The sequence below is a fragment of the Shimazuella sp. NTD247 genome, assembly GCF_059510415.1.
This window is the reverse complement of the sequence record NZ_JCAJZU010000002.1, coordinates 517,962-575,467: the sequence shown is the minus strand read 5'-3', so window position 1 is coordinate 575,467 and position 57,506 is coordinate 517,962. Positions and strand designations below refer to the sequence as shown.

Below are 57,506 nucleotides of genomic sequence, written 5' to 3'. Positions count from 1 at the left end.
GTCTTAATATATCAAAATATTTTGTTGGATTCTTTGCAATTGCAAAACAATGCCTTTTTCGATGTCAAAAATAGGTTGATAGCTGAGCATTTCATTCGCTTTGGTAATATTCGCCCATGTATGTTTTGGATCACCTGCTTGTGGCGGGAGATAATTTTTCTTGGCTTTTATTTTAATATGTTTCTCCATAATGGAGATTACTTCATTTACTGTTAAGTGTGAGATCCCACCAATATTAAATATTTCTCCTTTCCATGTAGAAAATGCAGCGAGTAGGTTGGCAGTAACGATGTCATCTACATATGTGAAATCACGAGATTGTTCTCCGTCTCCATAAATCGGAAGTGGATCTCCCTTTAAAATCTTTGTGATCATGCGATGAAACGCCATATCTGGCCGCTGCCTGGGGCCAAAGACAGTGAAATACCGCAATGAATTAACAGGAACTTGAAAATTATGGTAATATAGTTGGCATAATTGTTCGGCGGAAAGCTTTGTCACACCATATGGAGAAATAGGATTGGGAATCCGATCTTCCGCAGTAGGACCCTCCATTCCCCCATAAATAGAAGAAGAGGAAGAATAGACAATTTTTTTTATGTCATTGCAATTTTTAGCTGCTTCGAGTAATCGCTGTGTTGCCAATATGTTGTTGTCAACATACGCTTTAAATTCAGAACCCCAGCTTGTACGTACTCCCGGAAGTGCTGCGAGGTGGAAAATATATGCAACGTTTTTTAATAAAGGAGATAGTTCAGCAGTAATGAGGTCTTGTTCCAGAAAAGAAAACCTAGGCTGCTGAAGGAGCCAGCTTAGGTTTTGCTCTTTTATCATTCGATCATAATTATTTCGAAAACAGTCGATGCCGAGAACTTCGTATTTATCGTATATTAACCGTTCACAGAGTGTTGAACCAATAAAACCAGCACATCCAGTCACTAATATTTTCGACATTTGTTTATCCTCTACTTTTCTTTGTTTTCCCAAACAGACAAAATATCACTTGCTACTCGTTCAAAGCCATAATGTTGGATCGCTAGTTTGCGTCCTGTTACGCTCATATGTTTACGCAAATTAGGATCAGAGAGAATCGTAGAAATAGACTGCACAAATTCCTCTGGATTTTCTGGATCTTGTACGATTAATCCATTATTTTTGGTTTGAATGACTTCTGGATTTCCTCCTCTTGCTGTGGTTACGATCGGAAGACCAGCAGCCATTGCTTCATAGTGTACTCGTGCTAAAGGTTCCTGCCAAAGAGAGGTACAGACAAATATGTCACCTGCCCAAAACCATTTGTGAACTTCTTTTGGGTCGACAAATCCTGTTGTGATGACAGGTACATCAGAACGCTGCGCTAATGCGTGAACATACGCAACATAATCACTAATCCCATCATCGCTATACCATTTGCTTCCGACTAAAACGAGTGCAAGGTCAGAATGCTTCTTTTTGAGGGAATTCATTGCAAGAATGAGTTTGTCTACTCCTTTTTTGGCAGTTAACCTTCCTACAAACAAGATTACTTTTTTGTTTTGTAAATTATGCTGACTGCGTATTGCATCACGTTCTTTTTTACGAACTAATTCTGAGCTTGGAATATAACGTTTAATATCTACACCCGAATAGATTGTTTTTAATTTGGAATTTGCTTGTGGATACATTTTCGCGATCGTATTTCCTACGTAGTTGCTCACTGTCACGATTTTCTCTAATGCTTCAATTGCTTCCACTGCTTGTGCAGGCTGAATTTTTTCTAACAGGAACATATCATTGTGCATGCTTAAAATTAATCGTGCATGTGGTGCGATTTTTCGGATAGGAGGGATAAATTTTGGCCGATTAAATACATGGATCAAATCATATCTTTTGGCATTTTCACGAAGGTACTCTACAACATGTTTGATGTAGATATCGGGTAACTTGCCAGGAACTCTTACATAATTGATGCCGTTTAGTATTTGTTTGTTAGGTAGGATGGGATCATCAACACTCATGATCGTAATCTTATGACGTTTACTTAATAACGGTGAGACACCATCGATATAAGTTTGAATAGCGCCTCCTCGCACAGAAGGAACTGGTAATTTTTCCGTACAGATCATTAAAATATTCATTTTTTATACACCCCTTCTATTTGACAAGGGATTGACTGATTTCTTTTTCTTTCTAAGCAGCTTTATTTTGCGAATTAGATCAAGTAGGTTGATATTGGCAATTTTTCCTCTTCTCTTTGATATCGGTCTTAGTACTAATCTTTTCTTGCGAATTACTTTTCTGCCCGTAGCTTGCTTTTGAAGTGGAGTCTTTTTGATTAATTTCCTTTTACGAAGTGGAGTTCGACTGATCGGTTTTTTAGGGGAACGCAAAGGTGTTATCAGTCGGCGTTTTTTTAGTGGAGTTTTGCTTCCTTGACGCGGAACGAGTCGGCGTTTTTTTCGAGGAAGTTTTGGTGATGGTTTCGATGTATCTTTTGGTATTTCTGTTGTATTCTCTTTTGATGTATCTTTTGGAGATTCTGTTTCCCATTTTTTGCGAGAGCGTTTTGCTGGAGCATTTTCTTTCGTGAATTTTTCCCAATTTGGAATGTTTTTGCCTCCGACTTTCCATTCTTTACTCAATTGTTGTAGTGCAGTCCATTTCGTCGTGTCTTGATTTTCGATATTGGTTAGTAATATCTCTAGCTCCTCATTCATCAAGGTTGCTGGACTAAAGATGATTTCTTTCACATGTTTATAAAATTCGTTTGGCAGCATCATGTCTGTTAGGAAAACTTCAAAAAGCTGTGGGCTGATTGGATTTGCCTGATGATATGCTTGGATCATTCCATTCATCCACTCTGCATCCCATGCGCCTTTGTCTTCCATTGAGCTGGTTACCAATTTACGCAAATCGCGAATCGGCAGATCAAACGAAACTCCATCCAAATCAATAATCCAAACGCCTTTTGGTCCGATTTGCCCATTAGAAAACCCATAGTCTTGATGCGCTAATCCCCAATGCTGTTCCCCTTTGGCGATTAAATCATAGTAAGGAGTTTCATTGAGTCGTTCTAGCGCTTTGATCGCTTGGCGTTCGTATTTGTCTACCAATAGAAATAACATGCGACTTGCAGGCATTTCTGGATATGCTCGAGCGAGTTCTCGAAACCAATTAATTTTTGTTGCCATTTTTTGATATTGTTTTGGGTAATTATGAAGCCTGCTTGAAAATTTAGCACCAAAAGGAGGAACATATCCTTTTGAATGTTGATGGAATTCTCCTAATCCGTAACAGAGCATTCCAAATCCTTCAATGGTTGTTTGATCGGCTGGTGTCAGATCAATCCAATCCGTAACAATCCACAGTTTTCCCCCAGCTTCTACATAGTTTTTGCCTGATTTTGCCGGGATTAGTTTTGGTACACGCGCGCCTTGTTTTACGATATATTCTTGTGCTCCAACACTGAATAAACTACGCTCTGGTGTGCGATGCAATACTTTTAAGCTTCGCAAACCTTTGTTTGTATCTATTCGCCAAATGGCTCCACCTTTATCTGGTTTGGAAGTAATCATTTCCAATGTGTTTAATTTCATATCATATTGCTGGGCTACTTCTTTTGCCAAGTTTGTAAGTTCAATTGGTACATCTTCCGTATCTTGTTCAGCGGTGCCCCAAGGCTGAATGATATATTCGCTCATTCATAGCCCTCCTACTTAAAATCTTCATTTGTGTCACAGTATGTTTCTAGCTGATAACCGGAAGGGCAGCTATCTGTTTCTATAAAATTTAGGTATTTGTATGATCAATAGATTGAAATTAGTGGATCAAGTGATATACGTCAAACATATATTATGAATTACTAAGAAATATAGACAGATGGAGAGGCGATGTCATGAACGTTGCAGTGATTGGCATGGGCTATGTTGGAGCTACAATGAGCGTTGCATTGGGACTACATGGACATCAGATACAAGGAATAGATGTGGATAAGCAAAAAATCCAATCTTTGAAGAAAGGAGTTCCTCCCATATATGAGATTGGAATGGAAGAAAATTTACGTAAATTGATAAATGCAGAGCAGATAATGTTTTACGATCAAATAACAGATATGGATACATGTTCTATTATTATGATCGCAGTGGGAACACCTGCATCGGCAGATGGCAGAGCAAATTTATCCTATGTAGAAGCAGTGGCAGAGCAGATTGGAACTTACTTAAAAACAAAGGCAGTTATCGTAGTGAAAAGTACTGTCCCGATTGGAACTTGCGATCAAATCAGACAAATAATTGACCGAAAGCTTAAGGAGAGAAGCGTTTCTATTCCTTTTGAAGTAGTTTCCAATCCAGAGTTTTTACGAGAAGGAAGAGCACTCCTAGATGCACTTAATCCAGAAAGAATTGTTATTGGAAGCAGTTCCGATTGGGCAAAACAGAAAATGAAAGAGCTATATGCGAATTTTTTATGTCCCATTCTCTATACAAGCGTTCGAGACAGTGAAATGATTAAATATGCTTCAAATGCATTTTTGGCTACAAAAATTTCTTTTGTCAATGAATTAGCTCGGCTTGCAGAAAAGGTAGGGGCAAGTATAACAGAAGTAACAAAAGGAATGGGATTAGATAGTAGGATAGGCGAAAAGTTTTTGCATGCTGGCATTGGATATGGTGGTTCCTGTTTTCCAAAAGATACAGAAGCACTACTAGCAATCGGACAGGAGACAGGAGTGGAACAAGTTTTATTGCAGGCAGTAAAACAAGTAAACATTTCGCAGGTTGAGTGGTTCTGTCAGAAAATAACTCGTTCCATTGGGCATGCAAAAAAGAAAAAGATTGCTATATTAGGTTTGACCTTTAAACCGAATACAGATGATATTAGAGAAGCACCAGCTATGTACATTTTACGTTATTTTCTTCGCCAAGAAGCAGAAATATTTGCATATGATCCAAAAGGAATGAAAGCAGCCGCTAAAATCTTCCCAGGTGTTACTTATTGTGATTCGATTATAGAGGCATTGGATCAAGCAGAAGCAATTGTAGTTACAACAGAGTGGGAAGAAATAGTAGGAATAGATTGGGAACAGGCGAGAAAGATCGTAAAAAATCCGATTGTGTTTGATGGGAGAAATGCATTAAATCAAAATGAATTAACGACTTTAGGGTACAGCTATGTTGGTGTTGGGGTGAGTTCCTCATGAAAGGAGTTATCTTATGTGCAGGAAAAGGTACTAGGATGCAGCCATTTTCCTTAACAACACCTAAAACGATGCTGCCTGTTGTCAATCGTCCATTGGTTGATTATTGTTTACAAAAGTTTTATCAAGCGGATATTACGGAAATTGCAGTTGTAGTTCACCCTAAGCAGCATGCTTTGATCCAATATTTATCTGTGCAGGAACCAAAACCAAAAATATTCTATCAAAAAGAGCAATTAGGAATTGCTCACGCTCTTCGGTTAGTGGAGTCATTTATGGGAGAAGATTCTTTTATTCTTTTACTAGGGGATAATTTAATTAAAGAGCCAATGGAAACATTAATAGAGGCATTTAAAGGTAAGGATGGTTCTATCCTCTTATCAGAAGTAGATAATCCTAGTGATTACGGAGTTGCTGAAATCATTGCCGATCGAGCAGTCAATATTGTTGAGAAACCACAAAATCCGAAAAGTAATTTAGCTGTGATGGGGATGTACCATTTTTCTCCAGTTATTTTTGAATCCATTCGCTCGATTCCCCCTTCTGCTAGAGGCGAGTATGAGATCACAGATGCAATTCAGTGGCTGATTCATCAGGGCTATGCTATTTCTTACTCTATTACAAAAGAGAGTTATACGGATGTCGGTACGATTGATCGATGGTTATCGGCAAATCACTGGATGTTAGCAGATGTGGCGGGGAAAGATGTGAAATTAGGAAAGAATACAAAATTAGAAAATTGTACAGTCAGAGGACCAGTGGTGATTGGTGATGATTGTAATATAACGGATTCGGTCATTGGACCATATGTAACAATTGGCAATCATGCAAAATTAGACAACTGTCAAATAGCCCATAGTATTTGTTTAGATAATACAACAATTCAGGACTTTTTGAAACCGATTACACATAGTGTGCTAGGACAGCATGCAAGATTACTAGGGGAGCAACCGAAGCCAGAAAAAACGATTCAACTCGTGCTTGGTGATCATTCAAGCATGTGTTTATCCGAATAAGATACCCACCGGTAAATCAGGATGGGTATTTTTTACGAAAAGCGGATATACTGAACGCCATAAAAGGAGGAATACAATGTGAATCAACGAAAAGAAGAGAAATTACAAGCGATCGGATCGACAAAAGAGCGTGATGAACAATTGGCAAAGAAAGGAACTCCTCTTGGAGAAGCAGTAGAAGCAAATAAAGCGAAAAAAGTACAAGGAAAGAACTACCCTTCTACGTAAAAGGTTGTTATACTGAAGCCAATCATACATCGACCAATCTAGGGAGAGCCTGTGTCCGGGAAAAAGGTTGAGAATTCACTCGCTTCGGTTATTCGCAGCATTAAGATGCAGTATGGAGATGAACGATCTGTTCCAGAGTTTGTAAAGAAGGAAGGCTATCGAGCAGTAGGTAAGGCATTGAACAAAGCTCTTACTGCAATTCCTGCTGTTCCGATTTATATAGGAGATCGACTCAATCCAGCACATCCTGCTAGTAAAGAGTACTGGGAAAATAGTCGACCGAACAAGTGAGTAAACGAGCGGTAGGAGAAACTTTTCCTACCGCTCGAAACATTTTTTGTGAGTATATTCCTTTTTTTGGTAGGAAGTTGTTCATTCGAAGCGAATTTGTTAAAGGAGTCATATTTGGAGGTATTTGTATATGAGTCCTTTTACATGGTCCCCAAGGGAAAAAAAATTAGCAATCGCGTTAGTAGCTATTCTCATTTTCGCAATTGGCGCGCTTTTATGGAATCAAGAAGAATTACCGATGCAGAATAGTTCCTTGCCGGCTTATCAACAGCAAGCACCGACGAAAACAGTAGAAACGAAAAAGGAATCGCAAGTTGCTACCATTGATGTGAAGGGCGCAATAAAGAAGCCTGGAATTTATAAATTAACAGCACCTGTCCGGCTTTATCAGTTGCTAGAAGCTGCCGGCGGAGCATCTGAATCAGCAGATATAACTCGAATAAACTTAGCAAAAGTAATCACAGACGGTTCGATGATCTATATTCCGAAAAAAGGTGAGAAAATTCCAACAGAGGCATCCCCTATTCAGAATAATCAAAAGGAAGAAGATAATAAGATCAACTTAAATACAGCTACTTTGGATGAATTAGAGACACTAGATGGACTGGGTCCAACAAAAGCAAGGGCGATCATTCAATATCGGGGTGAACATGGCGGGTTTCGTTCAGTAGATGAATTGTTACAGGTTTCGGGGATTGGCGAACGTACACTAGAGAAAATCAAAGACAAATTATACATCAGTTGATTTAGCAGACTGGAGAAAATAGTTTTCATTTTCTCCAGTCCATTTAAATGGTTGGTCTTTGTTGAGTTACTTAAATCGCAAAGAAAACAAGTGTGTCATTTCATTTTTGCTTTCAGCTGCTCATATAGACTTGTCGCTTCCAAAGAAAGGGAAAGTGCTTGACTGTGAATTCGAAGCAATCGAGTAAAGTGAGTCATTATGAGGCAGGCGAGTGAAATGGTATCCCGCTGCTCGGTGGAAAGTTGACTGCTCTGAATCAGAGGGTTCATTCTACTTTTTGCTTGATTCAAAAGGTTCTGGGCAAATGTCTCATCGTAGGATGTCTTCTTGGTTCTTGTCTCTCTAATCAATTGGAGCATTTCGAGAAAAAGTATTCGATCCTCGGAGTCAATTTGGGCTGATTGAACAAATCCGTTCAATTTAGGAAAGTCAAACCGGATAAAATCTTTATGTTTCATATTTCCTCACTTCGTTGGAGCAACTAGTTACCTCCTCATTATACAAAAAAACTCCTCGATGAGGAGTTTTTCCATCGTTAAGCTAATATTTTTTTTACCATATCAATTGCTTGATTCAATTCTTCTTTTGTAATGGTTAATGGAGGAGCAAAACGGATGGTATTGTCATGTGTTTCTTTACAGAGTAAACCTTCCTCCATTAGTTTTTCACAGTAGGGACGAGCTTTTTCATGCAGCTCCATACCGACAAAAAGTCCTTTTCCACGAACTTCTTTAATAACTGGATTGTTAATTTTACGTAATTCTGCGATAAAGTAGTCTCCTAATTCACGAGAACGTTTTGGCAGATTGTCTTCTTCCAGCACTTCTAATGCTGCGATGGAAACAGCACAAGCGAGTGGATTTCCCCCAAAGGTAGAACCGTGAGAACCAGGTTCAAAGACTCCTAATACTTCCTGATCTGCAGCAACTGCGGAAATTGGCATTACACCGCCGCCAAGTGCTTTCCCCATTATATACATATCAGGTTTTACGTTTTCCCAATCACACGCGAATAATTGCCCTGTTCTGCCAAAACCTGTTTGAATTTCATCGGCAACAAACAATACATTATTGGATTTACAAGTATCATAAGCTGCCTTTAAAAATCCTTCTGGTGGAATAATAATGCCGGCTTCTCCTTGAATTGGTTCTAAAATAAATGCAGCTGTATTCGGAGTAATAGCATTTTTTAAAGCATCCAAATCTCCATATGGAATTACTTTAAATCCAGGAGTAAGCGGCCCAAAGCCCCGTTGGTATTCGGGATTGGACGACATGGAAATAGTTGTTACCGTTCTGCCGTGAAAATTATCAGTACATACGATAATCTCGGCTTGATCAGGTTCGATTTTTTTCACATCGTAAGCCCAGCGTCTTACCGTTTTTATCGCTGTTTCAACTGCTTCGGCTCCAGTATTCATCGGCAGAACCATTTCTTTTCCAGTGACTTCTGCAACTTTTTCGTAAAAAGGACCCAATGTTTCACTATGAAAAGCCCGAGAGGTCAGTGTAATTTTATCTGCTTGTTCTTTTAATGCTGAGATTAGACGAGGATGACGATGGCCATGATTTAAGGCAGAATATGCGCTGAGCATGTCCATGTAACGATTTCCATCGGCATCTGTTACCCATACTCCTTCACCCTCCACAAGTACAATAGGCAGCGGATGATAGTTTTTTGCTCCGTATTTATCGGTTAGTTGAATGATAGCTGTGTTTTTCGACATCTTTATTCCTCCATTAATCTAGTACATTCTCCAACACTATTCTACCGGAAACGGTTTCATAAAAGCAAAGGAATAATTGCTTAATCGTAAAATTGTATATTAATACCGATAATTTTTAAATATGATCATAATGAAAGTGAATAAAATGAATGATTATACATTTTATTCAACTTGATAGATGTAATTGTTTTTCTGTTATCCATAAAATATAGCAAACAGGAAAAGCTGCAGGATTTATGGTTATATAATGGAACATAGGCTTCATTATAAGTCGACCAAAAAAAGATGTTTCCGCTTCTGAATAGCATTTTGTTATTTTCTTTCTGATCACAGGTTCTATATATCTTTTATGTAAAAACCAGGTGAGTGGAAAAGAACCGATGTAATATCCTAGCATAAGAGAAATAATTGGTGTTTGTTTCATAACTGTCAACCAGTAGCCAAAGCTCACTACAATGAGTAGAATATACGAAGTGAACCAGATTGGGAGTTAACTTTATTCCAAGTTTATTTTCCACTCCTTCAATAAAATTATACCAACTTGAAAGGATAGTTACATAAAATGACCATTAAATCGGACCGATGGATACGCACTATGGCAATGGAACAAAAAATGATTGAACCATTTGTCGAACGAAATGTAGGCAAAGGGGAATCAGTTAGTTTTGGTTTATCTAGTTATGGCTATGATTTGCGTGTATCGGATGAGTATAAAATCTTCCATAATGCATTAAATCCAATTATCGATCCAAAGGAAATCGACGAAAATTCTTTTATTGATTATAAAGGAGATGTTTGCATTATTCCGCCAAATTCTTTTGCATTAGCTAGGTCAATCGAATATTTTCGTATTCCAGATAATGTATTAGCAATATGTGTCGGCAAATCAACATATGCCAGATGCGGTATTATCACCAATGTAACACCTTTTGAACCTGGATGGGAAGGTCATGTAACTTTAGAAATATCCAATACCACTCCGCTGCCAGCAAAAATTTATTCACATGAGGGGTTATGCCAAGTGCTCTTCTTAGAGAGCGATGAAGCTTGCGAGGTTTCTTACAAAGATAAAGCAGGAAAATATCAACATCAGCATGGTATAACTCTTCCAAAAGTTTAGGGAATGTACGTTTGACTAAATTTGAAAAATATGGTAAATTCGCTCTATTCTAGTAGGGAGCGGATGCTGTGTATCGACCTTTTGTTTGTTTTGTACTAGGTTGGATAGCGGGAGAATGGTTAGCAAATAATACTGCTTTTGATAATTATTTTTCACTTTGTCTCTTCGTTTGGATAACAGGTTTTCTCTTTTTTGCGAAGTATCAAAAAGGGATACCTGTTCTTTTGTTGATTTGCGGTTTGTTCACAGGTGCGTTTTATTTTCAATTTCAAAATGAAAAAAATGTTTCATATTTTGCTCAACCTGTATCTTTTTCTGCTGTTGGAAAGATAGATGACAATCCCGTTGTGGATGGAGATAGCGTTCGTTTTGAAATGATTATTTCTGCTAAAAATCAACAAAAAAAAGCTCAATATGAAAAAATTTTGGTTCGGACAAAAGGGGATACTCCTGAGCAATTAGCACTGGTACACAACTGGAAGACAGGATGTTATGTCCGATTACCAGTACAATTAGAGAAACCTTCTGCTGCAAAAAATCCAGGAGCTTTTGATTATGCTGTTTATTTGCATCATTATGGTATTCATTGGGAAACACAGGTACCCTCGATAGCCCAAATAAAGTTTATAACATGTAAGAAGACGCTGTTCACCGAAATCGAACAGTTCCGTCAATCTCTTCTATTGCGTCTTTCTTTGCTTTATCCAGCAGCAAGCGATGCCGGGCTGTTACAGGCGATGATACTTGGTGATCAACAAGCACTTGACCCCGTAACACAAGAAATTTTCTCTTCACTCGGTTTGATCCATGTTTTATCTATCTCTGGATTACATGTATCTCTTTTAGTAGGATTGTTGTATTTGCTGCTCATCTCATGTGGAATAACAAGAGAAAGAGTCGCTGCAATTATCCTTATTTTCTTACCCTTTTATGCTCTTTTAACAGGTGCTAGTGCACCAGTGATTCGCTCTGTTATTATGGCAGGAATGTTGCTGATAGCAGTAATTATTCGTCGCTCATCGGATGCGATTTCGTTTTTAGCATTCGCTCTCTTGCTGCAATTATTATGGAATCCATACCAACTATGGGAAGCTGGTTTTCAACTCAGTTTTTTGGTAACAGCAGGGTTATTGCTATATGTAGAAGTTATCACGCATTATATTCCCATCCCTGGTCATCGTATTCGACAAGCATTCGCTGTTACGATCGTGTCTCAGGTAGTATCTTTTCCAGTAATTATCTACCACTTTTATCAATATTCTTGGTTGTCTGGGATCATCAACCTCTTTTTCGTTCCGATTTATAGTGTGGCGGTTCTTCCTCTATCGAGCATTTCCTTGTTAATCAGCTACATATCTATTGATTGGGGGATAACGATTGCAAAGTTAGTGTCATTTTTTCTTCAGGTTTTGGATCGACTATTTTTATGGATTGCTGGATTTCCACATGTGACGTATGCTATCTCACCACCTGCATTGGGATGGATAGCTTGTTATTTTTTTCTTTGTTGGTTTACTTACGTGACGATCGATTCGGATATATTGCAAATAAAACGTTTGCGATACATTACTTTTCCAGCTTTGTTATTCCTCTTGATTTTTCAGATCTATGGAAACCATAAACCTCATGATGCTGGACTGATTACGATTATTGATGTTGGTCAAGGAGATGCAACATTGATTGAAACACCGAGTGGAGAGGTCATGCTTGTCGATGGGGGCGGAAGCTTGCCTTCTGCAAAAATGGCATGGCAGAAAAGAAAAAAAGTATTTGAAGTAGGACGCGATGTAGTTGTTCCTTATTTACGTTATCGAGGAATCAATCATATTGATACCATCGTGATGACACATGGTGACGGTGATCATATTCGTGGATTGGAAGCGGTAGTGAAGCGTATATCCGTTGGACAAGTGCTTCATAACGGTGCTCCACCAGCGGATTCATTTGAAACACATTTATTTGCAACTATTCAACAAAAACATATTCCTATTCGTCTCGTATCAGCAGCAAATCAGTGGTTTGTGGGCAAAGAAGTCCGTGTTCAAGTGCTCCATCCACTGCGAAGAGTTGCTGCGGAAAATATCAACAATGGCTCAGTAGTTATGTTACTATCAATATATCGAACGACGATGCTTCTCACTGGAGATATGGAAGCATCCAGCGAACAGGAAGTACTCGCACGCTATCACCTCGCACCTGTAGATTTATTAAAAGTTGCCCATCATGGAAGCGATACTTCTTCCAAAGAAGAATGGCTGTCTTCCATAAAACCGAAAAATGCTTTCATTTCGGTTGGGGAACATAATCGCTATGGCCATCCAAAACAAGAAGTTATCACTCGTTTAGCAAAACACAACATAAATATATGGCGAACAGATCAACAAGGGGCAATACAAGTAAAAATAAACCAAGTAGGTTACCAGATAAAGACGATGAAAGGGGAGGAACATTTGCGTGTTAGATAATATGCCTGCTATTTCCCTGTACTATGGAATAGAATCTTTTTTGATGGAAGAAGCTTGTTTTCAATTGCGCTCGTATGTGCCGGCTGATCAAAAAGAATGGAACTTACTGTTGATGGATTTGGATGAGGTTCCATTGGATCAAGTATTACAAGAGGCGGAGACTCCTTCGTTTTTTGGAGGAAAACGATTAATTATAGCCAAAAATGCCTCATTTTTTACGACTGCAAAGCTAAAGAAAGAACCCAGTCATAATGTAGATGTACTGCTTACCTATTTATCGAATCCAAGTGAGAGTAGTGCTGTCGTATTCACTGTTACTAACGATAAGCTGGATAAGCGAAAAAAACTTGTGAAACAAATGGAAAAACTGGCAACGGTAAAAAAATTTGATCTGTTAAAAGGTCAAACTTTGCTCAAGTGGGTGGAAGATAGATTTCGTAAATACAAAGTAAAAATAAAACGTGAAGATTGTATCGATTTTATTCAAGTGGTTGGAAACGATTTGCGTCTCTTGGATCAAGAGTGTAAAAAACTCGCTGTTTTTGTAGGGGAAAGAGGGACAGTATCAGAAGAAGCAATTGCTGCATTGATTCCACGTACATTGGAAAGTAATGTTTTTCAGTTAACAGAAAAACTGGCAGAACGGAAAATAACAGAAGTATGGCAAATCTGGGAGGATTTGCTCACCCAAAAAGAAGAACCAATTCGCGTTCTGGCATTGATGGCTCGGCAATTTCGGTTGTTATACCAGACAAAGGTGCTTTCTGCAAAAGGGTTAAGTGCTGGAGAAATCGCGAAAATGGTAGGTTCTCATCCTTATCCAGTAAAGTTAGCAGCTTCGCATTGTAATGCTTTTAGTGAAAAACAACTAAAAGCATGTTTAGCGATGACCGTGACTGCAGATCAGGAAATTAAATCTGGCAAAATGGACAAAGTTCAAGCAGTGGAGCAAATTTTCTTATCCATACATCGAACGACAGCGTGAAGAAAGGTGTTTAGCAATGGAACACACACAGCTCAAGGAACTACGAAAAAAACAATTGATTTATACCAATATTATCTTTCTTTTCTATGGAATTATCGCATACAGTGTTATTTTTAGCGGAGCAAAAGGATTAGTGGTTTATTTGACATTGGCTGCTATCTTTCTTATCTCTCCAATAGGTTTTTTCGTTTTTGGCAGACCACAACCACTGTATCTAATCTTTCCTAAGATGAAAGAACTACAAAACGATGAAAAAGAAAAGTTAAAGGACGCATGGTTCTCTTATCATATTACTTTTGTTATTCTACAAATCGCCGCAACCATCTTCTTTATTATTCAAGCATTTATTCGCAGTCCGAAGCTGCCTTTTATCGAAGGTATTCCTTACTGGGTTATCATTGCAATTTCGCTTATCCTGCTTTGGATCGGCAATAGCAATCAAATATTTCATGTACGGAGATTAGACAACAAGACCTATGAGCAGCTCAAAATATATGCCGCAGACCGGCGTACTTTTGCCCTTGTCTTTGCCTCTGTTGCCCTCGTGGTAACAGTGATGGCAATTTTTGTGGTCAGTATATTGTCGCGAAAGTTTTTGTAAGTCAGGTTAAATAGTGGGAAGTTATACGTTATAATGAATGATGACAAGCGTCGCTTTTGAGATGGAAAGGTTTTCTGATGAACCAGATTCATTCTGATAAGGTGCTGTTTCGTTTTGGAGAGTGTCTTGTGAATGGACAGCCTTCATACGAACGGAAGGAGCTTACTCTCTTTGTTCCTACAGCAGGAATGTGGGAAGTAGTAAAGGTCAAGAATATCTATCGTTTTACTTTTAACGAAGTTGAGTTCGGGAAAAAGGGCGGTGATGGTTTCCGTACTGTAACCGTCGAATCGCTCTACATGCCATGCATCTATGGAGAGAACGCAAAGCCAAATAACAAGTATACAAAAGATAAGGTTATTCTCTCTGGTGTTCGACTCACTTATGTTTCGGCTAATCTGGAAACTGGCAAGAAGAGTGCTCGTTTTCACACAGTGAATGTGGATGTTAAATCAGGTACCTGGGCACCTTACTCTGATGAGCTCTATGTGGATGAAGCAAGTGTTCACGGTGAAAAGACATACGCTGAAGATTTCCCTTCTACTCTTAAGCGGGCAAAGATTAAGATCTTTGGCTCCCCGCTTCCTAGTATCACGAGTTTGAAGTAGGGAGTTGTTTCGAGTTACATCCGGGTGAGCAATCACCCGGATCCAGACGTTTCGATGCTGCTTCTGTTGTAAGCAGGCATATATGATAGAGGAGTTAATGGTCAGCGTTTTTGGAATGCTGGCTTTTTTTATTTTATTGTTTTGTATTTCAAAAAATACTCCTATTCTAGGATATAACAAAGTTGTAATATCCGTTATAATAAAGGCAGTGACAAACAGTCACATCGTTTCGACAGAAAGTGACTACACATGTTTGGTGGATACAAAGTACATCGTGTCACCTTTACCTTTGGTGAGTGCTCTGTTTTGGGGAAGGTGCACAGGGAACTTACTCTCTTTGCTCCTACTAACGCTACATGGTCTTTCAATAAGAACAAGCATCGTTTCAATGAAGCATACATTGGTGGAGAGAAGGGGAAGTATCACCAGAATCTTGTTGTAGAATCCGCACTTCTGCCTTGTCTAAGCGGAATAGATGGAAAGCCGACCAAGCAGTATAAGAAAGATACAATCATGCTGTCTGGCGTTCGGTTTCGATTCCATTCCGCCCGGCTGAAGTCAGAACGTGATAGAATGGAAGCTGAATTTTTCGAGTTCGTTGATTTGACGATCAAGCGTGGAGAATGGCGGAAATTTGAAGGGTTTTATGTGGAAGAGGCTGGTGTTACTGGTAGAACGATGGACTCTAGCTTTCCTCCGAAGCTGAGTCGAACCAAAGTTGATCCTATTGGTTCCAATGCTTATCCCTTTGGTATTTATGGGGATATGAAGAACTGGTAAAGGAGCCAATATCCGGGTGAGCAATCATCCGGATTCAGAAAATAGCAGAGTTATTCTTTATATTAGAGTAGCTCTTTTTAGTTTGTCTATAAATGATGAAATTGCAAAAAAAATCAGTTATACTGGGACTAGTGGCGAATAGTCACATGGTTTCACTTAAGGAGTTCTCATGGCTGCTGATCCTATGTATATGACACGTCTGGAAGGGAATACAATTTACTTCCAAAATGGGAAACTGCATGTTAAGGAAGGTAAGTCAACAGAGAAGCCAGGGGCATTCGAAAATCTTACCATTGAATTTCTCGGAGGAAAGTGGGAACTCGATCCTAATCGTCCTAATGTTCATCGTCTTATCATTGATAAGGGAAGGATGAACGGGAATCGTAAGATTATAAGTGCAATCGTGGTAATTGAGTCTGATACGATGCCTGTCATTGTGGGACGAAACAACAGTATCACTTCAGCTCCGAAGGCAGATAAAAATAAAGTTGCCCTCGGTAATATTGAAGTAGAATATGGTCCTGATATTTATCAATTCCTGATTGATGGGGAGCCTACCCCACTCGAAATGCCAAGGCTCAAGATTAGTAAGGGTTATGTGCGAGTGGTGCCGAGGAGTAAAATGCCTCCTCAGTATCGGGCTAGTAACCCGCTGGTTGCAGCCTACCACTTTACTGGTGTGAGTGCCATTCTTGAGGATAAGCGATGGAATGGATCAGCTCGTCGTGTAAATGCGAAGGAAATTTTGATTTACAGTGTACACTGGCCTAGGTTTTCGTTTATCTAAAAAATAGGTAAGCGGATACAATCTGGGTGAGAAATCACCCAGATACCGATTATAAAAGTAATATTTATATAGACGCGGGAAAACCACCTACATAGAGGTGGTTTTATTTATGTAAATTTACAGGTTTTCAATTGGTGGGTGAGCAAAACAAAAGTTTTGCTCACCCTAGTAGCTATCTGCAACTACTTTTCACATTTCCATCCACAATCCCAGCTGCAATTCCATTCATGTGGCAATCGCATGTACATTCGGACTGCACGAGACAGCTTTTTCTGGTCATAATTTTCTTTCCTATTTTTCAGCTCATCAAGAGAAAACTTCAGTGATTTCTTGAAGTGATCAAGCCAATACGTACCATCGACGACCAACATATTGGTAAAGTCGCCAAGCAAGTTAGTGCATGGCTTTCGCATATGAAGCTTGTTTTTCTCGCGAAGCATGCCTTCTCGAAGGTATTCCTCTACCTTTTCACACTTTGCTTTGGCCTCTTCATAAGGCCTGACCATCCTGTCCGAAACCAGATCAAACGCGTCCATTGTACCAGGCGGCACTGGTTGAAGGGAGCCAAGAATCTTTAGTGTAGCCTCCAAAGTCTTGATCGTTTCTCGGGCGCTCCTGGGCTTATCACCACGTCCAAGCATCAGTTCTCCTCTATCTGTTGAAAACGATGAGTCGCCTCACTGTTAATAGTATAACAAAAATAGATGGGAGATAAGCGTTTTATTTTATAACTATTGAGATAAATATCATATTCTCATACAATGGAACTAGTCCCAGTTGTAAACCTAGATTCCAAGGAGTATCCGTGGCTGAGGTAGAGTTGAAAAATGTAACAGTTGATGTAAAGGGAGACCATGGAATCATTGAGTATGTCAAAGAATATGGCAAAAACATTACTGTTCGCCTCGACGGTATGGATGGCCCGCAGTATTTCAAGGGAAGCCATCGTCTGAACGACGGCGAAGGCATCATCGTTGATAGGCCAAATATGGATGGAACATTTTATGGAACCATTTATATTCCAAAGGAACTGGTAGTTCACCCGGGAGAGAAAAAGCCACCGGTAGAGTACAAAGCTACTCATGGGAATTTTATAATCCGCGCTACGTTTGAATTTGGATACCATGATATCATTACGATGAAGGTAGATATCAAGAGAAAGTAGAAGAAAAATTTTCCATCTAACACCTGTGTAGCCTGAAGGTTACACAGGTGTCCAACTTTATAGCATTGCGAGCGAGAAAACCCACGATTTAAATCGTGAGATGAAAGCGAGCGTTGAACGAGAGGAAGGAATTTCCCTTCAGCAGTTCAACCTTTGGAAAAAATAAATTTACAAACAAACATTCTCATGGTAATATATGTATAGTCGCGACAGACGAAAAACAAGTTTGCTCGAGGAAAAGAAAAAACAACAAACATAAACCGTGGGGCGCACGGGGTTAGCTTGGTAATGAAATAGTCATGAGGCTGTCGTCCCAAGAATCCAACGGCCTTAGCCGTATGGAGTTGTCAAAAAATTTATTGCACTTCTTTACATAATTTGGAGACCAGTATCCATCAGGATACTGGTCTCTCACTTATGACGAGAATCGCTTCTCAACCTCAGGTGGGAGAAGGACGAATTCTCGATCCCAAGTGAGGTAGAATCGATCTCCGGATCGGACAGCGTAGCGTTCCCCTCGGTAGTCGACGTAGCCGTCATATACAAACGTGTAGATCCCATCACCGAGATCACGGAAGGAAGTATACCAGAATGTCACTCCCATAAGAGTTGCTTTGATCGTACGGAGCTGACCGTCCAGCATTCCAGTCTTCCATTCCATGTATTCTAGATCCATCAGATCTCGTATCCTGCGGTCGGTGGGGAGAGGCTGATCGGTCGTAGAGGGGTAGAAGTTCCGCGGAGTGGGAAGATCCACGCTGGGTGACAGCTTCTGGATCAGCCACTCGAGGATCTGGATGGTACGTGTGCGCACTTGCGACTCCTTTGATCGATTATCTCCATTTTAATATAATTTTCGATTTGAAAAACAATAAAAAATTTACTCCAAAAGCAAAGAAAAAGAATTAAAATAAAATGGTAAGCAGGGACTTTGTGAAGGAGAAGGAATGGCAGACAACCAAACTCCTGATAATGAGGAGATTAAGAAGCATCTCCAGCAGACACCGAAAAAGAAGCGTCGCCAGCATTTTCGAGAGCTTCCAAGAAAGCTTTGGAATTTTGTTTGTGATGTAGCAGATGAAATACCTTGGTGGCTTGATGATGAAGACTGGAAGACGATCGCTCATTGGTTGAAGGAAATCAACCCGCTGGAGGACTGATCTTTTGTTCTATTAAAGTTCCAAAGCTGGTCACTTTTGTGACCAGCCACAAATATTTATTGATGGATAATCCTTTTTGCAAAGGACACGATACATATATCAGTTAAAAGTGGAGGATGTATGATGAAAATAGCAGTGATCGGAGCGACAGGAAAAGCAGGGCGAAATATTGTGAAGGAAGCATTGGATCGAGGTCATGAGGTGACAGCGATTGTGCGCGATAAAACCAAATTAACGGAATCTGCAGTAGCTGTTTTAGAAAAAGATATTTTTGCGATTACGCCTGCTGATCTACAGCAGTTTGATGTTGTTGTTAATGCGTTTGGTGCACCAGCAGGTCAGGAACATTTGCATGTTGATGCGGGAAATGTATTGATCGAAGCATTGCATGGAAATGATCATACTCGATTGATCGTTGTAGGTGGAGCAGGCAGTCTATATGTGGATGAGGCAAAAACAACGCAATTAATCGATACACCTGAATTTCCATTGGCATTTTTACCAACTGCTAAAAATCAAGCAGAAAACTTTCGTCTTCTACAGGAAACAGATGGTTTAAAGTGGACATTTGTCAGTCCATCGGCTATTTTTGCTTTAGGACAACGAACCGGAAAATATCAATTAGGAGAAGATCACCTGTTGGTAAACAGCAAAGGGAAAAGTTATGTGAGTTATGAAGATTTTGCTGTCGCAATATTAGATGAGATCGAACATCCAAAACATATTAAACAACGGTTTACGGTAGGATCTGAATCGTAAAAGAAAAAACTTTCTTGATCATAAGTCAAGAAAGTTTTTTATTGCGGATGAAATGGACATTTTCCTCTGATTGGAAGGGTATCGTCACTGATAAAGAATTGTTTCCATTCAAGATGTTCAGGATCTCCATAATGAGATATATTCGGATGTTTAGGCACCTGATCCCATTTTTCTACTCGTTTGCGAATTTTAGAACGGATGGATGAACCCGATTCGCTCGTTCCTTCCAGCCCTTCAAATATGGTACGCGGCTGAAACCCGATAATCAAACAATTGCCCAAGTCCCTGGTTTTTCGCTGTTTGTATGCAGGGCAGTTGCCAAAGGCAAAATAAGGTTCACCATGAAAACAATATGTCCATAAGTGATGTTCAGGATTTTTAGGGATATGTTCTGGCCAAGTTATTTCATCTTTATCATGCAAATATTGCAGTACATTCCAAAAATATTCCCGATAATAACCGATTGTTTTTTCCTGTTGTTCTGGTTCTACAAACACAAATAAACCGCGGCGTACGAGTGGTTCTTGCTGCATAAGAGCGTGGAACTGGCACAATGTTTCAGGGAGTTTGCTCCAGTCATTATGTTCGATGTACCCGTAACGTAATTCTCCTTTTTTCTCTGCATTTATTCCAAAGTAACAAGGAAAAGTTGGATCCAATACTATCTTACGAAACTGTTGGTATTCACGTAATAACCATGGAGGAAAGGCGCTAAAATCTTCTTCTAAGTTTGTTTGATCAAACATAGCACTTACTCCTTTCTATTGTGTATAAATATGAGTTAACGAAAAAAGAAATAACTACTAGAATGCAAGGGGAATGTATCTTCTTAGAGAAAAAATAAAAAACTACCGTAGTTTGGTAGTTAAAGAAAAAATGTAATCCCTTTCCATAAAAATTTGACACCAAATCCAAATAGTATAAGTCCGGTAAGAAATGTAATTACACGGATAGCTTTTTGGTCCAAAAAATTTCTGCTGACATGTACTGTTGTTGCCACATTGATATTCCACACCGCAATACCTAAAAATAAAAAGAAGATACACATCGTAACCATACTCGAATCATGATTTTGAACCAGTGTGACATAGAGAGAACCGTACACACCTAGCCAAAATAAAAAGCTAATAGGATTTACCATTGCAATAAAAAAACCACTCCAAAAGGCTTTCCATTTGCTAGGATCGATTGAAGCAATTTGCAGCACGGGGCTAGCGGAGGTTTGAAAGGAACTTTTGATACTAGAATAGCTTAGTTGGATAAAGAATAGTGCACCTAGCCAATTTAATGTGATATGTATCCATTGAATAGACATCCAAACAGAAATACCCTGATCAATGGCAATCAGATATACGATATCTGCAGTAAGCGCACCAAGGGAAACAAACCATGCACATAAAAATCCATGTCCGATTCCTCTGCGAACGACTTCAAAATTAACTGGTCCCATAGGAACGGCAAATGAGATTCCAAGCAGAAAATGACTTAACAAAAGTTCCATATCTATAATCCTTTCTCTGTAAGTCAAATGATTAAACAAGGTGAATCTAACGTTTTCCTTTTTGTTTTTATTAGTAAATGATCGTTAGGACAAATTTAGAATAAGAAAATAAAGATGAACAAAAACTATTGCAAAAGACGGGTTCGAAACGGAGATTACAAATGTGAAAACAATGGAGCATATAATTGAAAAAATTGCCGACTTTATTTGGGGCTTCCCGATGATAATTTTTTTATTACTAGCAGGTACTTATTTTACAATTCGGTTGAAAGTGCTCCCCATTCGTTATTTTCCCATTATTGTTAGCGAAACATTAGGAAAACTATTTCAAAAAAAAAGGCAGAATGCTTCTCATAAAAAGGGAGCGTTAACCCCATTCCAAGCGTTTTCTTCATCATTAGCAGCGACAGCAGGAGCAACAAATATAGTGGGAGTGCCAGTAGCGATTAGTCTAGGGGGACCAGGAGCACTGTTTTGGATGTGGGTCGTTGCTTTGATCGGCATGTCTTTGTTATATGCAGAGATTGTTTTAGGGCTGACATATCGAGAGAAAAATGAGCAAGATGAGTGGATTGGCGGTCCCATGTCTTATATGACAAAAGGATTAGGCTGGAAAAAAATAAGTATATTTTATGGTATCGGTCTTTTGTTGGAGATCATTCCAAGCTGCATGGTACAAACGAATTCTGTGACGGAGCCGATTATCAAAGCATTTTCGATTTCTTCATTTTGGGTGGGCATAGGAATTGCTGTAATCACTGCATTGATTGTCTTCGGCGGAATGAAACGAATGGGGAAAGTAAATGAGAAATTACTTCCGATTTTAGTCATTTTGTATGTTGTTGCTTGCTTCATTGTGATTGGGGTGCATTATGAACAAATTATTCCCGCGATTGGTATGGTTTTTACTCAGGCATTTCAAGCATCAGCAGCGGTTGGTACATTTGCTGGTGCCTCTATGCTGCTGGCGATGCGTTGGGGTTTTGCAAGAGGATTGTATACCTCTGAGATTGGACTAGGTACTGCATCGATTGCCAATGCAACTGCATCTGTTCGATATCCACCACAGCAAGCTTTTTGGGCAATTATTACTGTATCAATAGATACTTTGTTAATTTGTACACTTAGTGGATTTGTTGTGCTTACTTCAGGAGTATGGACAAAAACTCCAATTAAGGATGCGCCAAGTATGGTGATTCATGCATTCCAAGGTGTTTTTGGTGAAACGGTCAGCGATTGGTTTATTTCTGCACTGCTGTTCTTTTTTGTGATTGCTACACTCAATGTAATTATCTTTTATGGGGAGCAGCAAGCATGTATTCTATCAGGGAAAAAATTGCAATGGACCATGCGGTTTGTCTATTTAGCAGCAATTGTATTAGGGGCAGTAGGAGTATTATCGCTGTTGTGGAAGTTACTGGATCTGATGCTGGCAGTTATTTTAATGCCAAATGTTTTGGCAATTCTGCTTCTTGGGAAAAAAGTTGCGGCAATTACGGAAGATTATATCAGTAAACGAAAAAAAGACAGTCTCTCCTCAGAGACTGCCACTGAAATTATTGATTCTCCTGCTTCATGATGCGGCTGGTAACCTCGTAAGCCGAAGTAAAGGAAAGTTCTGATAGCTGTCCTTCTCCATGACACCAATCCCCTGCAAAATAAACATCTTTAAGACCGTAAAATTGGACAGGCATGAGTTGTTGATCATATATGCTTTTTATCTCTTGGACGGTTGCCTTTTTGGAAAGACGTTTTGCCACGAGTACATCTCGCCAGCCGGCAAAGTGTTTGTCATAAACCGACTCGATAATCGCTACTTTCTCATCTGCTTTGCCTTCTCTTATTTCTTCTTCATTCAGATAGGCAATTGCTTGCATTAGTTGGCCGCCTTCTGGTATGCATGTCTTGTCATAGTGAGAGATGTCCGTAATGAAAACACGTTCTCCTTTATGATAAATATACGTATAGGGGCTCGCAATCCGCTCGGATAAACCGATATCGTAGACGACTACTTGTGTAGGCTGATAGCTGCTGTAGAAAGAAAATAATGTTTCCTGTTTGGTTTCTGCAAATAATTTGCTTAATTCTTTTGGTGGAATACAAAAGATAAAAGAGTCTGCTTGATATGTTTGTTCTTTTCCGTGAATTTTGGTTATTTTGTCATTATCTACTTCAATTTTATCGATTTTTTCTTTTGTGATGATCTTTCCGCCGTTATTTTCAATGATGTTTGAAAAAGACTCTACAATCGCTTGCCATCCACCGCCAATATAGGAAACTGCCTTTTGCGTAGAAAATAAGCGTTTGTAATAAGCAAAAAACAACGGTGATGGAATGTTTTCTGGTTCATTGGTGAAAAAGTTTGAGGAAGCAACAGTAAGCAGCAATTCACGAATTTGTTCTGGCTGTTTTTTTAAATAATCACCAATAAGAACGCCCTCTTCTCCGCGTTCAATCGCCGTTAATGTTTTTAAGATTTCCTTCGCAAAACGGACTTTGTTTTCAGCATCCAATACTTTTGTCTTATATAACCCTTCTAAAGTAGCAGGCATAGGGGTGGTAAACGTACCCATATCATAAAAAGCTTTGGATGGGGAGAAATCACGCCAATCAATTTCTAGTTTAATTTCTTTTTCCAATCGCTTTAAAATGGATTTGTCTCTGGCATAAATGGCATGAGCTCCAAAGTTAAAGGTGAAACCTTTCATCGGAATGGAAATGGCACGTCCGCCTAGTTTGGGCGCTTTTTCTAGTAATGTTACTTGGTAGCCGTGATATGCGAGTCTCGCTGCTGCGGAAAGTCCAGCTAATCCTCCGCCTACCACTACAACTGATGAAGACATGGAAAACACCCTTTGCAAATTTCATTTTTCAACAGTATCGTAGACATAGGTAATTCCCTTCACTTGTGGAAAGAGAAGGGGGTTCGCAATTTTTATTGGTTCTTTTCATCCTCTATATTGTAACAAGTTCTGCTTCATTTCGGTAGAGTGCAATTATTATTTTCATTTCATAAAAGGATTCGGTCAACATCGAAAGGAGAGAAATCATTGAAAATCGTTAGTGCTTGTCTCATGGGGGTTCATTGTCGATTTGATGGAAAGGATAGTTTAAATAAAGAAATACAAAGATTGGTCAAAGACGGGAAAGCAGTGCCTGTATGCCCGGAACAAATAGGAGGTTTGTCTACTCCACGTCTTCCAGCAGAGATTGTGGGCGGGGATGGTTTTGATGTTTTAGATGGCAAGGCAAAAGTTATGAATATCGAAGGCGAAGACGTTACTGCTGCATTTATTCGTGGTGCAGAGGAAGCATTACGAATAGCAAAATCGGTAGGAGCAACAGAAGCGATCTTGAAAGAACGCAGTCCTTCCTGCGGGAGCTGTGTCATTTATGATGGTACATTTCAAGGAAAGAAACAAGCAGGCAATGGGGTGACTGCTGCACTTTTGAAAAGAAATGAAATAGAGGTAGTATCAGCAGATTAAGTAATTTCTCTAATTATAAAAAATATTTTGCAGAAAATAATAAATCCCCCTATAATTAGGCAGTAGTAACATTATAGGGGGATTTTTAATTGACATCTGAGTTAGAAATTAAGCAGATAGAGGAAGATGTACTAGAAAAGGATCAAATAATAAGCTATAAATTTAAGAACAGTTTTTTTAGACCTTGGCACACAATAAATCTAGCTTTGGATTCAAAACTATTGCGAATGTTTGGGATAAAATTTTGGGGAAATATACCAATAGGAAATTATAATTTAACCTTTCCATTGAAGGCAATTTCTCGTATTTCTACTAGTACCGGAATGGATAAACTGCGATCAAATCTCTTTGTTTTTTATCTCTTTATTGATTTTATGATCTCATATCATGTATCCATAGATTTGGTATTTACTTATTTAATACCACTTCATCTTATTGTGTTGTACTTGGGTATTTCTGTTCCAACTCATAAGTTATATATTGTAAATCATTCAGGTGAACAAACGGTTCTCAAGATTTCATACCTCGAGAGGCATAAATCAGAAGAATTAGCAAATAAAATCAATCAAATGATTGCGAAATTATAAATTGTATAAAATAAAAGCTATCCACTGAAGTAACAAGGATAGCTTTTATTTTCGTTTATGAACCTTATCATGATCTGTCTATGTGCAATTAACTCTGAACAAAAGATAGATGTTTTACTTTTGATCCAACAACAGATGGATTTCTTTTTCTGTAAAGTAACTGTTTAATTTTTTGGGGATAGCCTTTATACCATTCGCTCCTGTTATTGCTGTATCCAAATAGAAACGATCAGCCATTTCACGAAAGCGAATATCTTTTGTTATTTTATAAATCTGTCTTAATTGACGTATATGTACAGCATGATATTTTCCAGCTGTGTTGTTATATTTCAAAGAATAGTAGCTTTTGTGTCCAGGTAATCGGTAGCGTTCGCCATACGCCAGCAGGGTGGTAAATGAGCCATAGAGATAGTTTTTGGCTTGGGAATTATTAGTCAATTTGTAATAATCATAAATTCCATATATGGAAAATATAAACCCGTTTAATATGTGGGTATGTATTTTTGATTCCGTAGGATATTCTTCAAACCAAAGGTATGCATATGGATCAATTGCAGTGACCCAAGGTTTTTCCGCTAACATAAATTTATTTATTTTCAAAAAGCTGTTGAATGTGCAATTTGCCCATTGTAAATATTTTATTTCTTTCGTTATCTCATACATACGAACAAAGACAGAAAGGGCTTGCCCTTGAGCCATTGCAGAGAACCATGGACTATGCAGCTTCTCTTCTGGGCGACCAAGTACTTGATAATCAAAAGGATATGCGAAATAGAAAGCTGAGTTCGGAGAGATCGAAAGGTTGATTAAATGCTCGGATAATTTTCTTGCTTTTTCTAGGTGTTCGGGTTTCCCTAGTTGTTTGTATGAGTTTATGTAAAATAAAGCCTCTTGAGCAGTTCGAACAGGGTGGTAATAATACTCATTACCAACTTTCACCATCGGCATTCCATTATTATCGTATTTTACTAAAGAAGACTGTAATAATTTCTCTACCGACTTTCCTTTACGAAAATCATAAAAATAGGGATCGTCTTTTTCGTCTGTCAATTTGTCAATTTGGTATTTTTCCATTTTAAATTGATATTGACTGTTGTATCGTCCGATTTCTTGTGCTGGTTTCATAATGGGATCAGGACGAGATACATCTGCGCTGGATATAGGAATGGAAGCAAAGCTAAAAAGTGAAAAGGCAGCTAAACCAACGACGAATTTCTTCAACATTATTATCACCAACCATTGATATGCTTTATCTTTTTCCAACAAGAATTTTATATGTATTATCGTTTAATGGTGAATAATGGATTGAATTGTTTGGTAGTTGATTGATAAAAAATCAAAAAAAGCCATTTTCTCCAAAAATAGAGGAAAATGGCTTTTTGCATAGATATAGAATATCGTCTAAACGTAAAATAAAAGTTATCCACCAAAGTAACAAGGATAACTTTTCATTTTCGTTTATGAAGTTGGTAAAGCTTCCGCTTTATCATGATCTTTCATCAACTTCTGATATTGCAAGTACATGGCAATACGCCAAGGAACCAGCATTCCAAAAGCCAATATAAAGAAGAGAGCACCTGTTTGTGGGATGGAAAGAAACTCTTCAATATAACTATGAAGTGCCAGTCGAATAGCTAGCAAACCTAATAGTATATAAACAAATGCAGGAGAACGCTTCAAAAATACTTTTCCTTCTCGTAGCTCAAACTTGGATGTTTTGATCAATGGAATGGAAAAAAGCAATGCTCCGCATAAAAAAGCAACTCCTGCCCATGTCCATGAAATATGGGTAAGTGGGAAGAGAAACATCAGAAATCCTGTACTCATTCCTAATGGCGGGATGAGTATTTTTTTTGCATTTGTAGGTTTATCTGCCGCTTTGATTCGAATGAAAATCATCGACAAAGCTCCTAAGACAAAGACAATAGATGCGATCATATGCAGATGTAAGGCAAAGAAAGTTTCCATATTCAACACCTCTTAATCTACACAAAAATGGAATATCTTGTCCTTAGTATATGAAAAAAGCACAATAAGTATGAAAAAGCGACCCCAATCGAGGTCGACCTTATAGCGCTTGTAACTTTTGAGTTAGACGAGATTTTTTGCGAGCAGCTGCATTTTTGTGAATAAGTCCTTTTGTTACTGCTTTATCCAAAGTGCGGCTAGCTGTTTTCAAAAGACCAGTTGCCTGTTCTTTATCATTGTTCTCAACTGCAGTTAGAAAACGTTTTACAGCTGTACGCATCGAAGATTTTTGAGCTGAACGGTGTTCACGGCGTACTTCGTTCGTTTTAGCGCGTTTGATAGCAGATTTAATGTTAGCCAAGTAGATTCACCTCCATAGTAGATCTGTTGATTCCGATAAAACAACATGCATCATTGTAACATTAACAACTTGGAAAGTAAAGAATAATAGCCAGATAGTAGTAAAAAATAGGGAGGAAAATATGTGGGGAGCTGACTGAAGATGAGAGAACATCAAATTGATTTAAGCCAGTATAACATAAGAACGGATCTAGCAATTGAAGCGCACGATATGGCACAAGAGCAACAAACCAGCCCAATTCCTGGTGTACGTCTCAATGAAACAGAATCAGAAGGAATTCGTACGAGCTGGATTTGGGTAGAAAATGATGAAGGAGCAGAGCGGATAGGAAAAGCTCCAGGTACTTATTTAACACTTGAAGTTCCAGCACTGCGATCCAAAGATTCCAATCTGCAAGAAAGAGTAGCTGCTCATTTCGCTAATCAATTTTCACAGTTTTTACAAGATGTTGGTATTGATGCGAATGCAAAAGTGTTACTGGTCGGACTTGGAAACTGGAATGTAACACCGGATTCGCTAGGGCCATTGGTGATCAAGCAATCGATGGTAACAAGGCATCTTTTCGTTTTGGCTCCAGAACAAGTAGCAGATGGATATCGCTCCGTCTCCGCTGTTTCACCAGGAGTACTGGGGATTACTGGGATCGAAACGAGTGAGATCATCTATGGGATTGTCCAAGAAACCAAACCGGATCTCGTTATTGCTTTTGACTCCCTCGCTTCCCGTGCTTTATCGCGTGTGAACACAACGATTCAAGTTACCGATACGGGTATTAGTCCAGGAGCAGGTGTTGGTAACAAACGGAAACAGTTGAACCAAGAAACACTCGGCGTACCTGTTATAGCGGTAGGAGTTCCCATGGTTATAATAATGCGGGTATGGTAATTTCAAGTTTAATGCAGAAGATTGCTAGGACATTTCCAAGTCCGATTAGGAAGCAGGTACACAAAAGCGTAGTCTAAGGGGAGACTCTAAGAAAAATAGTAGTGGGAGCCTTAGTTTTAGCTCCCATTTATGCTTATCATCAATTAAATTTTAATTATCAGGTGGTCTTCCAGCTCGATGTTTTACATCTACAGTAAGCTGTTCATTCATTTCATTCTCACCTCCATTACTTGATAATTTTACACTGAGTTCAAAGAAGAGTGTAAGAAAATTATGATGTTTCCCTATGTCTATATCCTTGTAATATTCCGCTAGTTTTAATACCGTGTTTTTTTCTTGAATTTGAAGAGAGTGTTTTTGAACCAATTGATAAGCCTTTTCCAAAGAACAAATAGCTTCATGCTTTTGATTTTGCAGCCAAAAGCATTGTGATAAAGCACTAAGAGCTTCATATTGATAAAAGGCATCGTCATCTTCTTTACTTAATTTAACAGCGTTTTGTAGATAGGTTTCAGCCACAGTGAGATCATTTATTTGACAATATAGTTTTCCTAGCTCAGTTGCATTATAAGCAACTAAATAGGCTTCCTTAATTTTCTCTTCCCATTGGGAAGCTGTTTCAAAACATACTTTCGCCATTTCTAAATACCCTAAATCTTTATAGATGCTTCCTGTGGTTGTCCACATCTCAAAACTGCGGTCATAGTTTTTTTCTCGACGAGCAATGTCAATCACTTGTTTGGCTACTAGAAGTGCTCTATCATAAAGTTTTTCTCGGTAAAGGAGATTCACTTCTGATTGGTACATATTTAACTTCGTTTCGGTGTCCATCTCCCCTTCATACTTTCGCAATTCTTCTAAGACACTTTTAGCTTCGATATTTCTCTCTAATTTCTCTAAATAAAAGACTTTGCTAAGTAATAGAACATATTTGGTAGACTTTCTCTCTCCTATTGGATCAAAAGCTTGTAAACCATTTTCGACATATATTAACGCTTCTTGGTAGTTGTTGGATAGAGAGTGAATACGACTTAATTCATAATAACTAGCAGCTGCCACATTAGAAGATGAAAGAGATGGGAAGCGGTTACAAGTTGCAATCGCATCTTGGAAACAAGAATGTGCTTTTGTCCAGTGTTCTTTTCCTCGACGAAAAAAGTATTTTCCTTTCAAATAATGAACCATATGTAATAGCGGATCATCTTTTAACTCTGCTTCTATTTTCTTTAATTCTTTTTTTCCTTCTTGCAGATAGCCATAGTCGATGTGATTTTCGACAGAAGTAAGCTTTAATTGGATCATTTGCAGCAGTTGATTTTTCTTTCCTGCTTCTTTCTTCAGCAATTGGGGAATATCTTCCCAACGAATACCGATAGCTCCAAACAATTTTTTAATTGTTTGTTGGCTGGCTCTTTTATCCTTTGCTTTTTCTACGTTACTGACAGTCGAAGAAGAGACTCTGGCTGTCGACTAACCTGTTCAAAATACATAAAATCTATCCTCCTTATCGTTTCAAAAAAATTTTTTGTTTTAAATAGTCAGTTAAAATGAATGAGATAGTCATTTTTAAGTCAATTGAGACCTGCATAGGAGTCATTTTTGGTGCGTTTTTTTCCTGATTGACCGAAATGAAGTAAAAATAGACTTGAAACAGGGATTTGTTTGTCTATTTTTCAGAATTTGTAAATAATTTAATAATTAATTATAATTACAAGCAGATAAGACAACTTAGATGATAACGTTTTCAAGATTATATATTCTTCTATGGAATGGTCAAGATTTTTGAATATCATAGTTGTACTCAAATTCATGGAGGAATGCATTGCAAATGAATCGGCTATATTCATAAAGCATGTCTTCCCCTTCGCTTTCAAAACGTCCCCAGACTTGCCGGTGCAGTTCGAATATCAAGCCAACTATCACTACTAGACAAGTGAGTAAATTGACAATTAAAAGTGAGGATGGTAAAGAGATCAAGATTATCTTACTAGATGCTGAGGTTGTGGAAATGGCAAATGGTGTGGTATATGTACATGGGAAAAGTTACGATATCTTCGCTGAATAGAAGAATTAAAGCGAAGAATGAGAAGTCGTGTAGCTTGTGACGATTCATCTATGACCCGATTTATATATATGGATACATAATCAGTATTCAATTTGGTAATTCCATAGAATTAGAAGCAAATGAACGGTATAATGGTGTCATTAACGTTAGAAGAGGTAATATAGCGATGAATCGATTCGAGCGGATTGATGAATTAAAAGCTCAGCTAGATCAAAAACGCCCATTTCCTAATCATGTCATAAAAAATTTGCATGATCATCTCGTTGTGGAATGGACTTATCATTCTAATTCAATTGAAGGTAACACCTTAACACTGACGGAAACAAAGGTCGTGTTGGAGGATGGTATTACCATTGGTGGGAAATCGGTTAAAGAACATCTGGAAGCACTTAACCATAAAGAAGCAATATTTTTATTAGAAGATATTGTAAAAAGAAATGAACCGTTTTCGGAAAGAGTGATCAAAGATTTGCATGCTATTATTCTCAGAGGGATTGATAATGAGAATGCTGGTGTTTATCGAAAGACAAATGTTCTGATAAGTGGTGCAGAGCACATTCCGCCTGATTACCTAATGGTGGAAGAACAAATGAAAAATCTAATCACATGGTATGAAACGGAAGCACAGCAGTTTCATCCAGTAAAAAGAGCAGCGATGCTGCATAGTTTGTTTGTGAAAATTCATCCTTTTATCGATGGAAATGGTAGAACCGCAAGATTAATAATGAATTTGGAGCTGTTAAAAACTGGATATGTTCCAATTGTAATTAAGAAAGAACAACGTTTACAATATTATCAAGCATTAGATCACTCTCATGTTACCAATGACTTTGAGGATTTTATCCAGATGTTGATTGAGCTTGAGCAGGAGAAACTGGAGTTTTATATACGATTTTTATAATTTTGGGTACATCCATTTGTTGGTGTGCTTTTTTTATTAGTTCTACTTTGGAAAATAAAGTATGGATACAGATTGTCTCTTTTGTTCATCCTAATTTTGATCTAATCAGTGGATTACATTTAGAACAAAGGAGAAGAAAAGATGAAAAAGGCAATTATTTGTTTTTTATCCGCTTTATTTCTGAGTTTTTCTTTCACATTTATAGCCCCGTCCTATGCTGCTATAGGAGACAATAACAATAAACATGGCGATAATACGATTAACAGTCGGAATGCTCGTCCAAACAATACCAATAATGTACCCAATCGAAACAATACTGATAACTTAAACAATCGGTATAATGCAAATGACATAAATAAACGTAATACTCCACAAAATACTAGTAATATTGTCAATCCAAACAATAATGACAGGTATGTCCCAAACGGTACTGGCAACCGAAATAATATGCAGCAGCCTGGAACAACTTTTACGCGCACATCCGCAACAAACAACAACGTTTCACGTTCATCTAATTACGGTTGGCTTGGCCTAGTGGGACTGCTTGGATTTCTTGGTGTGCTTGGGGCAATAAGAAGAGGCAATCCTGAAAAATAAGCAAGTAGCATCAAAAATTCCCCTCTAGCGTGAAATAAGCTCAGAAGGGGAGTTTTTCTGTTTATATGTAAGATATTTCTATTTAGACATTTTTAAAAAAGCCCTGATATATCAAGATTTTCTTCTTATACGTTACAAAACTATACTTTTGTAACCCTGAAAGATGGTCAAGGGCAATTTGAAACAGCTAACATTCTAAAAAGAATTGTCAGTTTTTTAAAATAATCAAAAACAAACGAGCATCAATATAAATATTTATATTTCTATAAAAATATAACAAAAAATCAGGGGGAGCAGGTTCTGTTTTTTCTTCTTTCGTTCTTTATATGGAATAGATAAGTCGTTTGTGAGAAATATGAAGACAGATACTTTTTTCAGAAAATTATAGATGTTATAATATTCCTCCAACTATTATTTGCTAATTTCATAGAAGGAGATACCAGAAATGGGACGTTTGAATAATAAAGTTGCTATTATTACAGGTGCAGCAAGTGGTCAGGGAAAAGAAGAAGCGATACTCTTTGCAAAAGAAGGCGCACGTGTTGTGATTGCAGATATTCAATGGGGAAAAGCAAAAAAAGTAGCAGAAGAAATACAGTTAAATGGCGGAGTAGCATTTGCTTATCATCTTGATATTGGAAATGAAAACCAGTGGAGCAGTTTAGTCAGAAAAACAGTAAAAAAATTCAAGAAAGTCGATATACTAGTGAATAATGCCAGTACTCCTGCTAACAGTGATGATTTAGTAGAAGAATGGAGACGTGTTTTAAACGTGAACATGATTGGGACTTTTTTGGGGATGAAGTATGTGGTGCCTGTAATGAAAGAGATAGGTGGCGGCTCTATTATTAATATATCCTCGGTTGCTGGTTTGATTGCTGGGGGTGTGAATCCTTATACTGCTTCCAAGGGTGCAATTCGTGCGATATCAAAAAGTGCGGCAGTGGAATATGCACCATATTATATTCGTGTGAATTCTGTTTATCCTGGTATGATCCATACTCCTATGACAGAAGATTTGTTATCCAATGATGGTATTAGAAAGCATTTTGAATCCGTTACACCTCTTCCATACTTAGGAGAATCGCCCGATGTAGCATACGCAGTCCTCTATTTGGCATCAGATGAATCGCGTTTTACTACTGGTGCTGAATTAACGATTGATGGGGGATGGACATCGCATTAGGATGTTAGACTTAAAAAACAGTCTATAAAAAACAACTGCCCTCCCTGTAGAGATTTCTCAACAGGGAGGGCGGAAGCCCACGTTGGGGAAGTGTCAGCTGTCGATCACACCATAGACCTCGACGAGTTCGATCTTCTTGCCGTTGAACTCACGGATCGACTTCTCCTTGACCTTGGTCACCTTGAAGGTTGGGTTGTTGAATCGACCGAACCGCTCACCGACGACGGGAATGCTCTTGCCGTCCTCCATGACCTTTCGAATGTCGATGTAGAAGCGGACGCGGATCTCGCCTCCCTGCTGGAAGAGACGCATGCCCGGGATGTTCGGAGACGTGCCCTTCTCCAGCGTGAGAGGAGGACGGTTTCCGCGCGGCGGACGACCGTGGTTCTTCCGGTTGAGCGTCTTCTTCGAGAACTCGGGACCTCGGAAGAACTGCGGCATCTCACCCGGGTCGACAAAGTACTTACCAGAAAGACGACGAGTGGTGGCAGTGGACATGACTCTCCTCAGAGTGTGCTTCAGTGTAACCTTTACGTTTAGTATAAGAAAAACGATGAGATAAAACAATCGATTTAATGCATATTTTTGTATAGTAAGTCGGATAATAGGTGCAAAAAACGAAAAGGATGTTCTTAAAGTGTCCGATTATAAAGTAAAAGTAGTATTTGCAAAGGATAAGCTGTCTGCTGTTGATTTACAGAACAAAATCAATGATTTTCAGTGTATTTTCTCCGAAGTTGCTTCACGGTATTATCGGGAGAAACATGATGATAGTAAAAAAAAGAGAGGCAACTAACTGCCTCTTTTTTCTTGTGTTAAAAAAGCATTTGACAACTCAATACGGCTAAAGCCGTTGGATTCTTGGGACCATAGCCTCATGACTATTTCATTACCAAGCTAACCCTGTGTGCCCCACGGTTTATGTTTGTTGATTTCTTCTTTGCCGCGAGCAAACTTGGTTTTCGTCTGTCACGACTATACATATATTACCATGGGAATGTTTGTTTGTAAACTTGCTTTTTTCCAAAGGTTGAACTAGGGAAGGAAAATTTCTTACCCTCGTTCCACGCTCGCTTTCATCCCACGATTTAAACCGTGGGTTTTCTCGCTCGCAATGTTATAATACCTGTAATAATATAACGGTAGATTACAAAAAAGGTGTAGATAAAATGGCAGAGAAACTAAAGATTGCTCTATTTATGCGTGCTAGTACAAATAAACAAACGAGCCAAGGAAAAATGAAATTAGCAGCTCGTTCTGGTAAGGTGTCTGCTAGACCGATGACAGATGAAAATGATTTACCTCTGCAAAAAAAGCGGTGTATGGAGTATATCGCAAATAAACCAAACTGGGAATTTACCGAGTTGGAGTATGTAGAAGCTGGTGTTTCTGGCTTTCATACTCATACAACCAAACGAACCGGTTTAAACCGTGCGTTTGAAGATGCAAAAAAAGGCTTATTTGATGTATTACTCGTCTATAAACTAGACAGGATTGGTCGTCGTTCAACAGAAAGCTTAAACTATGCAATTCGTTTTCTTCGTCATTGCCGTATTTGGGTGGTAGACAAAGACAGAGAGTTTACAAACAATGGGGATGCAGATGAAATTTTAAACTTTATTGAGTTTTGGTCCGCTAAAAAGTCATCAATGGATACAAAAGTACGTGTTACAGATATGATGAAATTGATTCACAAGGAAGGATATTGGACAGGAGGGAATCCTCCCTATGGTTATCGAAACCATTCGGAACTGTCAAATATGCTGGAGATGGATTTGAAAGAGGCCGAAATTGTCAAAGAAATATACCGTCTTTACGTTTCTGAAGGTTTAGGCATGCTCCGTATAGCAAGTATTCTCAATGAACAGGGTTTAAAAACGAGAACAGGTAGACAATGGAGATCAGAGGGGATTCGCAAAATTCTTCGTAATACTATTTATAAAGGTTATTTATCTTATGGGAAAACAAAAACAGTCGAAGGAGAGTTTGGGTCTTACCAAAAATACACCAAGCAAGGAGATGAGTTGATATCCGATAAATATTGGTCGGAATATGAGATAGTTTCCGCAGATATTTGGAACAGAGCTCAAAAAATGAAACAATCCAGAGTGACAAGTAATTCATTCGGAGGAAGTGCTCCTAAACGAAAGGGAACAGGCAAGGGATTACTTGTCGGATTACTTGTTTGTGAATGTGGCAGCCACATGACTTATGGCAGTCAACGAGATTGGTTAGATTCGCAAAGGACAAAAAAAGGAGATTTATATGGTATCTATCGATGCTTACGAAGGTTGAAATCCGGCGTACACGCTTGTGGTGCAAAAAAAGGGACACATAAAACAGAAAAAATTGATGCACTAGTCATAGAAAAGATGAAGGAATACACTAAGGAGCTAATCACGTCCAATGTATTAAGTGAAATACAACAAAAAACCATGGATGCTTCGAAAGAGATTGAATCAAAATTAATACAAGCAAAACAGGAAATGGAGCAGTGGCAGCGAGCAAAAGAAAATGCGAACCATCATTTATTACAAATATTAATGGGAGAAGATTCTTCTTTCTCTGAACCACAACTAAAAGAATTATATGAGAAATCAGTGAGGGAATTGGAACAAGCTGAACGGTTGTATGAAGAAATAAAAGCATTAAAAGATAGCAATGGACTTTCGGAAGTTGATGTTTTAAAGCTTCAAGACGTTTTAGCGGATTGGGGACATCTATTTGATACAGCGACAACAGAAGAAAAAAGAGAGATGATCAAAAGTATTGTAAAAGAAGTCAAAGTGATAGAGGAAGAAATAACGATGGAACTTCACTTTGATGTACCTAAATTTTTTGAGGCGGTGAGTTGTGCAAGAGAAACAGCAGCAAGTCAAGCTACTTCTTCACAGCAATATGCTAACGATAGGAGTTCCAACCGTTGTTGATGCAGTAACCATCGCCTTTGACACGGTCAATTATTTGTTAGCTTATTTGAGCCGGGAAATGTCTGGAGTGAAAGGCAATCCGCTCGATCCATTGAATCGTCCAGAATTAAAAGAGTTGGAACAACAAGAAGTACCAACCGAAACGAAAACAAAGATGCTGGGTCTCGTTGGTGGACTGGAAGATGATGAGAAGCGGCAGCTCATTCATGAAATCTTATCTCCATTGGGGCAAAATTTGATGGTCACACCAAAAGAAGTCGACGATTTTATTAATGATATGGCAAAAGTTATTGCTACCGGATTAAACTGTGCGCTGCATGAAGCAGTTACGATGGACAATGTAGTTACTCATTTGCATTAAGGGTGATTGTAAAATTGAGAGAATAATGTTTAAAGGAGTCTAAAAATGACTCCTTTTTTCTATATAAAAGGTAAGTTGTATTCGGCGGGTGGATCAGTAGAAGAAGTCCTACCAACCCACCCGAACGCCGTCAGCCCTGCTCAATGCGAGGCTTGCAGCAGTCGATCAGCTTCTTCGTGTCCTCTCCGCCGGCGATCTTGTTCATCTTCTCGATGAGCTTGATCAGCGCCAGCCACACCAGGAAAGCCTCCTCATTGGGCTTCTTGCCCATTGCCCTGTAGAAAGAGTTGAGGAGTTCGTTGATGTTCTGGAAACGGAAGGTGAACTGCTGACCGATCCACATGTCGATGAGAACATTCCAGATAACCGTCTCCAGTGTATTGATCCACTCAAGGAAGACCGAGACCTGAACACTGCCGAGTTCGTCAGTGCTCTGTTCCACCGTGGAACGAATGGTGAACAGATCTTCGAAGATGTCCTTGCGGACGATCTCTCCGTGCTTGAGGTCGATTTCGAGCAGACGTCGAATCATCGAAGGCTTGAGATCAATCAGCACCTGATTGTACGAGTTCAGCCACTCGCCGACTTCAGTCGTCTTCTTGGAACCGAGCACCTCGAAGAGCGCCTCACGGAACTTCTTTGCACCCGTCGTGGTGACGACGTTCGTGTTGTCAGCCATCTTCTTGCCCTTTCTTGGCAGAAGGCTTACTTACATTACTTTTATTGTAACAGGGGAGTATTTTCAAAACAATAAAATAAAATCACCTCTTCTAACTCCCCGTAATTTTTCCTAGTTCTCTAAATCTATTTTTTCGTTCTACTCTCGTAATCTTCCTCATATGTATTGATAGAAAAGATGATCGTGCAACGGATGGGGGAATGAGGAATGAGACGGACGTATTTTCGCATGGAAACATATAACCTATCAGACCCTAAATATCGACGGGTATTTGTTATTTTTATGATGAGTACAGCAGTTGTTCTTTTGATTTTAGGAGCATTTTTTGTGATACAGACAGAATCGGATAATCATTCGAAGTGGAGTAAAGTAACGGAAAATATTACTTCGAAAACATTGTTACAAGTGATGAGTGACAATGTTCCTTATTTGCAGGAAATGATTCATCGACCTGGAAGCGAACAGATGGTATCTCGTTTATTTTTTGAGGTGATGACAAGTTTTGATCCTCATGATCCACGTACTTTTTTGAGCAATGAAATCCCATTGTTTGCGTTATTTGATACCGACATTGATACTGCTAGTAAAGATGTAACCTTTTCTGATGTACCGATTGAATCTTCGCCTCCTGCTAACCTGGAAGAGCAATTGATGAACGAAATAAAAAAGCAAGAGAAAACGGAAAAAAGAGTTCCCCCAACTACGGTGACAAGTCCAAAAGTGAAACGTATATTTATTTATCACTCGCATTTTTCTGAATCCTATATACCTGAGCTCAATCAATCACATGGTATGAAAGCAAATGATGCTGTGAAAAATATTACATTAGTAGGCAAACATCTAGCAGAACAGTTAGCAAAAATGGGAATTGGTTCAGTAGCTTCCCACGTTCCCTATCCTTATCGCGGAGCCTATACAGCATCTCGAAAAACAGTTGTTCAAGCATTACAGAAATATGATCATTTAACTTATTTAATTGACATCCATCGCGATTCTCAACGGCGTAAAGTTACAACGATCACGATCAAAGGGAAGACGTATGCACGGCTTGCCTTAGTCGTCGGGGCAGCGAGTAAACACTTTGCAGATAATTTGAAACTAGCCCGTTCGCTGTATAGAGAAATTAACAAAATTGCTCCTGGTTTAGTCAGAGGAGTATTTATTAAGCCTCGTACGACAGGAACAAATGGAGAGTACAATCAATCACTATCCAAAGGGAGTTTTCTTGTTGAAATAGGCGGAATTGATAATAATTTCCAAGAAGTGTTTCGATCCACCGACATTTTGGCAAAAGTGTTAAGAGAGAAACTAACGAACGCAGTACCTGTACAAAAATAGGAGGGAAAATGATGCGTTATTCCTTACAAATACTAACTCTATGCTTTGTTCTATTGATTGGAATCTTTGTAGGAATTGATTCAGCAGAGAAGAACATCCAAAAAATGCAGGGAATAGAAGGTGCTCCTGGAGCAATTGAATTAAAAACCAAAGATAACAAACTAGAATTAAATGTTTTAGGACAAGTAGTAAAATCCAAATCAATGAATACTGCAAAAGTGGAACAAGTTCAAAACACAATTGTGCATAGTGAGAATGTTCTATCTAATATTGGAAATTCCATCGGTTCCAATATGCGCTACTATTCACGAATGATGTTAGGATCTCTGTTTTCATTCGAAAAATAAATAATTAGATGCAACATTTTTAAAAATGTATTGTTTTTCGACCAGCTGACTCTTAAAAAAGTCAGCTTTTTTTTGTTTTTTCACCGTGAAATATCTATACAGACCAAAGTAGATGATTTATGATGAACATAGCGGCACAGCTTTTATTTTTGGATAGAGAGATGGGGGAAAGCAAGATGAGAGCTGCCAAATGGGTTAGCATTCTCACCGCATTGGCTTTGGTCTTTACCTTCCTGGTAGGACTAGGAGGAACAAATACTTCCTATGCAGCTGGTGGGCCTGATGATTACAAAATTGAGGTCAACAAGGCAAACAATACTCTGTATTTGTATAACAAATATGGAAAAGTAATTAAATCATACCGTGTTGCAACAGGGAAAACCAAAGCTTTAACACCTGAAGGAACATTCGAAATTATCATTAAGATTAACCAACCTGGCTGGAAAGGTATTCCTGGAGGAGACCCGAAAAATCCACTAGGACCAAGATGGCTTGGTTTGCAAGTCGGTGGCGATAACGGTCGTACGTACGGAATCCACGGAACCAATAACGAATCTTCTATTGGAACGTATGCTTCCCATGGTTGTGTACGGATGCACAGCAACCAAGTAATTGAATTGTATAATACCGTTGGTACAGGCACACTAGTATGGATTACTTACAATAAACATGATGGAATTTGGCATGGCAGACATCGTACTTCCAAACCAAGTCCAGCTGGTAAATTGACCGTATCCGTAAGTGCTGCAAACATTCGTGCTGCTGCTTCTCTAAAAGCAAAAGTATTGCAAGTAGTACCTCGCGGAACCGTGTTGAACAAAGTTGGTGTAGTTGGCGACTTCTATAAAATCAAGCTAAAAAGCGGTGCTTATGCCTATGTGCATAAATCGGTAGTAAAATAAATATTCAACAAAAAACGTCCGTACATGGGCGTTTTTTGTTTTTACTTATGATTTGATTTGGTATATCATCATGATGAAAGGTACTCATCGGGAGTGCTCTTGATTGAAAATGGAGTGGAAGATGGCTAAACAGCTGTATACTTCTGAGATGAATACAAAGGTTACTGTTGAGAACCTTCCCGAAAATACAGGTTTTAAAGAGATCCATGATTCCTGCCCATATGAGCAGATTGGTCTTTACAGGGGCCGAGTTGGATATAAAAATTCCGATGGTTTCGAAATCTATATTTATAAGGATGGCAGGGTGTTTACCTCCCAGTATTGTTATGGGAAGTCTCGCGTGGAAAAGTGGATCACTCCAGGAGAAACGGTGACTCTTTCTCATAGTGAAGTAGGTATGGGTGTGAAGATCATTTACAAGAAGTAAACCTATCACTCCAGCCGAAGTGGTCAGCGATATTGCTGACCACCTCGGCACCTAATTAAAAAGTTTATTTCACTAAATGAATAATAAATAAAATCCGCAATATGTAATAATTGATTGAAAATATGCAAAAAAAACGCCGTTGTGATGTGGTGTTTTTTCATTATTCGAGGTATGCTTTATGTAAGAGGTACTCATCCGGAGTTCCTAGAGCAAAATTGGAGTGAAAAATGGTTAAGCCGCCATACACCCCCAAGATGAACCCTCAGGTCACCATTGAGAATCTACCTATGAATTGTTATTTTGAAAAAAAGATTGTAACATGCGAGAGGTTTTTTCTTTTCAATACACCTCGTAATCATTTCCAAGGCGGTTTTGAAATTCGAATTTATGACGATGTGGTATTTGTCTACGAATTTCCCAACAAACCTAACAAGAAGCGTGTGATTGAACACAAGATCGTTGCAGGAGATACGGTGACTCTTGGGGATAATGATCTTGGTAAAGATGTAAAAATTATCTACCGAAAGTAAAACCAATCACTTCAGCCGAGGTAGTTAGCGGTTATAGCAAACTGCTTCGGCAAAAATAAATTTTTTAAATATCAATATAATCTTCAAAATGAACATAGAAAACAAACATACAATATACTGGTATACGTTAATATTAGTAAACAAAAACGCTCTCATTTTAATATAGCGTTTTTTTATTATATAAAATTGCGGTTTTTCTCCCTATATGAAAGCCGTTTTGTAGTTTTATAATGAATGTACAGATGCTAAAAGTAGCATCCTAGCACTAGTAGTCACAATGGCAGTGCTGCCTTCTGCTGTAAACAGGAATGTGAAGGCGGAGCTTGTCCCGGATGGCGTTTCTTTTGCTGTTTCTGGCATCTTTCGAGAAGGTGGAAGCACTCGCTGTCAAGGGTGATGAAGTTTTCATCTACGCTGATCGGGTCGAAGTCAGTGTACAGGGCGGTCCAAGGCGTAGGCTGACGCAAGAAGAAAATTATCTCTCGAACAATGGTCTAAAGATCATTATCAGCTAGCCATTGAGATTCTTGTTGGAGCAGTATAATTATGCTGCTCCAACACAGAAAAACAAAGGGACAATAACCTGCTTTTGAAATATATAGAAAAATTCGTCTAATAGCTTGGCATCCTATGCAAATGTGGTTATACTTTTTATAGTACTCAACCGAGAGTACATAGAGAGAAATGGGAGTAAACGTGCCTAAGTATGAGCCTAAGAAGGTAAATCCGAATGTCGAGATTAAAAATCTTCCAAATGGATATGATGTCGTAACTCCAAAGAATGGCCCGTTTGTTGGCAGGCTCGAAACGATTCAGAAGTACGACGCTCGTATGGGAACCGGATTTGAGATTCAGGTTTATCCAGACAAGGTGGTTCTGAAAGCTCATCGCGGCGGTCGTGTAACGTATAACAAGACAATTACTAGTGGGAAGAGTGATACGCTTCCCAACGGTGTGACGGTTCGCTTTAAGTAAGCCTTGTTTCTAACGTTGGAGCAGTTAGTTTGTTAATACTAGCTGCTCCAACTCCGCAAAATAGTTACTTTGATAATAAATTATATTTCCCTAATAGGGATTATTGCTTGCAAACGAAGCAGACTGCTATAATGATACAATGCAGTCTGCTTTTTTGGCTAGCAGGGAGGATTTGAACGGATGAGTAAACAAGAACAAATACGTAATTTTTCAATCATCGCACATATTGACCATGGAAAATCGACATTAGCTGATCGAATCCTTGATTTCACTGGGGCATTATCTGAACGGGAAAAACAAGATCAGTTTTTAGATAAGATGGATTTGGAAAGGGAACGCGGCATTACAATTAAACTGCAATCCGTTCGCTTACCATATATTGCAAAAGACGGCCGGGAATACATACTAAATCTTATTGATACTCCTGGACATGTCGATTTTTCGTATGAGGTATCAAGAAGTTTACAGGCATGTGAGGGAGCATTATTAGTAGTAGATGCAGCTCAAGGGGTAGAGGCCCAGACATTAGCAAATGTTTATTTGGCATTGGAAAACGATCTGGAGATTATCCCAGTTATCAACAAGATTGACCTGCCTAGTGCTGACCCAGAACGAGTAAAAGAAGAAGTCGAAGAAGTAATTGGTTTAGATGCAAGTGAAGCAGTGCTGGCTTCAGCAAAAGCAGGTATTGGTATCGAAGAAATACTGGAACAAATTGTAGAGAAGGTTCCTGCACCAAAGGGTGACCCGAATGCCCCGCTTCAGGCACTCATCTTTGATTCTTTTTATGATGCCTATAAAGGGGTCATTGTCTATATGCGAGTAGTGGAAGGCACGATTCGCAAAGGAATGAAAATCAAGATGATGGCAACCAGTAAGATTTTTGAGGTCTTAGAAGTTGGAGCATATAATCCACATCCTGTATTGATGGATGAATTGTCAGTAGGAGAAGTAGGTTTTGTTGTAGCCAGCATCAAAAATGTGAAAGATACAAGGGTCGGGGATACCATTACCGATGCAAACAATCCGGCATCTGAGCCTTTACCTGGTTATCGAAAAACAAATCCAATGGTATTTTGTGGACTTTATCCGGTTGATTCTTCTCAATATGAAGATCTACGGGAGGCACTTGAGAAGTTAGAATTGAATGATGCTTCTTTGGCTTATGAGCCTGAAACATCCAATGCTCTCGGTTTTGGATTCCGTTGTGGATTTCTTGGGTTATTGCATATGGAGATCATCCAAGAGCGAATCGAACGAGAGTTTCAGATCGCATTGATCACCACGGCACCGAGTGTTGTTTATCAAGTATATTTAACGGATGGTTCGATGATACAGATCGAAAATCCAACTTTAATGCCGCCTGTGCAAAAAATCGACCATGTAGAAGAACCATATGTACGTGCTAGTATTATGGTTCCAAACGATTTTGTCGGAACAGTAATGGAATTATGCCAGTCCAAACGTGGTCAGTATATTGATATGAAGTACTTGGATAGCAATCGAGTGAATTTGCAATATGATCTGCCTTTATCGGAAATCGTTTATGATTTTTTTGATCTCTTAAAATCAAGTACCAAAGGATATGCATCATTTGACTATGAATTAATCGGCAATAAAACATCGGATCTGGTGAAGATGGATGTATTGTTGAATGGGGAAGTCGTTGATGCACTATCTTTTATCGTTCACCGTAACCGAGCACAGCATCGAGGGCGCTTATTAGTAGAAAAATTAAAAAAACTTATTCCAAGACAAATGTTTGAAATTCCAATCCAAGCAGCAATTGGTAATAAAGTCGTCGCAAGGGAAAATATCAGCGCAATCCGCAAAAATGTACTGGCTAAATGCTATGGTGGTGACATCAGCCGTAAACGAAAGTTATTGGAGAAGCAAAAAGAAGGGAAAAAGCGGATGAAAGCAGTCGGCAGCGTGGAAGTACCTCAAGAAGCATTTATGGCGGTTTTAAAAATGGAGGATAAATAAGTGACTGCTCCCAAAGCTGTCTATATCCATATTCCTTTCTGTGCGACGAAATGTTATTACTGTGATTTTACTGCTTATGTTGTGGATGGACAGCCTGTTGATGACTACTTGGATGCTTTAACAAAAGAGATAGAAATGACACTCCAAACTGCTCCCTCAGCAACAGTAGAGAGTATCTTTATCGGTGGCGGTACACCAACCGTTTTAAGACCAAATCAGATGGAAAAGCTTCTAAAAAGATTGCAGCATTACTTTCCTGATCGGTCTCCTGCAATGGAATTTACGGTCGAAGCGAATCCTGGGACTACAACACCTGAGTTATTAGCAGTGATGAAGGCAGGCGGTGTCAATCGTTTGAGTTTTGGAGCACAGACATTTGAGCCTCATCTTTTAAAAGAAATTGGTAGGAGCCATGGTGTTTCAGAGATTTCTACAAGTGTAGAAGAAGCAAGACGAGCTGGAATTACCAATATATCGCTTGACCTAATGTTTGGTTTACCAAATCAATCAGTGAACCAAATGAAAGAAACACTGCATCGTGCTGTGGAGCTTTCACCTGACCATTTTTCCTGTTACAGCCTGAAGGTAGAAGAAGGAACATTGTTTTACCACTTGGAAGAAATAGGACAACTGCCTTTACCAAGTGAAGAAGATGAATTTGCAATGTATCAGTTAATTCGAGATTATTTGCTGAAAAAAGGGTATAAGCAATATGAAGTTAGTAATTTTGCTAAGACCAATAAGGAAAGCAAACACAACTCTACTTATTGGCGTAATGAACCCTACTATGGTTTTGGTGCTGGAGCACATGGGTATGTGCATTTCATTAGACATGCAAATATAAAAGGTATCAAAGATTACATTGCAAAGATAAATCACGGACAACGTCCGATTCTACAACAAGAGAAAATTAGCTTGCAGGAGCAGATGGAAAATTATTTTATTTTAGGATTACGTTTATTAGAAGGAGTTAGTCTTGGTCAATTTCATTCACAGTATGGAGTCTTTGCACACCAAGTTTTTGGCAGCGTTTTGGATGAGTTATTGACCAAAAAATTTCTTACCATAGATGGTGATATTATCCGCCTAACGGAACAGGGATTGCTTTTTGGAAATGATGTTTTTGCTCAATTTCTATATTGATAAGATTGACACAAAACCATACCTTTGATAACTTAAAGATTAGATTTTAGCACTCATGTGTATCGAGTGCTAATAACAAACAACAAAAATTACTGGCGGGTCTTTAGAAGACACGAGCAGTATTTTAGTTGTACTCATGTAGATATTTATGTCTACAAAAGTTAGGGGGGAGGCAGATGTTAACCGAGCGGCAAAAAAAGATTCTCTGGGCAATTGTGGATGAATACATCGTATCAGCTGAACCAGTTGGATCACGTACTGTTTCGAAAAAAGACGGCGTTGGTTTTAGTGCTGCAACAGTACGAAATGAAATGGCTGACTTAGAAGAGATGGGTTTTTTGGAGCAACCGCATACATCTGCCGGACGTATTCCTTCAGAAAAGGGATATCGATTTTACGTGGATCATTTGTTGCATTCGCGATTTCCCGAAGAAGACAAAGATGCTTTTCTACTCGACCAAGTTTTGGAATTAAAACAGGAAATGCAGCAAATTTCGGCTAAGTTGTCTCAATTGACCAATTATATGAGTATGATTGCTAGTCCGAAAATGTTGGAAGGTCATTTAAAGCATCTTTCCATAGTTCCAATTACTGATCAGATCGCTGTTTCTGTTATCGTAAGTGATAAGGGACAAGTAGAGCAGCATCAAATTATTATTCCAGAAAAAATTTCTACAGCCATGATTGAGGAAATTGTGAACTTACTTAACTATCGCGTTATGGGAACTCCGCTATCACAATTGCGGAAACATGCATTTGAGCAGATCCATGAAGATTTACATCACTTGCTGTATCCAAGACAACTTATACCTACTTTGCTGGAACAGTTGTTTGTTTTCGATCAACCAGAGCAACTTTATTTAAGTGGTACAACACGAATATTGGAGCAGCCAGAATTTCGAGATGTTGAAAAGGTTCGCAATCTCTTAGATCTTGTGGAAGCAAACGAACAAGTGCTCCAGTTACTAGAACCAATGGAACCAACGGTATCCGGAGTGCAAGTGCGTATTGGAAGTGAAATAGCTGTTCATGGTGTAGAAGGTTGTAGTGTTATCACTGCATCTTTTGACTTGGAAAATGATCCAGTTGGTACTATTGGTGTACTAGGTCCAACAAGAATGGATTATGGAAAAGTTATTTCCTTGATTGAAATCTTTACGAAATCTTTATCCAACCGAAAACAATAAGGAACTGTCCTCGGTCCCCATAAGAAAGGAAGATAAGTAACAGATGGCAGAAAGTGAACATTTTGATGCAGAAAGAGTAGATCCCCGCTTTTCCGCATTGCAATCGAATGTAAATGCAGTGAAAGCGGTGGCTTCTGCAGTGGAAACGACTTTGGGACCAAAGGGATTAGACACGATGCTTGTTGGGGAACGAGGAGAAGTAATTGTAACCAATGATGGAGTAACAATCTTAGATAAAATGCAAGTAGATCATCCAGCTGCCCATATGATAGTAAACGTAGCTCGTGCGCAACAAGATGAAATGGGAGATGGTACAACAACAGCCACTCTGCTTGCTGCTGCTCTGGTGAGCGAAGGAGTAAAGCAAGTTGCTCTCGGAGTACCCGTAGTAAAAGTAATTGCAGGAATAAATCGAGGAGTTCGTTTTGCCCTGAAAAAAATGAAAGATCGTTCCAGACAAATTCAGCATCTTGATGATGAATGGCTGCAACGAATTGCATTTACAGCTAGTCGAGAAAATGAAGATATAACCGTTTCGGTTATCGAAGCAGCACACTTAATTGGACATGAAAAGTTATTGGATAAAAGTTTCCGTTTATCTAGTTCAGTTGTTGCTCATCCTAGAGCAGAAAGTGCTGTATTTACAGGTGTATTTTTAAATCGATCTCGACTAAATCCACAAATGCCTAGAGCAAAAGTGGATGGTAGAATTTTGTTGTTAGCGGACTCCTTAATAGCAGAATCAGTTGATGAGGAAGCGCTGCGTACAGAAGCTGGTTTTAAAAAACATGAACGTTTTCGTGAACAATTTTTAAAAGCGCTTGAAAACATGGTTCAATTGAATGTTGGGATTGTTTTAACGACAGGAAACATTGACCCATTAGCAGAAGATATACTTACGGATTCTGGGATAATGGTAGTAGCTGGACTTACCCAACCAGAAGTAAGTCGTGTTGCTGAGCATACACTTGCGAAACCAATTAAGCGAACAAGTTTGTTCAAACCCATAGAGGAATTGGAATCTGTACTTGGTTATGCTTCCATAATCGAAGACGACGGAATATTGGAGAGAGTGTTAATCAGCGGCGGCAGAGGAAAACCCTATGCAACTATTTTAGTGAGTGCATCTACTGATGAAGTAGTGGAAGAGAGGGAACGAATCTGCAAAGACGCCGCGTCAGCCGTTCAAGCTGCTATCAAAGGAGGATTTGTCCCTGGTGGCGGGGCACTTGAGCTGTCCATCGCTCGTGATGTAGAACGATTTCGTGACAGCATTCAAGGAATGGAGCGCTTTGGTGTATCAGTAGTGGCGACAGCTTTAGAACGACCGATGACTCAGGTAGTAGCAAATGCTGGTTTTAATCCTCTCGAAAAAATAGAGATGGTGAAAGCTTATCAAGTAAAACGAGATTCTGATTCATTGGGGATTGACTGTGATCGCGGTACAATTTCTGATATGATCGAAATGGGTGTAGTGGATCCCTTGCTAGTAAAATATCATGCACTAAAAGCCGCGGGAGAAGTTGCTACTGCTGTACTGCGGATACATACTGTAGTGAAGATGAGAAACATGCTGTAAAAGGAGGGGAAACTTGTGGAAAACAATCAAAAAGTGGACGATATCGATCAAAATGAAACGATATCTTCTGATTCCATGGAGGATACATCGATCGACATAGAAGCTTTGCAAGCAGAACTAGCTCAAATGAAGGAAAAGAATGTACAGCTGGAAAATGATTTGGCGGAAACGAAAAATCATCTTGCTCGATCTGTTGCAGATTTAGAAAATGTAAGGCGACGTTCTCGCAAAGAGAAAGAAGATGCGGTAAAATATGCATCAGTACCCCTTGTTGAATCTTTATTACCTGTATTAGATAATTTTGAAAGGGCACTTGATGCACTTGATAATAAAGAGGAAGCTAGAGAGTTGTTAGATGGAGTAGAGATGGTATATCGTCAATTGTTACAGGCTCTTTCAGATGCTGGACTCAGTATGGTGGAAGCAGTTGGCATGCCTTTTGATCCACATGTACATAATGCAGTATTACAAATTGATTCAGCAGAACATGAATCAGGAATAGTGGTAGAGGAATTACAGTCCGGCTATCGTTTCCGTGACCGAGTTATTCGTCCTACAATGGTGAAAGTTAGTACGTAAAGGTGAATTCATCTACTAATACTAACGAGTTTTTTATAATAGACAAATTATTTCTCTAATTGCAAGGTAAACTATTCTGTTATCTGAGCTATTATATACATAGCAATAATTTAGGAGGGTGTATGCAGTGGGTAAGATTATTGGGATTGATCTAGGAACAACAAACTCTTGTGTAGCTTTTATGGAAGGTTCGGAGGCAGTTGTCATTCCAAATGCAGAAGGAGGACGTACAACTCCATCGATTGTTGGATTTTCTAAGCAGAATGAAAGATTGGTAGGAGAAGCAGCAAAACGTCAAGCAATTACCAATCCGGAAAATACAGTTATGTCTATCAAAAGACACATTGGTACAGATTACAAAGTAACGATTGAAGGGAAAGACTACTCTCCACAAGAAATTTCTGCAATGATTTTGCAGCGTTTGAAACAAGATGCTGAGAGTTATTTGGGAGAGCCAGTAACACAAGCAGTTATTACTGTTCCGGCATATTTTAACGATAGTCAACGTCAAGCAACAAAAGATGCAGGGAAAATTGCTGGTTTGGAAGTTGCTCGTATTATTAACGAGCCAACTGCAGCAGCCCTTGCATATGGTTTGGAAAAAACAGGTGAAGAGAAAATTTTAGTATTTGACCTTGGTGGTGGAACATTCGACGTTTCCATCCTAGAACTAGAAGATAATTTCTTCCAAGTTATTTCTACTAGTGGGGATAACCACCTCGGTGGAGACGATTTTGACCAAGTGATTATTGATTATCTCGTACAAGAATTCCGTCGAGAAAACGGTATTGATCTCTCCAATGATAAAATGGCATTGCAACGTTTGAAAGACGCAGCAGAAAAAGCGAAAAAAGATTTGTCTGGTGTATTGAATACAACTATCTCTCTTCCATTTTTAACAATGGATCAATTTGGTCCTAAACACTTGGAAGTTACTCTAACTCGTGCTAAATTTGAAGAATTAAGTGCCGATTTGATTGAACGTACGATGATACCTACTCGTCAAGCACTTAGTGATGCAGGATTGACTGCAAATGAAATCAGCAAAGTTGTATTGGTTGGTGGATCTACTCGTATCCCAGCTGTCCAAGAAGCTATTAAACGTTTGACTGGCAAAGAACCAACAAAAGGTGTAAATCCTGATGAAGTAGTTGCTATGGGTGCTGCAATCCAAGGTGGAGTTATTACAGGTGATGTAAAAGACGTTGTATTGGTTGACGTAACACCACTTTCACTTGGCATTGAGACGATGGGTGGAGTTTTTACAAAAATTATTGATCGAAATACTGCTATCCCTACTGATGGTACACAAGTATTCTCCACTGCAGCAGATAACCAAACTGCAGTAGATATTCATGTTCTACAGGGAGAACGGCCAATGGCTAATGACAACAAAACATTAGGTCGTTTCCAATTGCATGATATCCCACCTGCACCACGTGGTATTCCACAAATTGAAGTAACATTCAATATCGATGTTAACGGTATTGTAAATGTCACAGCAAAAGACAAAGCAACTGGTAAGAGTCAAGCGATCACCATCCAATCTTCCAGTGGCTTGAGCGAGACTGACATTGAAAAAATGATTCGCGAAGCAGAGGAAAATGCAGAGTCAGATAAGCAAAAAAAGGAAACAGTAGAACTTCGAAACAAAGCAGAACAACTTGTGTTTACAACTGAAAAAACAGTGAGTGAGTTAGCAGACAAAGTAGATGCTAGCGAAATTGATGCTGCAAATGCAGCAAAAGAAGAAGTGAAAAAAGCTTTAGAAGGAACTGATAATGAAGTTTTGAAAAAAGCGACAGAAGATCTGGAGCAAAAAGTACAACAACTTTCTGTTAAATTGTATGAAAAAATGCAACAAGAAGCTGCAACCGAAGGCGCGAATAAAGACGGAAAAGCAAATGACAATGTTGTAGATGCAGAATTTGAAGATGTAAAAGACGAAAATTAATGCACACAGTCCTCATGGCCACAGCCCAAGATTCATCGGCTTTGGCCTCCTCCGTTTGTTTTTTATTTTTAGGGAGAAGGAGGTGATCTTGTGAGCAAACGTGATTACTACGAAGTTTTGGATGTTTCTCGGACATCTACTGAAGAAGAAATCCGCAAAGCTTATCGAAGGCTTGCTCGCAAATATCATCCTGACGTAAACAAAGAAGCAGATGCCGAAGCCAAATTTAAAGAAGTAAAAGAAGCTTATGAGGTATTAGGCGACCCTCAAAAGAAAGCTCATTATGACCAATATGGGCATGCAGACCCCTCAGGAGGTATGGGTGGGGGTGCTGGATTTAATGGTCAAGATTTTGGTTTTGGAGATATATTTGATATGTTTTTCGGCGGTGGTCGGCGAGCAAACCCGAACGCACCACGACAGGGAACCGATTTAGAAGCGCGAATGCATATTGAATTTAAAGATGCAATCTTTGGTTCACAAAAAGATATTATCATGGTAAAAGCTGCTGATTGTGATAGTTGCCATGGAACAGGAGCAAATCCTGGAAGTAAACCAGAAGTTTGTGCTACTTGTCAAGGAAAAGGACATGTAGAATCCATTCAAAACACTCCTTTTGGTCGTATCGTGAATCGGCACGATTGTCAACAATGCCGAGGAAAAGGAAAAATTATTCGTGACAAGTGTGCTACTTGTGCAGGAACAGGACAAACGAAGAAAAAGTTTAAGATTCCTGTGACAATTCCAGCTGGTATTTATGATGGAGAACAAATTCGCATTCAGGGCGAAGGAAATCCTGGTGTGAATGGTGGTCCTCCTGGGGACTTATACGTTACTATTTTTGTTCGAAAACATGACTTCTTCTCTCGTGAGGGCTACGATTTAACTTGTCAGATACCTCTGACTTTTGTGCAAGCTGCTCTTGGAGATGAGATTGTTGTACCTACATTAGATGGGAGAGCCAAACTCAAAATACCAGCAGGAACACAAACTGGAACGGAATTCCGTCTTCGTGGTAAGGGAGTACCACGTGCTCGTGGATATGAGGGAGATCTTCGTGTTCAAGTGAAAATTGTAACCCCAGTGAAATTAACAGAAGAGCAAAAGCAGTTGCTCCGTGATTTTAATCGCCTTTCTGGGGAATATATTCATGAACAAAATGATAGTTTCTTTACCAAAATGAAAAAAGCATTCAAAGGAGAGTAACGGGCGATCTTTGCCCGTTTTCTTTTTTCATGAAATGAAAGTAAAGGATGAAACAAAATGAAATGGTTGGAGTTAACAATTCATACCCATCATGAGTCCGTAGAGGCAGTTACCGAGCGATTACAACTATTAGGATCAAAAGGGGTAACCATCGAAGATTCTGCAACTATGGACCAAACAACTCCTGGAGATTTTGGAGAAATCATCTCGCTTAATCCATCCGATTATCCAGCTGATGGAGTTTTCGTAAAGGCTTACTTTTCAGAAGAAAACAAAGCAGAAAAACTAGTACAATCTATCCAAGCATTCTTTACAGAACTAGAAAGTTATGGATTACAGATAGGTGCCAGCAATATAAAGACAAAATGGGTGGATGATGAAGATTGGGCAAATGCTTGGAAAACATATTATAAACCAACACATGTTTCTGATCGATTGGTAATTGTGCCAGTTTGGGAAAAATATGAAGTAAGAGATAAGGAAATACCGATCTATTTAGATCCTGGTATGGCATTTGGCACCGGTACCCATGCCACTACAAGGTTGACATTGCAAATGATGGAGAAATACCTTCTGTCTGATCAAAAAGTGATTGATGTCGGTTGTGGGAGTGGAATATTAAGTATTGCTGCAGAAAAACTCGGTGCAAACGAAGTGCTTGCCCTTGATTTGGATCCAGTGGCCGTAAAAAATGCCCGAGAAAATTGTGAGCAAAATCATACGGAAAAAGTTATTGTGAAACAAGGAAACTTGCTGCAAGGAATTGGTACAACTTCACAAGTAATCGTTGCAAATATTCTAGCTGAAATATTGGAGAAAATGATGTATGATCTACCAAGAGTGTTAGAACCAAGTGGAATTTTTATCGGTTCAGGCATCATTACAAAGAAACAAGAAAGCATTGTCAATCAATTGCATTTGGTTGGTTTATCTGTAATCGATATCGTTACTGAAGAAGATTGGGTAGCAGTAGTGGCGCAAAAGAATTAGTTAAATGATTAATATACTTTCATCTTTATAAAAGTAGTGGTAAAATAGTGAGGGTTTTTTATGCAAAGATACTTTATCACTTCCGAACAAGTGATTGGAGATACAATTCATATTACAGGTGATGATGTACATCATATACGAACAGTAATGCGCAGTAAACAAGGAGATAAATTTATTTGTTGTTTGCAAGGTATGGATTACTTAGTAGAAGTGGAGAGTATAACATCAACTGTAATTTGTCATATTATAGACCGATTTGCCTCTTTAGGGGAACCAAATATCCAAGTGACATTGGCCCAAGGTTTACCAAAAGGGGAGAAACTTGAGTGGGTATTACAGAAGGGAACAGAATTAGGAGCTGCTTCATTTCTTCCGTTTTCATGTGCGCGAACAGTTGTAAAAATTGATTCCTCCAAAGCTGGCAAAAAACGTGATCGCTGGACAAAAATCGTAAAAGAAGCTGCAGAACAGTCGCATCGAGGAGCTATGCCTTCTGTTGCGCTGCCTGTATCGTGGAAGAAGCTGTTAACAGCGATTCCCAAATACGATCTAGCACTAATTGCATATGAAAAAAAGGGTAAGTTTTTGTCCGAAATATCTGAGCTGTACAAAGCAAATTCAATTTTAATGATTATTGGTCCCGAAGGCGGATTTACCGAGCACGAGGTACAAGAAGCAATTGCTCAAGGTGCACATCCCATTACATTAGGGAATCGCATTTTGCGTACGGAGACGGCGGCAATAAGTCTTTTAAGTTGTATTATGTTTGCACATCAAGAATTAGGGGGGTGACCTGAAAATGAGTAAAATAGCATTTCACACGCTTGGATGCAAAGTAAATGCTTACGAAACAGAAACTATGTGGCAATTGTTTCAACATGCTGGTTATGAGAGAGTAGAGTTTGATCATAAGGCTGATGTGTATTTAATCAATACATGTACTGTTACGAATACAGGTGACAAAAAAAGCCGGCAAGTTATTCGCAGGGCAATTCGCAAAAATCCGGATGCTGTCATTGCTGTCACTGGATGTTATGCCCAAACATCCCCAAGTGAAGTAGCTGCAATTCCTGGTGTAGATATTGTCGTGGGAACACAAGGAAGAGACAAGCTTATTGATTATGTAGAACAGTTCCGTAAAGAACGCCAGCCGATCAATGCTGTGGGTAATATTATGAAACAACGGGAATACGAAGAGTTGGATGTACCTGCCTTTGCAGATCGGACACGGGCATCTTTGAAAATTCAAGAAGGCTGCAATAACTTCTGTACTTTCTGTATTATTCCTTGGGCAAAAGGATTGTCTCGCAGCCGTAAACCAGAAAATGTGCTGACACAAGCAAGACAACTGGTTGATGCTGGTTATAAAGAAATCGTACTTACAGGAATTCATACTGGTGGATATGGTGATGATCTCGAAAATTATCAGTTGGCCGATTTGCTTATCGATTTGGATAAAATTCCAGATTTACATCGTATCCGTATTAGTTCGATTGAAGCAAGCCAAGTAGATAATCGGTTGATCGATGTGCTCAATTCATCGGATAAAATGTGCCGGCACCTTCATATTCCACTGCAAGCAGGAGATAATGAAGTTCTTAAAAGAATGCGTCGAAAATATACAGTAGAAGAGTATCGCGAAACAATTTTAAAACTGCACGATGCACTTCCAGGTGTAGCAATTACAACGGATATGATTGTCGGATTTCCTGGCGAAACCGAAGAACAGTTTTGGGGTGGATACCAATTTGTTGAAGAATTAGGCATGTATCAAATGCATGTTTTTCCTTATTCCAAACGCACAGGTACTCCAGCAGCAAGAATGACCGATCAAGTAGCCGATGAGATTAAAAATGACCGTGTTAGTAAATTGATAGCTCTTTCCAATCGTTTGACTACCACCTATGCTCAAAAATATGTTGGCGAAGTATTAGAAGTTATCCCTGAACGAGTGTACAAAGAAGCACCAAAAAGTGGCTTGTATACAGGTTATACGGATAACTACCTGCCTGTGGCTTTTCCTGCGAACGAAGATATGATTGGCAAAGTTTGTCGCGTGAAAATCGAAGAGGCTGGACCAGAAATGAATATAGGTTCTTTTGTCCGTGTGTTGGATGATAAACAATTATGCTCCTAGCAGTAGGGGCTTTTTTATTTGAAAGTGAGCGAAAACAGTCAGTGAAAGGCATGGTGTGTTATACTAAAATCGTTAGAAGCAATTTTCTGCCAACTGGACAATAGGAGAGAAAATGTCCAAGTATCAGAAAGCCAGGTCAGCCCTAGAAGCTACTGTTCAGTTTTGGACGGATCATGTAAATGAAAAACTGCAGCTGACCCCAAATGAGCTTAAGCTTTTCCGAGATGAGTTTGAGGGTTATGCAGAATCTTTTTTGGGCAGGGATGGAGAATATTATTCGAATTGGGGTTCTTCTAAGAATGGGGATATTGAATCCCTGCTGAAAAAGGTTGGCGTATTCCCGAATCAGGTTGAACGTCATGTTGTTTTTAGTAGTACTGAACCTGGCAAGGTAGAAGTCAAGATTAACGGAAAGAAGACAATTATTTGGCGTAAGTAACGCTGCTAACGGATCTGAGATATTCTCAGATCCGTCTGATTTCCCATTCATAAACTGATTAACACATATAATGAATGATGTGTTTCTAGATATAGGAGGATTAAAAAATGCGAAAAGAAAGATCAGCTGGTGGTGTTGTTTTTCGGAAAATAGGAGAAGAAATCCAGCTTTTACTCATTCATGATCGTTTTGGGAAAATAACTTTACCAAAAGGACATCAAGAAGCAGGAGAGAAAATTGAACAAACTGCAATTCGCGAAATTGCAGAGGAGACAGGAGTAAAGGGGGAAATTGTCAAAGAAATTGATACGATTACCTATATCTTTACACATCCTAAGTATGGAGAGGTAGAAAAGGAAGTAACATATTATTTGGTGAAGACAGATTCCGAGCAAATCCAGCCTCAAATGGAAGAGATTCAAGGAGTGGATTGGTATCCAATTGAAGAAGCGAGATGGTTGCACGAAGTAAAGGGATATCATAACAATCAATCCATTTTAGAGAAAGCAATTCAATATATAGGCAAATAAGTAGTGCTGATGAAGAGCACTACTTATTTAATTATAAATTTTTTCCGGCACCATCCATTCAACTATCTTCGCAAATCCCGCACAAACAGGCAGAACAAGCAGTGAACAAACAACATTATAGATCGTTTGTGTGTGAGCGACTTGAGTAGCGGGATTGCTTGAAAATGCAGCTACTATTTCCAATAGTAGGGGGATGAGTGGAAGAAAGAGTACTGCTCCGCCTATATTTAATACGAGGTGAGCTATCGCTACTCTTTTTGCGGAAGGTTTGGTTTGGAGTGCCGCAATCAAACCAGTTGCACATGTGCCTACATTGCTTCCAATCACAATCGCGATAGCAAATGGGAGATCGATGACTCCTGAGGCATAGAAGCCCATTGCAATGGCGACCATTGCGCTGCTGCTATGGATAAGGGCTGTGATGATCATGCCTGTTATAAAGCCCATTAGTATTGGGTAATTTGTGGCTGATATCAGCCAATCGATGTATCCAGCGTGTTCCAACGGAGTTGCTATACTTTGCATACCTTGTACACCTGCAAAAATAAGCCCCAGTCCCAGCCAGATAGGGCCCGTTTTTTGTTTGAAACAAGTGAGTAACAAGCCGATCGCCACCAAAGGCCATGCAAAATCATCGAGTTTTAATGCGAGTAATTGCGTAGTCACAGTAGTACCAATATTGGTTCCGAGAATAATCCCTAATGATTGCGTGAAAGAAAGAAGACCAGCATCCACCAATCCAATTGTAAATACGGTAACTGCTGTACTGCTTTGCAGTAAAGCGGTTAAGATCGTTCCACACAACATTCCACGGGAAGGAGTTTTTGTAAAACGCAGTAAAATGGACTGTAAATGTTTTTCTGCGAGGCGTTCCAGACCTTTGCGCATAACTTTCATGCCGATTAAAAAAAGACCAAGTCCCCAGCAAAAGGGAAGCAAAATAGCACCCATATCTCTTCCTCCTCCCAATTATCTTATGGGAAAAAGGACGGGCTGATGTCAAAAATAAAAAACCTACACAGTGGGCGGCTTTGTTTTTGGTGTGAGCCCAACTGTTGCTGGACTCACATAGTTTTACAATTGGAACTTCATGTGCCCAATTTTACTCCTGTTTCTTACTCCCACATTACCAGATAAGGATCGTCTGTCTCTCGCTCCCAGTGGTAATGGACATAGAAACTCGTTCCGTTCGGCCAGATGACTTCATACTTGTACTTAGTAACATATCGAATGCTCATACCAGCACTGAAGATTTCGCCTTCAGGAAAGGTTATACCGTCTCCTCGACGCTCCCTGCTCAGAAGTTCAAAGTTTGGCTTCACCTTCTCGACACAACGCCAAAATTCTTCCGAAGGGGTGTAGCGGGAACCTCGTTCCTGTCGCTCCTTATTACGTTGCCAGCAGACATCTGGAGGTGTCTCAGCATGGACATGGAAAACCTTCTTTCCACGCTTGATCGCTTCCATCACCATCTCTCCACGACCATGGGGACCATGGAGTGTTGCTCCGCCACTCTGATAAATAATGACGTTTCCGGCGGTAGGGTTATCAAGTGCATCGATGTACTTCGCCCTAGCTCGATCGCGATTCTCCTTGAAATAGATCATTGGATCATCGGTAGCAGGATTGTACTCAGGGGGAAATTCCTGGTCTGGATCAGTGCTTGTAATTTGTTTCACGTTGGGAAAACGCTCCGACAGAAGGAGATCCTTCATAATCAGAACATCAAGCTGATCCTTACCAGAAGCGATGTTACCATAGGTGAAAAACACGAAATCTTCTGGGTTGAACCGCTGTGTGTGTTCCTTATCCAGATAAGTTGGAAGGAACGGCACCTTGTTACGAGTACCAAGATCAAGGTTATTGTTCACAGTCATACTCTCTTTCTTTTCGGAGACTGTTACTTAAAACGATTGTACAAAATTTTAAATAAAAAAGCGACTCCTAAAAAAAAGGAATCGTCAAAAGAATGGTTTTATTTCTTTTTGGGTCTGTTTAAAAAAGGGGGCGTATCATTTTCATCAAATTCAGGGTGAAATGGTTGGTTCCATGCTGGGAATTCTTCATCGAATGTCTGTTGTGGCTGTTGAGTAGTAGCATAGTTCTTTTTGTTGTCTGCTGGCTTTGGCTCGCCTA

Annotated in this window: 63 protein-coding genes and 1 pseudogene (1 of these 64 only partly in view); 45 read left to right on the top strand and 19 right to left on the bottom strand. The window is 39.1% G+C overall.

The window, feature by feature from the left end; all coding sequences use genetic code 11:
• Window positions 1-3: 3 nt before the first annotated feature.
• The 3 genes from AC5WOC_RS07515 to AC5WOC_RS07505 are packed head-to-tail and all read right to left on the bottom strand — an operon-like array spanning window position 4 to window position 3,680.
• Entirely contained in the window at window positions 4-954 is a 951-nt protein-coding gene (locus AC5WOC_RS07515; RefSeq protein WP_496054777.1) for an NAD-dependent epimerase/dehydratase family protein, read from the bottom strand.
• Between the two features lie 11 nt (window positions 955-965).
• Complete coding sequence (locus AC5WOC_RS07510; protein WP_496054776.1) at window positions 966-2,117, bottom strand: glycosyltransferase family 4 protein; 1,152 nt, start codon at window positions 2,115-2,117, stop codon at window positions 966-968.
• Window positions 2,118-2,120: 3 nt separating this feature from the next.
• On the bottom strand, window positions 2,121-3,680 hold the full coding sequence (locus AC5WOC_RS07505) for a CotS family spore coat protein (RefSeq protein WP_496054775.1): 1,560 nt from the start codon (window positions 3,678-3,680) through the stop codon (window positions 2,121-2,123).
• Between the two features lie 194 nt (window positions 3,681-3,874).
• Here AC5WOC_RS07505 and AC5WOC_RS07500 point away from each other — a divergent pair, with 194 nt between their 5' ends.
• From AC5WOC_RS07500 to AC5WOC_RS07480, 5 genes are all read left to right on the top strand, one after another.
• Window positions 3,875-5,179, top strand: coding sequence for a UDP-glucose dehydrogenase family protein (locus tag AC5WOC_RS07500; protein ID WP_496054774.1), 1,305 nt, complete (start codon window positions 3,875-3,877; stop codon window positions 5,177-5,179).
• Window positions 5,176-6,192: a sugar phosphate nucleotidyltransferase gene (locus AC5WOC_RS07495; RefSeq protein ID WP_496054773.1), complete on the top strand. Its 1,017-nt coding sequence runs from the start codon at window positions 5,176-5,178 to the stop codon at window positions 6,190-6,192. The genes AC5WOC_RS07500 and AC5WOC_RS07495 overlap by 4 nt, the downstream gene beginning before the upstream one ends.
• A 78-nt stretch (window positions 6,193-6,270) precedes the next feature.
• Window positions 6,271-6,420 (top strand): hypothetical protein, encoded by a 150-nt coding sequence (locus tag AC5WOC_RS07490; RefSeq protein ID WP_496054772.1) that lies wholly within the window; start codon window positions 6,271-6,273, stop codon window positions 6,418-6,420.
• Window positions 6,421-6,471: 51 nt separating this feature from the next.
• Window positions 6,472-6,711 (top strand): hypothetical protein, encoded by a 240-nt coding sequence (locus tag AC5WOC_RS07485; RefSeq protein ID WP_496054771.1) that lies wholly within the window; start codon window positions 6,472-6,474, stop codon window positions 6,709-6,711.
• A 130-nt stretch (window positions 6,712-6,841) separates the two neighbouring features.
• The gene (locus AC5WOC_RS07480) at window positions 6,842-7,456 is read left to right on the top strand and encodes a ComEA family DNA-binding protein (protein WP_496054770.1); all 615 of its coding nucleotides are present in this window, start codon (window positions 6,842-6,844) and stop codon (window positions 7,454-7,456) included.
• Between the two features lie 95 nt (window positions 7,457-7,551).
• Here AC5WOC_RS07480 and AC5WOC_RS07475 read toward each other — a convergent pair whose 3' ends face one another.
• Window positions 7,552-7,914: a hypothetical protein gene (locus AC5WOC_RS07475; protein ID WP_496054769.1), complete on the bottom strand. Its 363-nt coding sequence runs from the start codon at window positions 7,912-7,914 to the stop codon at window positions 7,552-7,554.
• 77 nt (window positions 7,915-7,991) lie between these two features.
• On the bottom strand, window positions 7,992-9,182 hold the full coding sequence (locus AC5WOC_RS07470; RefSeq protein WP_496054768.1) for an ornithine--oxo-acid transaminase: 1,191 nt from the start codon (window positions 9,180-9,182) through the stop codon (window positions 7,992-7,994).
• Between the two features lie 562 nt (window positions 9,183-9,744).
• Here AC5WOC_RS07470 and dcd point away from each other — a divergent pair.
• The 8 genes from dcd (at window position 9,745) to AC5WOC_RS07430 (ending at window position 16,528) form a co-directional block, all read left to right on the top strand.
• A complete protein-coding gene (dcd, locus tag AC5WOC_RS07465) occupies window positions 9,745-10,302 on the top strand; it encodes a dCTP deaminase (protein ID WP_496054767.1) in 558 nt (185 codons plus the stop codon).
• A gap of 68 nt (window positions 10,303-10,370) precedes the next feature.
• The gene (locus tag AC5WOC_RS07460) at window positions 10,371-12,767 is read left to right on the top strand and encodes a DNA internalization-related competence protein ComEC/Rec2 (protein WP_496054766.1); all 2,397 of its coding nucleotides are present in this window, start codon (window positions 10,371-10,373) and stop codon (window positions 12,765-12,767) included.
• Window positions 12,757-13,752, top strand: a complete 996-nt coding sequence (holA, locus tag AC5WOC_RS07455; protein WP_496054765.1) for a DNA polymerase III subunit delta — start codon at window positions 12,757-12,759, stop codon at window positions 13,750-13,752. Before AC5WOC_RS07460 ends, holA begins: the two co-directional genes overlap by 11 nt.
• Window positions 13,753-13,768: 16 nt before the next feature.
• Window positions 13,769-14,353, top strand: coding sequence for a hypothetical protein (locus tag AC5WOC_RS07450; RefSeq protein WP_496054764.1), 585 nt, complete (start codon window positions 13,769-13,771; stop codon window positions 14,351-14,353).
• Between the two features lie 77 nt (window positions 14,354-14,430).
• On the top strand, window positions 14,431-14,961 hold the full coding sequence (locus AC5WOC_RS07445; RefSeq protein ID WP_496054763.1) for a hypothetical protein: 531 nt from the start codon (window positions 14,431-14,433) through the stop codon (window positions 14,959-14,961).
• 249 nt (window positions 14,962-15,210) lie between these two features.
• Complete coding sequence (locus tag AC5WOC_RS07440) at window positions 15,211-15,741, top strand: hypothetical protein (RefSeq protein ID WP_496054762.1); 531 nt, start codon at window positions 15,211-15,213, stop codon at window positions 15,739-15,741.
• Between the two features lie 16 nt (window positions 15,742-15,757).
• Entirely contained in the window at window positions 15,758-15,883 is a 126-nt protein-coding gene (locus tag AC5WOC_RS07435; protein ID WP_496054761.1) for a hypothetical protein, read from the top strand.
• A gap of 27 nt (window positions 15,884-15,910) precedes the next feature.
• Entirely contained in the window at window positions 15,911-16,528 is a 618-nt protein-coding gene (locus AC5WOC_RS07430) for a hypothetical protein (protein WP_496054760.1), read from the top strand.
• 182 nt (window positions 16,529-16,710) lie between these two features.
• On the opposite strand, the gene AC5WOC_RS07425 is transcribed toward AC5WOC_RS07430, so the two are convergent.
• Entirely contained in the window at window positions 16,711-17,169 is a 459-nt protein-coding gene (locus AC5WOC_RS07425) for a hypothetical protein (protein WP_496054759.1), read from the bottom strand.
• A gap of 164 nt (window positions 17,170-17,333) precedes the next feature.
• Between AC5WOC_RS07425 and AC5WOC_RS07420 the strand changes: the two genes are divergently transcribed.
• Window positions 17,334-17,693 (top strand): hypothetical protein, encoded by a 360-nt coding sequence (locus AC5WOC_RS07420; protein ID WP_496054758.1) that lies wholly within the window; start codon window positions 17,334-17,336, stop codon window positions 17,691-17,693.
• 415 nt (window positions 17,694-18,108) lie between these two features.
• Here the strand turns inward: AC5WOC_RS07420 and AC5WOC_RS07415 are convergent, their stop codons facing one another.
• Window positions 18,109-18,369: a hypothetical protein gene (locus tag AC5WOC_RS07415; RefSeq protein ID WP_496054757.1), complete on the bottom strand. Its 261-nt coding sequence runs from the start codon at window positions 18,367-18,369 to the stop codon at window positions 18,109-18,111.
• Between the two features lie 271 nt (window positions 18,370-18,640).
• Between AC5WOC_RS07415 and AC5WOC_RS07410 the strand changes: the two genes are divergently transcribed.
• Both AC5WOC_RS07410 and AC5WOC_RS07405 read left to right on the top strand, forming a co-directional pair.
• Entirely contained in the window at window positions 18,641-18,853 is a 213-nt protein-coding gene (locus AC5WOC_RS07410; protein WP_496054756.1) for a hypothetical protein, read from the top strand.
• Between the two features lie 123 nt (window positions 18,854-18,976).
• Window positions 18,977-19,612: an NAD(P)-dependent oxidoreductase gene (locus tag AC5WOC_RS07405; protein ID WP_496054958.1), complete on the top strand. Its 636-nt coding sequence runs from the start codon at window positions 18,977-18,979 to the stop codon at window positions 19,610-19,612.
• Window positions 19,613-19,650: 38 nt separating this feature from the next.
• On the opposite strand, the gene AC5WOC_RS07400 is transcribed toward AC5WOC_RS07405, so the two are convergent.
• Window positions 19,651-20,358 (bottom strand): YqcI/YcgG family protein, encoded by a 708-nt coding sequence (locus AC5WOC_RS07400; protein WP_496054755.1) that lies wholly within the window; start codon window positions 20,356-20,358, stop codon window positions 19,651-19,653.
• A 119-nt stretch (window positions 20,359-20,477) separates the two neighbouring features.
• The gene (locus tag AC5WOC_RS07395) at window positions 20,478-21,113 is read right to left on the bottom strand and encodes a LysE family translocator (protein WP_496054754.1); all 636 of its coding nucleotides are present in this window, start codon (window positions 21,111-21,113) and stop codon (window positions 20,478-20,480) included.
• Window positions 21,114-21,285: 172 nt separating this feature from the next.
• Here AC5WOC_RS07395 and AC5WOC_RS07390 point away from each other — a divergent pair, with 172 nt between their 5' ends.
• Entirely contained in the window at window positions 21,286-22,692 is a 1,407-nt protein-coding gene (locus AC5WOC_RS07390; RefSeq protein ID WP_496054957.1) for an alanine/glycine:cation symporter family protein, read from the top strand.
• On the opposite strand, the gene AC5WOC_RS07385 is transcribed toward AC5WOC_RS07390, so the two are convergent.
• Window positions 22,670-23,956, bottom strand: coding sequence for a phytoene desaturase family protein (locus AC5WOC_RS07385; protein WP_496054753.1), 1,287 nt, complete (start codon window positions 23,954-23,956; stop codon window positions 22,670-22,672). The two genes, AC5WOC_RS07390 and AC5WOC_RS07385, sit on opposite strands and share 23 nt — an antisense overlap.
• Window positions 23,957-24,163: 207 nt before the next feature.
• On the opposite strand from AC5WOC_RS07385, the gene AC5WOC_RS07380 reads away from it, so the two are divergent.
• Both AC5WOC_RS07380 and AC5WOC_RS07375 read left to right on the top strand, forming a co-directional pair.
• Entirely contained in the window at window positions 24,164-24,601 is a 438-nt protein-coding gene (locus tag AC5WOC_RS07380) for a 2-thiouracil desulfurase family protein (RefSeq protein WP_496054752.1), read from the top strand.
• A gap of 89 nt (window positions 24,602-24,690) precedes the next feature.
• Window positions 24,691-25,188, top strand: a complete 498-nt coding sequence (locus AC5WOC_RS07375; protein ID WP_496054751.1) for a hypothetical protein — start codon at window positions 24,691-24,693, stop codon at window positions 25,186-25,188.
• Between the two features lie 114 nt (window positions 25,189-25,302).
• On the opposite strand, the gene AC5WOC_RS07370 is transcribed toward AC5WOC_RS07375, so the two are convergent.
• The 3 genes from AC5WOC_RS07370 to rpsT all read right to left on the bottom strand — a co-directional run bounded on the left by AC5WOC_RS07370 (window position 25,303) and on the right by rpsT (window position 27,517).
• Window positions 25,303-26,412 carry a D-glucuronyl C5-epimerase family protein gene (locus AC5WOC_RS07370; protein WP_496054750.1) on the bottom strand — a complete coding sequence of 370 codons (1,110 nt, stop codon included), beginning with the start codon at window positions 26,410-26,412 and terminating at the stop codon, window positions 25,303-25,305.
• Window positions 26,413-26,646: 234 nt separating this feature from the next.
• Window positions 26,647-27,156: a CcdC family protein gene (locus AC5WOC_RS07365; protein ID WP_496054749.1), complete on the bottom strand. Its 510-nt coding sequence runs from the start codon at window positions 27,154-27,156 to the stop codon at window positions 26,647-26,649.
• Between the two features lie 100 nt (window positions 27,157-27,256).
• Window positions 27,257-27,517 carry a 30S ribosomal protein S20 gene (gene rpsT, locus AC5WOC_RS07360; protein WP_496054748.1) on the bottom strand — a complete coding sequence of 87 codons (261 nt, stop codon included), beginning with the start codon at window positions 27,515-27,517 and terminating at the stop codon, window positions 27,257-27,259.
• Window positions 27,518-27,658: 141 nt separating this feature from the next.
• On the opposite strand from rpsT, the pseudogene gpr reads away from it, so the two are divergent.
• Window positions 27,659-28,384 (top strand): annotated as a pseudogene (gene gpr / locus AC5WOC_RS07355) (GPR endopeptidase); the annotation flags it as partial.
• A gap of 168 nt (window positions 28,385-28,552) precedes the next feature.
• Here the strand turns inward: gpr and AC5WOC_RS07350 are convergent.
• A complete protein-coding gene (locus AC5WOC_RS07350) occupies window positions 28,553-29,746 on the bottom strand; it encodes a tetratricopeptide repeat protein (protein WP_496054747.1) in 1,194 nt (397 codons plus the stop codon).
• 598 nt (window positions 29,747-30,344) lie between these two features.
• Between AC5WOC_RS07350 and AC5WOC_RS07345 the strand changes: the two genes are divergently transcribed.
• The 4 genes from AC5WOC_RS07345 to AC5WOC_RS07330 all read left to right on the top strand — a co-directional run bounded on the left by AC5WOC_RS07345 (window position 30,345) and on the right by AC5WOC_RS07330 (window position 33,151).
• Window positions 30,345-30,467 (top strand): hypothetical protein, encoded by a 123-nt coding sequence (locus AC5WOC_RS07345; protein WP_496054746.1) that lies wholly within the window; start codon window positions 30,345-30,347, stop codon window positions 30,465-30,467.
• A gap of 166 nt (window positions 30,468-30,633) precedes the next feature.
• Window positions 30,634-31,368 (top strand): Fic family protein, encoded by a 735-nt coding sequence (locus tag AC5WOC_RS07340; RefSeq protein ID WP_496054745.1) that lies wholly within the window; start codon window positions 30,634-30,636, stop codon window positions 31,366-31,368.
• A gap of 141 nt (window positions 31,369-31,509) precedes the next feature.
• Window positions 31,510-31,965 carry a hypothetical protein gene (locus AC5WOC_RS07335; protein ID WP_496054744.1) on the top strand — a complete coding sequence of 152 codons (456 nt, stop codon included), beginning with the start codon at window positions 31,510-31,512 and terminating at the stop codon, window positions 31,963-31,965.
• 445 nt (window positions 31,966-32,410) lie between these two features.
• Window positions 32,411-33,151, top strand: coding sequence for an SDR family NAD(P)-dependent oxidoreductase (locus AC5WOC_RS07330; protein ID WP_496054743.1), 741 nt, complete (start codon window positions 32,411-32,413; stop codon window positions 33,149-33,151).
• 93 nt (window positions 33,152-33,244) lie between these two features.
• Here the strand turns inward: AC5WOC_RS07330 and AC5WOC_RS07325 are convergent, their stop codons facing one another.
• A complete protein-coding gene (locus AC5WOC_RS07325) occupies window positions 33,245-33,649 on the bottom strand; it encodes a hypothetical protein (protein ID WP_496054742.1) in 405 nt (134 codons plus the stop codon).
• Between the two features lie 139 nt (window positions 33,650-33,788).
• On the opposite strand from AC5WOC_RS07325, the gene AC5WOC_RS07320 reads away from it, so the two are divergent.
• The 3 genes from AC5WOC_RS07320 to AC5WOC_RS07310 all read left to right on the top strand — a co-directional run bounded on the left by AC5WOC_RS07320 (window position 33,789) and on the right by AC5WOC_RS07310 (window position 36,442).
• Window positions 33,789-33,947: a hypothetical protein gene (locus tag AC5WOC_RS07320; RefSeq protein ID WP_496054741.1), complete on the top strand. Its 159-nt coding sequence runs from the start codon at window positions 33,789-33,791 to the stop codon at window positions 33,945-33,947.
• Window positions 33,948-34,320: 373 nt separating this feature from the next.
• Complete coding sequence (locus AC5WOC_RS07315) at window positions 34,321-36,081, top strand: recombinase family protein (protein WP_496054740.1); 1,761 nt, start codon at window positions 34,321-34,323, stop codon at window positions 36,079-36,081.
• Window positions 36,005-36,442, top strand: a complete 438-nt coding sequence (locus AC5WOC_RS07310) for a GPR endopeptidase (protein ID WP_496054739.1) — start codon at window positions 36,005-36,007, stop codon at window positions 36,440-36,442. The genes AC5WOC_RS07315 and AC5WOC_RS07310 overlap by 77 nt, the downstream gene beginning before the upstream one ends.
• A 130-nt stretch (window positions 36,443-36,572) precedes the next feature.
• Here AC5WOC_RS07310 and AC5WOC_RS07305 read toward each other — a convergent pair whose 3' ends face one another.
• Window positions 36,573-37,121, bottom strand: coding sequence for a hypothetical protein (locus AC5WOC_RS07305; protein WP_496054738.1), 549 nt, complete (start codon window positions 37,119-37,121; stop codon window positions 36,573-36,575).
• A 207-nt stretch (window positions 37,122-37,328) separates the two neighbouring features.
• Here AC5WOC_RS07305 and spoIIP point away from each other — a divergent pair, with 207 nt between their 5' ends.
• The 18 genes from spoIIP to AC5WOC_RS07215 all read left to right on the top strand — a co-directional run bounded on the left by spoIIP (window position 37,329) and on the right by AC5WOC_RS07215 (window position 55,370).
• Window positions 37,329-38,459: a stage II sporulation protein P gene (gene spoIIP / locus AC5WOC_RS07300; RefSeq protein WP_496054737.1), complete on the top strand. Its 1,131-nt coding sequence runs from the start codon at window positions 37,329-37,331 to the stop codon at window positions 38,457-38,459.
• Window positions 38,460-38,467: 8 nt separating this feature from the next.
• Entirely contained in the window at window positions 38,468-38,806 is a 339-nt protein-coding gene (locus AC5WOC_RS07295; RefSeq protein WP_496054736.1) for a DUF3679 domain-containing protein, read from the top strand.
• Window positions 38,807-38,982: 176 nt separating this feature from the next.
• On the top strand, window positions 38,983-39,708 hold the full coding sequence (locus AC5WOC_RS07290; protein ID WP_496054735.1) for a L,D-transpeptidase family protein: 726 nt from the start codon (window positions 38,983-38,985) through the stop codon (window positions 39,706-39,708).
• A gap of 121 nt (window positions 39,709-39,829) precedes the next feature.
• Window positions 39,830-40,135 carry a hypothetical protein gene (locus AC5WOC_RS07285; protein ID WP_496054734.1) on the top strand — a complete coding sequence of 102 codons (306 nt, stop codon included), beginning with the start codon at window positions 39,830-39,832 and terminating at the stop codon, window positions 40,133-40,135.
• Between the two features lie 227 nt (window positions 40,136-40,362).
• The gene (locus AC5WOC_RS07280) at window positions 40,363-40,665 is read left to right on the top strand and encodes a hypothetical protein (protein ID WP_496054733.1); all 303 of its coding nucleotides are present in this window, start codon (window positions 40,363-40,365) and stop codon (window positions 40,663-40,665) included.
• 696 nt (window positions 40,666-41,361) lie between these two features.
• Entirely contained in the window at window positions 41,362-41,640 is a 279-nt protein-coding gene (locus tag AC5WOC_RS07275) for a hypothetical protein (RefSeq protein ID WP_496054732.1), read from the top strand.
• A 180-nt stretch (window positions 41,641-41,820) separates the two neighbouring features.
• On the top strand, window positions 41,821-43,626 hold the full coding sequence (gene lepA, locus AC5WOC_RS07270) for a translation elongation factor 4 (protein WP_496054731.1): 1,806 nt from the start codon (window positions 41,821-41,823) through the stop codon (window positions 43,624-43,626).
• On the top strand, window positions 43,627-44,769 hold the full coding sequence (gene hemW / locus AC5WOC_RS07265; RefSeq protein WP_496054730.1) for a radical SAM family heme chaperone HemW: 1,143 nt from the start codon (window positions 43,627-43,629) through the stop codon (window positions 44,767-44,769).
• Between the two features lie 176 nt (window positions 44,770-44,945).
• Window positions 44,946-45,956, top strand: a complete 1,011-nt coding sequence (hrcA, locus tag AC5WOC_RS07260; RefSeq protein ID WP_496054729.1) for a heat-inducible transcriptional repressor HrcA — start codon at window positions 44,946-44,948, stop codon at window positions 45,954-45,956.
• Window positions 45,957-45,999: 43 nt separating this feature from the next.
• Entirely contained in the window at window positions 46,000-47,535 is a 1,536-nt protein-coding gene (locus AC5WOC_RS07255) for a TCP-1/cpn60 chaperonin family protein (RefSeq protein ID WP_496054728.1), read from the top strand.
• A 15-nt stretch (window positions 47,536-47,550) separates the two neighbouring features.
• Window positions 47,551-48,114: a nucleotide exchange factor GrpE gene (gene grpE, locus AC5WOC_RS07250; RefSeq protein WP_496054727.1), complete on the top strand. Its 564-nt coding sequence runs from the start codon at window positions 47,551-47,553 to the stop codon at window positions 48,112-48,114.
• Window positions 48,115-48,241: 127 nt separating this feature from the next.
• Window positions 48,242-50,068: a molecular chaperone DnaK gene (dnaK, locus tag AC5WOC_RS07245; protein WP_496054726.1), complete on the top strand. Its 1,827-nt coding sequence runs from the start codon at window positions 48,242-48,244 to the stop codon at window positions 50,066-50,068.
• A 90-nt stretch (window positions 50,069-50,158) separates the two neighbouring features.
• Entirely contained in the window at window positions 50,159-51,274 is a 1,116-nt protein-coding gene (gene dnaJ, locus AC5WOC_RS07240) for a molecular chaperone DnaJ (protein ID WP_496054725.1), read from the top strand.
• A 57-nt stretch (window positions 51,275-51,331) separates the two neighbouring features.
• Window positions 51,332-52,264, top strand: a complete 933-nt coding sequence (prmA, locus tag AC5WOC_RS07235; protein ID WP_496054724.1) for a 50S ribosomal protein L11 methyltransferase — start codon at window positions 51,332-51,334, stop codon at window positions 52,262-52,264.
• Window positions 52,265-52,324: 60 nt separating this feature from the next.
• A complete protein-coding gene (locus AC5WOC_RS07230; protein ID WP_496054723.1) occupies window positions 52,325-53,056 on the top strand; it encodes an RsmE family RNA methyltransferase in 732 nt (243 codons plus the stop codon).
• 7 nt (window positions 53,057-53,063) lie between these two features.
• On the top strand, window positions 53,064-54,401 hold the full coding sequence (mtaB, locus tag AC5WOC_RS07225) for a tRNA (N(6)-L-threonylcarbamoyladenosine(37)-C(2))-methylthiotransferase MtaB (protein WP_496054722.1): 1,338 nt from the start codon (window positions 53,064-53,066) through the stop codon (window positions 54,399-54,401).
• Between the two features lie 112 nt (window positions 54,402-54,513).
• Window positions 54,514-54,840 (top strand): hypothetical protein, encoded by a 327-nt coding sequence (locus tag AC5WOC_RS07220; protein ID WP_496054721.1) that lies wholly within the window; start codon window positions 54,514-54,516, stop codon window positions 54,838-54,840.
• Between the two features lie 107 nt (window positions 54,841-54,947).
• Window positions 54,948-55,370, top strand: a complete 423-nt coding sequence (locus AC5WOC_RS07215; protein WP_496054720.1) for an NUDIX hydrolase — start codon at window positions 54,948-54,950, stop codon at window positions 55,368-55,370.
• 27 nt (window positions 55,371-55,397) lie between these two features.
• On the opposite strand, the gene AC5WOC_RS07210 is transcribed toward AC5WOC_RS07215, so the two are convergent.
• The 3 genes from AC5WOC_RS07210 to AC5WOC_RS07200 form a co-directional block, all read right to left on the bottom strand.
• Window positions 55,398-56,321 (bottom strand): Na/Pi cotransporter family protein, encoded by a 924-nt coding sequence (locus AC5WOC_RS07210; protein ID WP_496054719.1) that lies wholly within the window; start codon window positions 56,319-56,321, stop codon window positions 55,398-55,400.
• A 164-nt stretch (window positions 56,322-56,485) separates the two neighbouring features.
• Window positions 56,486-57,241, bottom strand: coding sequence for an ATP-binding protein (locus tag AC5WOC_RS07205; RefSeq protein ID WP_496054718.1), 756 nt, complete (start codon window positions 57,239-57,241; stop codon window positions 56,486-56,488).
• Between the two features lie 104 nt (window positions 57,242-57,345).
• Window positions 57,346-57,506, bottom strand: partial view of a hypothetical protein gene (locus AC5WOC_RS07200; protein ID WP_496054717.1) — the 3' portion only. Its footprint extends 139 nt past the window's final position; the window shows 161 of its 300 coding nt (coding positions 140-300); the start codon falls outside the window, past its right edge; the stop codon is at window positions 57,346-57,348.

Coding starts and splice junctions, on each gene's coding strand:
- lepA (WP_496054731.1), top strand. CDS start 41,821: ATGAGTAAACAAGAACAAATACGTAATTTTTCAATCATCGCACATATT.
- AC5WOC_RS07510 (WP_496054776.1), bottom strand. CDS start 2,117: ATGAATATTTTAATGATCTGTACGGAAAAATTACCAGTTCCTTCTGTG.
- AC5WOC_RS07410 (WP_496054756.1), top strand. CDS start 18,641: ATGGCAGACAACCAAACTCCTGATAATGAGGAGATTAAGAAGCATCTC.
- prmA (WP_496054724.1), top strand. CDS start 51,332: ATGAAATGGTTGGAGTTAACAATTCATACCCATCATGAGTCCGTAGAG.
- AC5WOC_RS07325 (WP_496054742.1), bottom strand. CDS start 33,649: ATGTCCACTGCCACCACTCGTCGTCTTTCTGGTAAGTACTTTGTCGAC.
- AC5WOC_RS07400 (WP_496054755.1), bottom strand. CDS start 20,358: ATGTTTGATCAAACAAACTTAGAAGAAGATTTTAGCGCCTTTCCTCCA.
- AC5WOC_RS07475 (WP_496054769.1), bottom strand. CDS start 7,914: ATGAAACATAAAGATTTTATCCGGTTTGACTTTCCTAAATTGAACGGA.
- hrcA (WP_496054729.1), top strand. CDS start 44,946: ATGTTAACCGAGCGGCAAAAAAAGATTCTCTGGGCAATTGTGGATGAA.
- AC5WOC_RS07280 (WP_496054733.1), top strand. CDS start 40,363: ATGGTTAAGCCGCCATACACCCCCAAGATGAACCCTCAGGTCACCATT.
- AC5WOC_RS07500 (WP_496054774.1), top strand. CDS start 3,875: ATGAACGTTGCAGTGATTGGCATGGGCTATGTTGGAGCTACAATGAGC.
- AC5WOC_RS07210 (WP_496054719.1), bottom strand. CDS start 56,321: ATGGGTGCTATTTTGCTTCCCTTTTGCTGGGGACTTGGTCTTTTTTTA.
- AC5WOC_RS07215 (WP_496054720.1), top strand. CDS start 54,948: ATGCGAAAAGAAAGATCAGCTGGTGGTGTTGTTTTTCGGAAAATAGGA.
- AC5WOC_RS07445 (WP_496054763.1), top strand. CDS start 14,431: ATGAACCAGATTCATTCTGATAAGGTGCTGTTTCGTTTTGGAGAGTGT.
- AC5WOC_RS07285 (WP_496054734.1), top strand. CDS start 39,830: ATGGCTAAACAGCTGTATACTTCTGAGATGAATACAAAGGTTACTGTT.
- AC5WOC_RS07395 (WP_496054754.1), bottom strand. CDS start 21,113: ATGGAACTTTTGTTAAGTCATTTTCTGCTTGGAATCTCATTTGCCGTT.
- AC5WOC_RS07495 (WP_496054773.1), top strand. CDS start 5,176: ATGAAAGGAGTTATCTTATGTGCAGGAAAAGGTACTAGGATGCAGCCA.
- AC5WOC_RS07230 (WP_496054723.1), top strand. CDS start 52,325: ATGCAAAGATACTTTATCACTTCCGAACAAGTGATTGGAGATACAATT.
- AC5WOC_RS07450 (WP_496054764.1), top strand. CDS start 13,769: ATGGAACACACACAGCTCAAGGAACTACGAAAAAAACAATTGATTTAT.
- AC5WOC_RS07505 (WP_496054775.1), bottom strand. CDS start 3,680: ATGAGCGAATATATCATTCAGCCTTGGGGCACCGCTGAACAAGATACG.
- AC5WOC_RS07515 (WP_496054777.1), bottom strand. CDS start 954: ATGTCGAAAATATTAGTGACTGGATGTGCTGGTTTTATTGGTTCAACA.
- AC5WOC_RS07330 (WP_496054743.1), top strand. CDS start 32,411: ATGGGACGTTTGAATAATAAAGTTGCTATTATTACAGGTGCAGCAAGT.
- AC5WOC_RS07480 (WP_496054770.1), top strand. CDS start 6,842: ATGAGTCCTTTTACATGGTCCCCAAGGGAAAAAAAATTAGCAATCGCG.
- AC5WOC_RS07335 (WP_496054744.1), top strand. CDS start 31,510: ATGAAAAAGGCAATTATTTGTTTTTTATCCGCTTTATTTCTGAGTTTT.
- AC5WOC_RS07405 (WP_496054958.1), top strand. CDS start 18,977: ATGAAAATAGCAGTGATCGGAGCGACAGGAAAAGCAGGGCGAAATATT.
- AC5WOC_RS07220 (WP_496054721.1), top strand. CDS start 54,514: ATGTCCAAGTATCAGAAAGCCAGGTCAGCCCTAGAAGCTACTGTTCAG.
- AC5WOC_RS07390 (WP_496054957.1), top strand. CDS start 21,286: ATGGAGCATATAATTGAAAAAATTGCCGACTTTATTTGGGGCTTCCCG.
- AC5WOC_RS07255 (WP_496054728.1), top strand. CDS start 46,000: ATGGCAGAAAGTGAACATTTTGATGCAGAAAGAGTAGATCCCCGCTTT.
- dcd (WP_496054767.1), top strand. CDS start 9,745: ATGACCATTAAATCGGACCGATGGATACGCACTATGGCAATGGAACAA.
- AC5WOC_RS07315 (WP_496054740.1), top strand. CDS start 34,321: ATGGCAGAGAAACTAAAGATTGCTCTATTTATGCGTGCTAGTACAAAT.
- AC5WOC_RS07370 (WP_496054750.1), bottom strand. CDS start 26,412: ATGTTGAAGAAATTCGTCGTTGGTTTAGCTGCCTTTTCACTTTTTAGC.
- AC5WOC_RS07305 (WP_496054738.1), bottom strand. CDS start 37,121: ATGGCTGACAACACGAACGTCGTCACCACGACGGGTGCAAAGAAGTTC.
- AC5WOC_RS07415 (WP_496054757.1), bottom strand. CDS start 18,369: ATGGATCTAGAATACATGGAATGGAAGACTGGAATGCTGGACGGTCAG.
- AC5WOC_RS07365 (WP_496054749.1), bottom strand. CDS start 27,156: ATGGAAACTTTCTTTGCCTTACATCTGCATATGATCGCATCTATTGTC.
- AC5WOC_RS07425 (WP_496054759.1), bottom strand. CDS start 17,169: ATGCTTGGACGTGGTGATAAGCCCAGGAGCGCCCGAGAAACGATCAAG.
- AC5WOC_RS07385 (WP_496054753.1), bottom strand. CDS start 23,956: ATGTCTTCATCAGTTGTAGTGGTAGGCGGAGGATTAGCTGGACTTTCC.
- spoIIP (WP_496054737.1), top strand. CDS start 37,329: ATGAGACGGACGTATTTTCGCATGGAAACATATAACCTATCAGACCCT.
- AC5WOC_RS07470 (WP_496054768.1), bottom strand. CDS start 9,182: ATGTCGAAAAACACAGCTATCATTCAACTAACCGATAAATACGGAGCA.
- mtaB (WP_496054722.1), top strand. CDS start 53,064: ATGAGTAAAATAGCATTTCACACGCTTGGATGCAAAGTAAATGCTTAC.
- AC5WOC_RS07440 (WP_496054762.1), top strand. CDS start 15,211: ATGTTTGGTGGATACAAAGTACATCGTGTCACCTTTACCTTTGGTGAG.
- AC5WOC_RS07290 (WP_496054735.1), top strand. CDS start 38,983: ATGAGAGCTGCCAAATGGGTTAGCATTCTCACCGCATTGGCTTTGGTC.
- AC5WOC_RS07295 (WP_496054736.1), top strand. CDS start 38,468: ATGATGCGTTATTCCTTACAAATACTAACTCTATGCTTTGTTCTATTG.
- AC5WOC_RS07430 (WP_496054760.1), top strand. CDS start 15,911: ATGGCTGCTGATCCTATGTATATGACACGTCTGGAAGGGAATACAATT.
- AC5WOC_RS07340 (WP_496054745.1), top strand. CDS start 30,634: ATGAATCGATTCGAGCGGATTGATGAATTAAAAGCTCAGCTAGATCAA.